This window comes from Microbispora sp. NPDC049633 (genome assembly GCF_040675265.1).
Lineage (GTDB): Bacteria > Actinomycetota > Actinomycetes > Streptosporangiales > Streptosporangiaceae > Microbispora > Microbispora maris.
Genome location: NZ_JBFAOO010000003.1, coordinates 56,714 through 98,712 on the forward strand (window position 1 = coordinate 56,714; position 41,999 = coordinate 98,712).

43 protein-coding genes, 1 tRNA gene and 2 pseudogenes (1 of these 46 cut by a window edge) are annotated in these 41,999 nt (G+C 69.6%); 17 read left to right on the forward strand and 29 right to left on the reverse strand.

What is annotated here, in order from left to right; genetic code table 11:
- From AB0J39_RS01895 to AB0J39_RS01910, 4 genes are all read right to left on the reverse strand, one after another.
- Nucleotides 1–592, reverse strand: partial view of a cytochrome P450 gene (locus AB0J39_RS01895; RefSeq protein WP_363460781.1) — the 5' portion only. The gene continues 584 nt to the left of window position 1, outside the view; the window shows 592 of its 1,176 coding nt (coding positions 1–592); its start codon is at nt 590–592; its stop codon lies off the left edge, out of view.
- Nucleotides 593–719: 127 nt separating this feature from the next.
- The gene (locus AB0J39_RS01900) at nt 720–1,328 is read right to left on the reverse strand and encodes a copper resistance protein CopC (protein WP_363460783.1); all 609 of its coding nucleotides are present in this window, start codon (nt 1,326–1,328) and stop codon (nt 720–722) included.
- Entirely contained in the window at nt 1,325–1,921 is a 597-nt protein-coding gene (locus AB0J39_RS01905; protein WP_363460785.1) for a copper resistance protein CopC, read from the reverse strand. The genes AB0J39_RS01900 and AB0J39_RS01905 overlap by 4 nt, the downstream gene beginning before the upstream one ends.
- A 220-nt stretch (nt 1,922–2,141) precedes the next feature.
- Complete coding sequence (locus AB0J39_RS01910; protein ID WP_363460787.1) at nt 2,142–2,711, reverse strand: MFS transporter; 570 nt, start codon at nt 2,709–2,711, stop codon at nt 2,142–2,144.
- A gap of 239 nt (nt 2,712–2,950) precedes the next feature.
- On the opposite strand from AB0J39_RS01910, the gene AB0J39_RS01915 reads away from it, so the two are divergent.
- The 4 genes from AB0J39_RS01915 (at nt 2,951) to AB0J39_RS01930 (ending at nt 5,727) form a co-directional block, all read left to right on the forward strand.
- Entirely contained in the window at nt 2,951–3,523 is a 573-nt protein-coding gene (locus AB0J39_RS01915; RefSeq protein ID WP_363460789.1) for an MFS transporter, read from the forward strand.
- 141 nt (nt 3,524–3,664) lie between these two features.
- Entirely contained in the window at nt 3,665–4,216 is a 552-nt protein-coding gene (locus tag AB0J39_RS01920) for a copper chaperone PCu(A)C (protein ID WP_363460791.1), read from the forward strand.
- Nucleotides 4,217–4,229: 13 nt separating this feature from the next.
- Entirely contained in the window at nt 4,230–5,471 is a 1,242-nt protein-coding gene (locus AB0J39_RS01925) for a Dyp-type peroxidase (protein WP_363460793.1), read from the forward strand.
- The gene (locus tag AB0J39_RS01930) at nt 5,440–5,727 is read left to right on the forward strand and encodes a recombinase family protein (RefSeq protein WP_363460795.1); all 288 of its coding nucleotides are present in this window, start codon (nt 5,440–5,442) and stop codon (nt 5,725–5,727) included. Before AB0J39_RS01925 ends, AB0J39_RS01930 begins: the two co-directional genes overlap by 32 nt.
- Nucleotides 5,728–5,918: 191 nt before the next feature.
- On the opposite strand, the gene AB0J39_RS01935 is transcribed toward AB0J39_RS01930, so the two are convergent.
- Nucleotides 5,919–6,248: a hypothetical protein gene (locus tag AB0J39_RS01935; protein WP_363460797.1), complete on the reverse strand. Its 330-nt coding sequence runs from the start codon at nt 6,246–6,248 to the stop codon at nt 5,919–5,921.
- Nucleotides 6,249–6,297: 49 nt separating this feature from the next.
- The gene (locus tag AB0J39_RS01940; protein ID WP_363460799.1) at nt 6,298–6,648 is read right to left on the reverse strand and encodes a hypothetical protein; all 351 of its coding nucleotides are present in this window, start codon (nt 6,646–6,648) and stop codon (nt 6,298–6,300) included.
- 246 nt (nt 6,649–6,894) lie between these two features.
- Here AB0J39_RS01940 and AB0J39_RS01945 point away from each other — a divergent pair, with 246 nt between their 5' ends.
- Nucleotides 6,895–7,437 (forward strand): DUF6461 domain-containing protein, encoded by a 543-nt coding sequence (locus AB0J39_RS01945; protein ID WP_363460801.1) that lies wholly within the window; start codon nt 6,895–6,897, stop codon nt 7,435–7,437.
- A 301-nt stretch (nt 7,438–7,738) separates the two neighbouring features.
- On the opposite strand, the gene AB0J39_RS01950 is transcribed toward AB0J39_RS01945, so the two are convergent.
- The 8 genes and pseudogenes from AB0J39_RS01950 to AB0J39_RS01985 form a co-directional block, all read right to left on the reverse strand.
- A complete protein-coding gene (locus AB0J39_RS01950) occupies nt 7,739–8,131 on the reverse strand; it encodes a hypothetical protein (protein WP_363460803.1) in 393 nt (130 codons plus the stop codon).
- A 28-nt stretch (nt 8,132–8,159) separates the two neighbouring features.
- Nucleotides 8,160–8,432, reverse strand: coding sequence for a type II toxin-antitoxin system ParD family antitoxin (locus tag AB0J39_RS01955; RefSeq protein ID WP_363460805.1), 273 nt, complete (start codon nt 8,430–8,432; stop codon nt 8,160–8,162).
- Nucleotides 8,433–8,792: 360 nt separating this feature from the next.
- Nucleotides 8,793–9,155: pseudogene (locus AB0J39_RS01960) on the reverse strand (single-stranded DNA-binding protein); the annotation flags it as partial.
- Between the two features lie 72 nt (nt 9,156–9,227).
- Nucleotides 9,228–9,410 carry a hypothetical protein gene (locus AB0J39_RS01965; protein WP_363460807.1) on the reverse strand — a complete coding sequence of 61 codons (183 nt, stop codon included), beginning with the start codon at nt 9,408–9,410 and terminating at the stop codon, nt 9,228–9,230.
- A gap of 468 nt (nt 9,411–9,878) precedes the next feature.
- Nucleotides 9,879–10,082: a hypothetical protein gene (locus tag AB0J39_RS01970; protein ID WP_363460809.1), complete on the reverse strand. Its 204-nt coding sequence runs from the start codon at nt 10,080–10,082 to the stop codon at nt 9,879–9,881.
- Nucleotides 10,083–10,144: 62 nt separating this feature from the next.
- On the reverse strand, nt 10,145–11,365 hold the full coding sequence (locus tag AB0J39_RS01975; RefSeq protein ID WP_363460811.1) for a GNAT family N-acetyltransferase: 1,221 nt from the start codon (nt 11,363–11,365) through the stop codon (nt 10,145–10,147).
- Between the two features lie 61 nt (nt 11,366–11,426).
- Nucleotides 11,427–12,527, reverse strand: a complete 1,101-nt coding sequence (locus AB0J39_RS01980) for a GTP-binding protein (RefSeq protein WP_363460813.1) — start codon at nt 12,525–12,527, stop codon at nt 11,427–11,429.
- A 323-nt stretch (nt 12,528–12,850) separates the two neighbouring features.
- A complete protein-coding gene (locus AB0J39_RS01985) occupies nt 12,851–13,147 on the reverse strand; it encodes a metalloregulator ArsR/SmtB family transcription factor (RefSeq protein ID WP_363460862.1) in 297 nt (98 codons plus the stop codon).
- 97 nt (nt 13,148–13,244) lie between these two features.
- Here AB0J39_RS01985 and pepN point away from each other — a divergent pair.
- Nucleotides 13,245–15,665 (forward strand): annotated as a pseudogene (gene pepN, locus AB0J39_RS01990) (aminopeptidase N); the annotation flags it as partial.
- Between the two features lie 15 nt (nt 15,666–15,680).
- Here pepN and AB0J39_RS01995 read toward each other — a convergent pair.
- The 9 genes from AB0J39_RS01995 to AB0J39_RS02035 all read right to left on the reverse strand — a co-directional run bounded on the left by AB0J39_RS01995 (nt 15,681) and on the right by AB0J39_RS02035 (nt 26,452).
- On the reverse strand, nt 15,681–17,186 hold the full coding sequence (locus AB0J39_RS01995; protein ID WP_363460815.1) for a hypothetical protein: 1,506 nt from the start codon (nt 17,184–17,186) through the stop codon (nt 15,681–15,683).
- Nucleotides 17,183–18,406 carry an FAD-dependent oxidoreductase gene (locus tag AB0J39_RS02000; protein ID WP_363460817.1) on the reverse strand — a complete coding sequence of 408 codons (1,224 nt, stop codon included), beginning with the start codon at nt 18,404–18,406 and terminating at the stop codon, nt 17,183–17,185. Before AB0J39_RS02000 ends, AB0J39_RS01995 begins: the two co-directional genes overlap by 4 nt.
- A gap of 15 nt (nt 18,407–18,421) precedes the next feature.
- Nucleotides 18,422–19,762 carry a metallopeptidase TldD-related protein gene (locus tag AB0J39_RS02005; protein ID WP_363460819.1) on the reverse strand — a complete coding sequence of 447 codons (1,341 nt, stop codon included), beginning with the start codon at nt 19,760–19,762 and terminating at the stop codon, nt 18,422–18,424.
- Nucleotides 19,746–21,125, reverse strand: a complete 1,380-nt coding sequence (locus AB0J39_RS02010) for a TldD/PmbA family protein (RefSeq protein ID WP_363460821.1) — start codon at nt 21,123–21,125, stop codon at nt 19,746–19,748. The genes AB0J39_RS02005 and AB0J39_RS02010 overlap by 17 nt, the downstream gene beginning before the upstream one ends.
- On the reverse strand, nt 21,116–21,961 hold the full coding sequence (locus AB0J39_RS02015) for a methyltransferase domain-containing protein (RefSeq protein WP_363460823.1): 846 nt from the start codon (nt 21,959–21,961) through the stop codon (nt 21,116–21,118). Before AB0J39_RS02015 ends, AB0J39_RS02010 begins: the two co-directional genes overlap by 10 nt.
- Nucleotides 21,962–21,975: 14 nt before the next feature.
- Nucleotides 21,976–23,496, reverse strand: a complete 1,521-nt coding sequence (locus AB0J39_RS02020) for a radical SAM protein (RefSeq protein WP_363460825.1) — start codon at nt 23,494–23,496, stop codon at nt 21,976–21,978.
- Between the two features lie 115 nt (nt 23,497–23,611).
- The gene (locus AB0J39_RS02025) at nt 23,612–23,746 is read right to left on the reverse strand and encodes a hypothetical protein (RefSeq protein WP_259402773.1); all 135 of its coding nucleotides are present in this window, start codon (nt 23,744–23,746) and stop codon (nt 23,612–23,614) included.
- A 105-nt stretch (nt 23,747–23,851) separates the two neighbouring features.
- Nucleotides 23,852–25,591: an OPT/YSL family transporter gene (locus AB0J39_RS02030; protein ID WP_363460827.1), complete on the reverse strand. Its 1,740-nt coding sequence runs from the start codon at nt 25,589–25,591 to the stop codon at nt 23,852–23,854.
- 132 nt (nt 25,592–25,723) lie between these two features.
- Nucleotides 25,724–26,452 carry an MIP/aquaporin family protein gene (locus AB0J39_RS02035; protein ID WP_363460829.1) on the reverse strand — a complete coding sequence of 243 codons (729 nt, stop codon included), beginning with the start codon at nt 26,450–26,452 and terminating at the stop codon, nt 25,724–25,726.
- A gap of 1,169 nt (nt 26,453–27,621) precedes the next feature.
- Here AB0J39_RS02035 and AB0J39_RS02040 point away from each other — a divergent pair.
- Both AB0J39_RS02040 and AB0J39_RS02045 read left to right on the forward strand, forming a co-directional pair.
- Nucleotides 27,622–28,653: an inorganic phosphate transporter gene (locus tag AB0J39_RS02040; protein WP_363460831.1), complete on the forward strand. Its 1,032-nt coding sequence runs from the start codon at nt 27,622–27,624 to the stop codon at nt 28,651–28,653.
- Between the two features lie 406 nt (nt 28,654–29,059).
- Nucleotides 29,060–29,464, forward strand: coding sequence for an arsenate reductase ArsC (locus tag AB0J39_RS02045; protein WP_363460864.1), 405 nt, complete (start codon nt 29,060–29,062; stop codon nt 29,462–29,464).
- A 469-nt stretch (nt 29,465–29,933) separates the two neighbouring features.
- On the opposite strand, the gene AB0J39_RS02050 is transcribed toward AB0J39_RS02045, so the two are convergent.
- Nucleotides 29,934–30,007 (reverse strand) — tRNA-Pro (locus AB0J39_RS02050).
- Nucleotides 30,008–30,099: 92 nt separating this feature from the next.
- On the opposite strand from AB0J39_RS02050, the gene AB0J39_RS02055 reads away from it, so the two are divergent.
- On the forward strand, nt 30,100–30,534 hold the full coding sequence (locus tag AB0J39_RS02055; RefSeq protein ID WP_363460833.1) for a hypothetical protein: 435 nt from the start codon (nt 30,100–30,102) through the stop codon (nt 30,532–30,534).
- Between the two features lie 9 nt (nt 30,535–30,543).
- Here the strand turns inward: AB0J39_RS02055 and AB0J39_RS02060 are convergent, their stop codons facing one another.
- The gene (locus tag AB0J39_RS02060; RefSeq protein WP_363460835.1) at nt 30,544–30,882 is read right to left on the reverse strand and encodes a DUF6458 family protein; all 339 of its coding nucleotides are present in this window, start codon (nt 30,880–30,882) and stop codon (nt 30,544–30,546) included.
- A 118-nt stretch (nt 30,883–31,000) separates the two neighbouring features.
- On the opposite strand from AB0J39_RS02060, the gene AB0J39_RS02065 reads away from it, so the two are divergent.
- The 6 genes from AB0J39_RS02065 (at nt 31,001) to AB0J39_RS02090 (ending at nt 37,292) form a co-directional block, all read left to right on the forward strand.
- Nucleotides 31,001–31,642 (forward strand): hypothetical protein, encoded by a 642-nt coding sequence (locus AB0J39_RS02065; protein ID WP_363460837.1) that lies wholly within the window; start codon nt 31,001–31,003, stop codon nt 31,640–31,642.
- A complete protein-coding gene (locus AB0J39_RS02070) occupies nt 31,639–32,583 on the forward strand; it encodes a hypothetical protein (protein WP_363460839.1) in 945 nt (314 codons plus the stop codon). Before AB0J39_RS02065 ends, AB0J39_RS02070 begins: the two co-directional genes overlap by 4 nt.
- Nucleotides 32,584–32,590: 7 nt before the next feature.
- Complete coding sequence (locus AB0J39_RS02075; protein ID WP_111700666.1) at nt 32,591–32,785, forward strand: hypothetical protein; 195 nt, start codon at nt 32,591–32,593, stop codon at nt 32,783–32,785.
- 132 nt (nt 32,786–32,917) lie between these two features.
- Nucleotides 32,918–33,424 (forward strand): CBS domain-containing protein, encoded by a 507-nt coding sequence (locus tag AB0J39_RS02080; protein WP_363460842.1) that lies wholly within the window; start codon nt 32,918–32,920, stop codon nt 33,422–33,424.
- A 149-nt stretch (nt 33,425–33,573) separates the two neighbouring features.
- Nucleotides 33,574–35,307 (forward strand): ABC transporter ATP-binding protein, encoded by a 1,734-nt coding sequence (locus AB0J39_RS02085; protein WP_363460844.1) that lies wholly within the window; start codon nt 33,574–33,576, stop codon nt 35,305–35,307.
- Nucleotides 35,304–37,292 (forward strand): ABC transporter ATP-binding protein, encoded by a 1,989-nt coding sequence (locus tag AB0J39_RS02090; protein ID WP_363460846.1) that lies wholly within the window; start codon nt 35,304–35,306, stop codon nt 37,290–37,292. The genes AB0J39_RS02085 and AB0J39_RS02090 overlap by 4 nt, the downstream gene beginning before the upstream one ends.
- A gap of 44 nt (nt 37,293–37,336) precedes the next feature.
- On the opposite strand, the gene AB0J39_RS02095 is transcribed toward AB0J39_RS02090, so the two are convergent.
- From AB0J39_RS02095 to AB0J39_RS02105, 3 genes are all read right to left on the reverse strand, one after another.
- Complete coding sequence (locus AB0J39_RS02095; protein ID WP_363460848.1) at nt 37,337–38,635, reverse strand: NAD(P)/FAD-dependent oxidoreductase; 1,299 nt, start codon at nt 38,633–38,635, stop codon at nt 37,337–37,339.
- 15 nt (nt 38,636–38,650) lie between these two features.
- Entirely contained in the window at nt 38,651–39,067 is a 417-nt protein-coding gene (locus tag AB0J39_RS02100; RefSeq protein WP_363460850.1) for an ATP-binding protein, read from the reverse strand.
- A gap of 120 nt (nt 39,068–39,187) precedes the next feature.
- Nucleotides 39,188–39,967 carry a SigB/SigF/SigG family RNA polymerase sigma factor gene (locus tag AB0J39_RS02105; protein ID WP_363460852.1) on the reverse strand — a complete coding sequence of 260 codons (780 nt, stop codon included), beginning with the start codon at nt 39,965–39,967 and terminating at the stop codon, nt 39,188–39,190.
- A 188-nt stretch (nt 39,968–40,155) separates the two neighbouring features.
- Between AB0J39_RS02105 and AB0J39_RS02110 the strand changes: the two genes are divergently transcribed.
- Entirely contained in the window at nt 40,156–40,512 is a 357-nt protein-coding gene (locus AB0J39_RS02110) for an STAS domain-containing protein (RefSeq protein ID WP_363460854.1), read from the forward strand.
- A gap of 79 nt (nt 40,513–40,591) precedes the next feature.
- On the opposite strand, the gene AB0J39_RS02115 is transcribed toward AB0J39_RS02110, so the two are convergent.
- Nucleotides 40,592–41,302, reverse strand: a complete 711-nt coding sequence (locus tag AB0J39_RS02115; RefSeq protein ID WP_169978127.1) for a GAF and ANTAR domain-containing protein — start codon at nt 41,300–41,302, stop codon at nt 40,592–40,594.
- A gap of 97 nt (nt 41,303–41,399) precedes the next feature.
- Here AB0J39_RS02115 and AB0J39_RS02120 point away from each other — a divergent pair.
- A partial coding sequence (locus AB0J39_RS02120) for a PAS domain-containing protein (protein ID WP_363460856.1) occupies nt 41,400–41,999 on the forward strand: 600 nt, incomplete at its 3' end.

Below are 41,999 nucleotides of genomic sequence, written 5' to 3' on the forward strand. Positions count from 1 at the left end.
GGTTCCCGCGTTCCTTGGCGACCAGATCGGTCAGGTAGGTGATCGAGTCGTTGACCGCCTGGATGGACGCTTCGGGACCGGCGGACAGGTCGAACCTGTCGGCACTCATCCGGAGGAAATCGGACCGGTCGCCGTACGGCACACCCAGCAGTTCGCAGACGACGAGCGACGGGATGGGAAGCGCAAACGACCGGACCAGGTCCGCTTCACGCCCGCTCCGCTCCATCACGTCCAGATGGTCGTTGACGATCTTCTGAATGCCGCCGTCCAGCCGCCGCAGCCGCCTCATGGTGAACTCGGGCGTCAGCAGGCGCCGCAGCCGCGTGTGCTCGGGCGGGTCGCGGAAACCGAGACCGCCCGGGTCTTCCTGCGCCGACCCTGCGGCGGTCACATGGCCGAAGTCGTTGCTGAACCGGGCCGCATCGCCCAGCACCGCCCGGACATCGTCATACCGGGTCACCAGCCAGACGGTGGACCCGTCGGGCATCCGCATCGGGAAGACGGGCTGCTCGGATCGAATGCGCCCGAGCTCCGCCACAGGATCGAAACCTTGACGGAGGAACTGCATGAGGGGAAATTCGTCATCTGCCATCGAAGATGATCCTTCGTACGAGAGGCGCGCCGACTGCCGCACCGGCCGGAAGCCGGCGCGGACGATGGGAGGCCGGAGGGAGACGTCGCATCAGCGGCTGTCCGGTCTGGAAACTGGTTCTGGGCGGTCAGGAAGGGGTGTCCCCGCCGGCGGGTTTCCTTCTCCGCCGCATCAGCAGTGCCACGGCTCCGGCGAGTGCCAACCCGGCCATGACCGCCCATGTCCAGCCGGGGAGGCCGCCCCGCTCGTCCGTCTCGCCCGTCGCGCTCACGGGTGTGCGGGCCGGAACCGGGCTGGACACGGGGGTGCTGGACACGGGGACGCTGGACACCGGGGTGCTGGACACGAGGGGGCTCGCCAGCGGAGCCGACGAGGAACCCACGGTGAAGGGGATCTCTCCTTCGATGGGGCGGCCATCGGCGGAGACGACCCGCCAGACGACGGTGTAGCTGCCGGAGGGAAGCGGCTCGTCGACGTCCATAAGCACCTTGGCGCCGCGGGTTCGGGGTGTGCCGGAGGGAAAGCGCCGCCCGGCCGCGTCGTGCAGAAGCACGACGGGATAGCGCACATTGTTGTTGAACTCCAGCTCGATGAGTTCGAGGCTGGAGACCACGGCGTTGCTGGCGGGTGTGCTCGATCTCAGGGTGTCGTGTGCCAGCGCCGGTGCGGCGAATGCTCCCAGGACGGCGCACAGAAGGCCGAGGAGGAGAAACGCTCTGGCTGTTTTCTTCGTCACTCGCGCTCACCGTTCTCGGGACCCGATGGGCGGTCCTTCACGTCGTCCGGGAGCGGTGGCGTCCACCGTTTCCTGCCCCGCGCCACCAGGATGGCGGCCGCTCCGAGAACCGCGACCGCGGCCACGACCGCCCAGCTCCAGCCGGGTATGCCGGTCTCCTGATGTGGGCGGCCCTCTCCGGCCACCGGGGAGGCGACGGGCGCCGTCCCTCCGGCCGATGCCGCCGACGAGGATCCGACGACGAACGGTATCTCCCCTTGGATGGGGTGGCCGTCGGAGGAGACGACCCGCCAGGCGATGGTGTAGCTGCCCGGTGGAAGCGGGCCTGCGACCGCTTCCACCACCGTGGAGTCGTCGACGCGCGGAGTTCCCGATTCGAAGCGGCGCCCGGTCGCGTCATGAAGAATGATCACGGGAAAGCTGACATGCGCGCTGAACTCCAGCTCGATCTCGCCGAGGCCGGAGACGACGGCATTCGCGGCGGGTGTGCTCTTCTTCAGGCTGTCGTGCGCGGACGCGGGTGCGGCGAACACCACCGCGAACAGGCACGAAATGCCGAACAGAAAAACCGCTCTGACCGAGGAATGCTTCACGACAGGCTCCAGGCATGCGGGAAGGTCGTGGCCCGGCGTGTGACGGCGGACGGCGGTGTCATCGGGGATCTCCAGTCGTCGTGTGTGAGTACCTGCGGGCGCGCGGGCCGTACGGACCGGCATGAGCGGTCCGCGGGTCGTCGGGATGAGCCGCTGCGGGCAGGCGTGACGTCCGACCGGATAAGCCGCGCGAAGGAACCTCAGAAGGGCTCGGAGAGAATCACAGGAACACGAGAACCGGCGGTCCGCGCCGGACGACGGCGTGTCGCAGGACAGCCTCACGCCGAGGTTCGCGGTCGAGGTTGTACGACGCGAGCCGGGGGCGGGGGCATATGCGGGCAAGGAACTGGAACAGCGTGAGCAGCGCCCGGAGCCAGCGGATCGCGCCCGTGCCGATCCTGCGCAGGATCGACCACAGCGCCGCTTCGCCCCGCGACAGCCACCACCCCGTGATCAGCGCCGCGGTGAGATGCGCGGTGAGCATCCCGGTGCCCACTCCCAGCCGGTGCGTGTGCGCCACGGCCGTTGTCTCCGTCGAGGGCGCGAGTGACCCGAGGAGTTCGTGCAGGAAGACCTGTGCTGCCAGGAGCAGGCCGATGACGACCAATGGTGACCGCTCCCGGCCCGCCGTCGCCGCGGCGACGGTCATGACGCCTGCTCCGCCGATGAGAACTGCCTGGGGAGTCGGGGCGGCCCCACCGGCGAACCAGTGCGCGCCCACGGCGAGGAGCACGCAGACGACCGAGAAGGCGGCCGACCGCGCGAGTCGCAGGGGTAAGGCGGCGCGCATGACGAAGACGACTATCGCACAGAGGCTGGTCGGCCCCAAGACCGCCGCCATCCGTTCGCTCGGTCGGGCTCGGTCCGGTACACGAAGGGGAGAACCGGTGCCGGACGCCAGGGTGAGCGCCTTGGTTCCTTCGTCCTCATCGACCACTCGCGCTCCTTCACGAGGTATTCGGCCCGATTATCACGATCTGCGACGCATGCACTGAGGGACGGGGAGCGGTGTGCGATGATTGCGGCGCCATGACAGCCACCATGCCCTTCCGTGCCGTACGGGCAGCCGCGTTCGCCGCGGTCTCGGTGGCGCTCGGCGTCGGGGCGCACGTCGTCGGCGGCGGGTCGGTTTCCGTCATCGCCGTGCTCGTGGCATTGCTCATCGCATTCCTGCCCGCGCACGCCCTCGCGCGGCGTGAGCGGACGCTGGCCGTGATCCTGCCGGCACTGGTGGCCTCGCAGGCGGCGCTCCACCTGCTGTTCTCGTTCGCGCACACCCTGGAACCGAGCGTCGCCGGCTTCGCGATGAGCGGCGGGCACGTCCATTCCGGGTTGGTGCCCGGCCTGGGCATGCTGGTCATGCACGGCTGGGCGGTCGCGCTGACGGCGGTATGGCTGGCGCACGGCGAGGCGCTGCTCTGGGCCCTGCTGCGCCGGCTGGCCGTCCGGCTGCGGATCGTGTTCGCCGTCTTCCTGAACCCGGCGTACGGCGCGATCGTCGTCCCGGTGATCGAGCAACGGGTGGTCGCGCGGTCGGTCCTGCTCGGCCATTCGGTGAGGCGGCGCGGCCCTCCTGGCACCGTTCGCACTGTTCCTGCCTGACCGGAATCTGGTCGGCGGGCTTTCTCTGATGTGACCGGCACCCCGGTAGTGGCGGGGTGCGTCCGGTGTGCGCTCGCGCGCGCCGAATTCGTTCAGTGCAGCGGTACCAGTACCGGCTCTCAGCCGGGTGAAGGGATCTTCATGTTCTCCCGCGTCATGCTCGTCGTTCTCAGCCTGGGCGCAGTGACGGCCACGGCGGCCTGTGGCTCTGAGGAGGCGTCCTCCGTCTCAGCGGCTGCTCCGCCCGTTGCGGTGGCGGCCTCCCCGTCGTCCACCTCTGCCGCGCTCAGCATCACCGACCCGTGGGTCAAGACCGCCAAGAAGGGGATGACCGCCGCTTTCGGCACCCTGGTCAACAACTCCGATTCGGACATCACCGTCATCGCCGGCAGCACTCCCGCGGCACCCATGGTGGAGTTGCATGAGGTCGTGGAGTCGAAGGGGAAGATGGTCATGCGGCCGAAGGAGGGCGGTTTCGTGGTCCCTGCCCACGGCTCCCACGTCCTGCAGCCCGGCGGCGACCACATCATGGTCATGGACGTGCCCGCCGAGATCAAGCCAGGGTCCGAAGTGCCGTTCACGCTGGAGCTTCAGGGAGGCGGCACCTACACTTTCACGGCTCTGGGCAAGGACTTCGCCGGAGCCAAGGAGAACTACCAGCCGGGCGCCGACATGGGCGGCATGAATGAGTGAGCGGCATGATGAAGTGGAGCGTCTCCCCCGCCCGCGTCTGAGCCGCAGGGCGCTGCTGTCCGGCGGCGCCGTGGTGGCCGCCGCCGCAACGAGCGGGGCCGTCGTGGTGCGGGCGAGCGCCGACACCGACAGCACGCGTACGGCCGGCCGTACCACCGGCTCGGACGTGAACTCGCCCCAGGCGACGGCGGTCGAGCCGTTCTACGGAGCCCGCCAGGCCGGTGTCGCGACGCCGCCGCAGGCGCACGCCGCGTTCGTGGCGTTCGACCTGCGGGCGGGCTCGGACCGTGAGAGCGTGGCGCGGCTGATGCGCGTGCTCACCGACGACGCCCGGCGCATCACTCAGGGACAGCCCGCGCTCGCCGACACCGAGCCCCATCTGGCCGTCCTGCCCGCCCGATTGACCGTCACCTTCGGCTTCGGACCGGGTCTGTTCGCGGCCACCAAGACCTCCGATCAGCGGCCGGAGTTCATCGCTCCCCTCCCCGCGTTCGGCATCGACCGGCTGAAGAAGCGGTGGACGGGCGGCGACCTGCTCATTCAGATCTGCGCGGACGACCCGCTCACCGTGACCCATGCGCTGCGGGTGCTAGTCAAGGACGCCCGGTCGTTCGCAAAGGTCCGCTGGACCCAGCGGGGCTTCCGGCGGTCCGCGCACTCCCAGCAGCCCCACACCACCCAGCGCAACGTGATGGGACAGCTCGACGGGACCGTCAACCCCGTCGCCGGCACACCCGACTTCGATCGGGCGGTCTGGTTCGCCGGGGAGCAGGAGTGGCTGCGCGGCGGGACCACCCTGGTCCTACGGCGCATCCGCGCGGAGATGGAGACCTGGGACGCCGCCGACACCGTGGCCAAGGAGTTCACGATCGGCCGCCGCCTCACCGACGGCGCTCCGCTCACCGGCGCCCGCGAGCACGACGAACCGGACTTCGCGCGGCTCACCCCCGCCGGGCTGCCGGTCATCTCCGAATACGCCCACATCCGGCGAGCACACGTGGCCGACCCCGGCACGCGTATCCTCCGTCGCGTCTACAACTACGACGAGGGCGTTTCCCCCGACGGCACCGCCGACACCGGGCTTCTGTTCGCCTCCTACCAGGCCGACATCGCCCGGCAGTTCATCCCGATACAGGAGCGACTGGCCGAGGCGGACCTGCTGAACGAGTGGACCACACCGATCGGTTCCGCCGTGTTCGCCATCCCTCCCGGCTGCGGCCCCAATGGGTGGATCGGAGAAACCTTGCTGTCATGAGGCGGTGCCGGCCAAGGCCGGGCGGATCGCCGCCACCCTCGACGCCCGCGGAGTGCCCTGCCCGTCCGCCCATGACCGCGCGCGGAACTCTCACCGCTCCGGCGAGATGCGGATGGACGGCACCGTGCCGTCCATCCTCCGCAACCCTCGCTACACCGGCAACCAGGTGTGGAACAAGCAACGCGCGACCGAGGTGCTGACACCTGATGGACCCCCGTGGCGTCGCCACGAGGGTCCATCACGTCAGGCAGCGTGATCCCGAGTCCGCACGGACTTCGACCGTGTCCAGTTCGCTCCTGTGATCCTCGGTACACCACGGACCTGTGCGTTCAGATGGCTGCTGCGCTGCGGCCTCTGTCAGCGGTCCATCAAAGGGTCGTGGACCAACAACCGGTCCAACTATTGGTGCCACCAGGGGGTGTCGCGATACTGGCGCTGATAGGTCGATCAACGACCGCCCGGCCACACCGCCGCCCTGCAGGCACCCCACTTCACGCGCTTGTCCGTACCGATCTGCCCTGACAGAGGCACGCCGACGACCACATTCATATCGTCGCTACGCTCGCTCGTCAGGACAGCACCAAGCCCCGAACCTGGAACGACCTCTACCAGGTCTTGCATGATGAGCGCCGAGGCGACGTGGGTTTCTGTCTGGTTAGCGATTTCGGCATCCTCCCTGCCGAATTGCGCTCGTAGAGGATCAAGGGCGGCGCTCCGCGCCGCCTCGCGGCCCTGCGCCCGCTCGGCGGCCGGGCGTGCGGCCTGGGAGCCGGTCACCGGCCGCCGGCAGCTCGGGCCGCCCGCCGAGCGACGGCTGTTCGATCGCTCAAGCAGGGAGCGGCCCGTATAGCAAAGACACAAGCACCTGGGCGGCGATGACGAAGACCGGCAGTGCAGGCATGGCCCATGCCGCGGCCTGTCGGATGCGGATGAGGCGCTTGGGCGCCAGCCACAGAGAGAATCCTGCCAGCAGCCAGACAAGTGGACTGACGACCCAGGCATAGGCCGTTACGCTTGCCCATTGGCTGACGGGAGCGCATTTCTCCGTCTCGTACTCCGTGAGTGGGTCAAGACCGCACTCGTCCAGCTCCAGGGAGAAGCTGACCAGGAGCCAAGCGAAGAACGCAGCCACCCACGACAGCACCGCGGCAATCAGAGCCCACCCGACGAATGTCACTCGTAACGGGAACCTTGTAGGCGACGTCGCCGATCTGACCAGATCATCTGTCACGGCTCCGAACCTAAGGTTCCGCTATAGAGGGATCAATTCAAACCCAGCCTCCGGCGGGGGCGCTCCGGCTCCGGGGTGATCGCTAAGGCGCGCTCATCGTGGCTGGCCCGTAGCGGGCTGAGGTGGGGGCGGGTATGCGTACCGCGCAAGATCGATTAGTGTGCGACGACTGGCCAGATTGAGGGAGAGCAGATGGGCGGCGCGACCGCGGCGGATTACGCCTGGCTGCGTGACGACTGGACCGATGACGTCGACACCACCACCTTGTGCATCAACTTTGTCGCCGACCTGTCCCCGGGTGAGGCACTGCGACGGTTCGGCGTGACCCCCGGCACGTCCGGCGAGTACACCATCGCGGCGTACGAGGCGACGGGAGGCACCGTCCTCGCCGAAACCGGGTGGGCAACCAGCCACAGCAGGCAGTACGACCCTCTGTCGGCGCGCACGAGAGTGGCAACCGTGCAGGTGGACATCAAGGGAGCGGAGTTCACTTACGAGGTGGACAACAGGCTGATTACGACCTTCAGTCTCTACAGCTACCGCTTCCGTGGGGGCGATGACCCCGACCAGCTCCTTGACGACGTGCGTGAACTCGGTCTCTTCGACGCAAGCGGCGACCTCGTCCCCAGCGCCCTCGCTCTGGCTTCACGAGCCACCGGAGTTGACCTTTCCAGGAATCAGTACAACCGTCCCAGTCTTACCGGCTCGACGGATCACCTATACGACTTCTTCTGAAGGTTCCTCGCAACGCCCGTCTACCAACCTGCATCACTCGTCGCCAGCAGACTTCAAAGGCCGCGAATGCGGCCAAGTGCGGGGAGCCACCTTGGGAGCCACCCGGACAGGCGATCACGAACTGCGTCGGACGGATCTGAACAGCCGCAGTCCCGAGGAACAGCATGGCGAACGGATCTGAACGACCGTGGATGTCGTTTGGGGACCTACAGATCAGGAGGTGTCGAGAGCCGACCTATCGAATGCATGCCATGGCCATAGCGAAGAGGGCCAGTCGGGTGCGACCGGCCCCCTGTAACGGCTATTCAGGGTCGGAGACCTCGGTCACCTGCACCCCGTCCAGTTCGAGCCCAGCCCACCGGCCGGCGTCTAGCGTGAGGATGTCGGCTCCCTCCAGTCGCGCGAGCATCACCGCGTGCGCGTCCTGCCACAGCGGCCGACCGTCGCCGGTCAGCCGCGCGGCGGCCTGCCCGAGCTCGAGCGTGTCATCGAAGTCGCTCAGCGGCCCGTACGCCCCGTGCTCCAGGCGGGCGATCCCGCGCACCGCCGGCAGGAACCCCGTCTCGTCGCTGCCGCCCATTTCCGCGGCCACCGCGGCGACGACCAGCGCGGGCACCATCAGGCGCAGGCCCTGCTGGTCCAGCTCGAGCAGCATCGTGATCAGCGGCAGGTCCCCGCGAGCGACCTCCGACACCACGGTCGTGTCCAGGACAAAGCCGCGCTCACTCACCGGCGGCCCGCGTCAGGTGCTGCTCCCGCTGCGCGAGCACGTGGGCGGTCATCCGGGCGACCTTGGCCGACGCGGCCGGGTCCGACCGCACTGCCTGCGCGGCGGCGCGTACCGCGGCGTCGGCCTCGCGGTCCGCCTCTGCCCGCCGCGCCAACGCGGCGTTGACCACAGCCGACACCGATCGAGCCCGCCCGGCGGCAACCTCGGCGTTGGCATACTCGAGCAGATGCTCCTCGATCGTCACACTGACAGCTCTCGTCGTCATGCGATAATCATACGATGACCCCCGGCCGGTTGTCCCTTCTTCCCTGCCTCACCCCGCTCCATCAAGATCGAGCCCACGCGGCTGCTGGTACTCGAAGGCACCTGGTTCCTCGGCCGGCGCATGCAGCGTCATGCACTTGTTCCGTGCTGGGTGCACGGCGGGCCCTGCCGGTCGCATGTTACGGATACGGAAACAGCCACAGCCGCGGCAGAGCTTCGCGGGCGGAGGGTGGGAGCACTCGCTTACGACGCAGTCGCTGCGCGAGACCTGCCAGGTATCTCGCCCAACAGCAGGGAGGGGATCTTAGGCGGCGACTGCCGGCCAGGGTTGGTGCGCTGGCACGTCCGCAGTCGGCCCGGTCTTCACCTTGGTGATGGTCGCGGTTGCGAAGCGGAGGGAGGGGCCGACCTCGTCGGCCTCGAGCTCGTGGACGGTGCGCTTGTCGCCGGTGTCGGTTTCGTAGGTGCGCTGGCGCAGGCGGCCTTGCACGATGACGCGCGTGCCGCGCTGGAGGGATTCGGCGATGTGCTCGCCGAGGTCGCGCCAGGCTGTGCAGGTCAGGAACAGGCTGCTGCCGTCCTTCCACTCCCCCGTCTGCCGGTCCTGGTACCGGTGGGTGGAAGCGACGCGGAAGCGTACGACGGCGTGGCCGCCGCCGGTGAAGCGGAATTCGGGGTCGTCGACGAGGTTGCCGACAACCGTGATGGTCGTCTCGTTGGCCATCGGATGTCCTCCACTCATGGGGAATCTGGATGCGTGAGGGCGCGGGGGCAGACCCCGCGCCCATGCAGACTGCTAGACCTTCCGGCCGGCGACGGTTGCCAGGCGGTGGGTCTCGATGGCCTCGGTGATGCAGTCCTGACAGATCCAGCTGTGGTCGGTGCAGCGAAACAGCTGCTCGATCTGGGTCGTCGTGCCGCATCGGCCGCAGGCGCTCAGGTCGGTCAGGCCGAGGGGGGTGTCGAGGGTGAGGGTCATGTCCTGCTCCTTGTTGCCGGGACCCTTGCCCGGGTCCGTGCCGTGTTCTGTGAGGGAGAACTCGCAGGCGGAAAGGGAGGGAGGGCAACCGGGCGGCTCTCGCGGTCAAGATGTTTTGCGCAGCAAAAGATCTTGACCGCGAAGAGTGAGCGAAGCGAAAGCCTGGTTGCGTGGACGACCGCGCCTGCGACACTGACCGGCCAGAACACCGGGCACGGCTGAGCCCGGCACGACAGGGAGCTCGGCAGGACATACTCCTCGACATACCGTCGTCGTCGACCTCACCTGGCCGTGAACGACCTCGTCGATGCGGCCCCGCCTCTGCTCCGCGAGCGGCGGGCAGTGGTCAGACGCCGCTGGCGGCCAGGTGCAGGGCGCGCAGTGCCTGGGCCTCCATCTCGTGGGCGATGTCGGCGTCGTCGATGGTCTGGGCGACGCTGGTGACGGCGTGCATCACCCCGCCAGCAGTCAGGTCGCCGCCGCAGATGAAGTGGCGCAGGATCTCGCGCTGCTGCTCGTCGGTGAAGCGCAGCTTGCTGGTGACGCCTGGATCGTCTTGTCCGGGTCGGCGATCTCGGCACCCGCGGCGGCGGTCAGCTGCCGGATTTTGGCGGTGAGGTAGTCGGTGTCGAGGAAGGTGGCGATGGCGTCGCGGGTCTGGGCCGTGATCAACTGCAGGTTCTTGTCCTGCGCTCTACTCCTGCCACGGAGGCCGAACCGCGCCACCGGTGACGTCAGACGGCGGGGCTGCGGCGTTCGATCATGTGGACGTCGCGCCAGACGCCGTGATGGCGGCCGATGCGTTCGCGGGTGCCGAGGACGCGGAAGCCGGCCGCCTGGTGCAGGGCCAGGCTGGCTTTGTTCTCCGGGAACACGCCGGATTGGATGGTCCAGATGCCGGCGTCCTCGCTTGCGGTGACGAAGGCGTTCAGAAGGGCCCGGCCCAGGCCCTGGGAACCGTAATCGGGGTGGACGTAGATGCTGTGTTCGACGACGCCCGCGTAGACGGGACGGGCGGAGACGCGGGAGGCGGCCACCCAGGCGACCACCTGGCCCGTACGGGTGTCGGCGACGACGTAGCGCAAATGGCCGAGGCGGGCGGAACTGAACGTCTCCCAGGTCGGGGCGGTGGTCTCGAAGCTCGCGTGGCCGGTGTCGAGGCCGAGCTGGTAGACGCTCAGAACCTGGTCGGCGTCCTCGGCCCGCATCGGGCGGATCTCGAAGCCGGGAGCGACGGGCGGCTTGGCGGCCTTGACGATGGCCGAGTGCACGCCGTCGCCGTGGTCGGCCGTCGGGGTGATGGTGATGCCGGTGAAGCCGGCGTCCAGGAGCAGGGTGCGATACTCGCCGACGGTCAGGGAACCGGCCGTGCAGCCGATGCGGGTCTCGGTGCGGCGGCGCAGGTCCTGGTCGGGGATGGCGTCCTCGGTGACGACGTCGCTGACGCCGAAGCGTCCGCCGGGGCGCAGGACGCGGAACGCCTCGGCCAGGGTGGCGGCCTTGTCATCGGACAGGTTGATGACGCAGTTGGAGATGACCACGTCGACCGTACGGCCGGGCAGGGGAACGTGCTCGATGGTGCCGTGCAGGAACTCGGTGTTGGTCGCGCCGGCCTGTGCGACGTTGTCACGGGCGAGGCTCAGCATGTCGGGGCTGGCGTCCAGCCCGTAGACCCTGCCGGTGGGGCCGACGCGGCGGGCGGACAGCAGGACGTCGATTCCGCCGCCGGAGCCGAGGTCGAGCACGACGTCGCCCTCGTGCAGGTCGGCGACGGCGACGGGGTTGCCGCAGCCCAGGCTGGCGCGCAGGGCGCCGTCGGGCAGGGCGGCGGTGTCGTCGTAACCGGCGGCGCCGACGCAGCCCTCGCCGAAGGAGGCGGAGTCGTGGCCGGACTGGCCGGTCATCGCGGTCCTGGCGAACCTGGAGTAGCGGTCGACGATCTCATCGTGAGCCACGGCGGCCTCCTTCACGCGCGGACGGGTGCGGCGGCGAGCCCAGGTCGCCCCCGACTTCACCTCATCCTGCCGCGGCGGGGATCCGGTAGGTGGGACGCGGGTAGCCGGGCTTGAACGAAGGGACGCCGGCACTCTGTACGGCCGATGTGCCGGTAGCGGCGGACACCACCTCCACCGCCTCGGCCACCGCGGCGTCGAGCTCGGCGGGCTCGCACGCGACGCGGGCGTTGAGCCGTGCCTCCGCACCGGTGAACGTCCTCCCCACCGCGGCGTCCACGGTCGGCTCGGCACCGCCGGCGGTCACGCTCACCTTGCTCAGGTCACCGGCGGACTCGAGGCTGACCTTCACGTGGCCGATCATCCAGCCGTTGCGGGCGGCGGTCGCGGACAGGTGCTCCAGCAGCGCACGGGCCCAGGTGTCCGGGTCGAAGCCCTCCGCCGCCGTCACGTCCAAACTGAGGTTCAGCCACGCCAGCGCGGCCTCGGCGTTGGCGTAGCGGTCGTAGTCGATGTCGAGACCGCGCCCGACGGGCTGCGAGCCCAGCCAGAGGGACACCAGTTGTTCCAGCCCTTCGCCGGTTTTCGCCGAGTAGCCGAGCACGGTGGCCGTGGGGTACCGCTCGCGCAGATCCGCGGTGATGGCGGCGGTCTCCGCCGCGTCGAGCAGGTCGATCTTGTTGAGCGCGATCACGTCGGCTTCCTGTAACTGCTTGCCGAACAGGTAGGACATGTCCGACTCCGTGTCGTCCAGCGGCAACGAGGTACGGAGCGCGTCAAGCCTTTCCGGTTCGACGACGACCAGGAGGGGAGCGGGCGTGAAACGTTCACCGTAGTGGGCGCTGAGCGGCCGGATGACGGTGGCCTGCAGATCGGTGCAACTGCCCACCGCCTCGGCGAGCAGTGTGTCCACCTGGTGACCGTCGACCAGGCGCTGCGCGACGGTCAGCAGGTCTTCGAACCGGCAGCAGAAACATCCGCCCGTGACCTCGCCGGCCTCCGCGATCGCCGACTTGGCGAGCTGGGTGTCCACCAGTTCGGTGCCCTGGTCGTTGGTGATGACCGCGACCCTGCGGCCCTGCGACTGGAGATATTTCGCGACCGCGACGAGAGTGGTGGTCTTGCCCGCCCCGAGAAAACCGCTCAAGGTCATAAAGGTGATCAACCGGCGTTCGCCTCACTTCTGGTAACGGTGCTCCGTACAGATATCGCCGCATGGCACGGCACGAGTGAGTATTCGCGTCACAGGGTGTCGAGGTGGTGTCAGTGATCCGCTATCCGCAGCCAGCTAACAGCCTCTGTTCCACAAGGTCAAGATCCTTGACGCCAGGAAACAAATGATTAACAATGCCGCGAAGCCGCACCAAAAGGGGTATTGATGACAATCAATACAGATGCTACAATCTCGAAAAAATTATTCGTGTGCAAAATTAATCGCGCATCGTTTCCGCAATGACGGCATCGGTACCTGACCGCCCGCCGAAGCGCCTATCTCGCGGCGACGGAAGGCAGGGCGATGATGCCCGTCAGTGCGGTGAGCGCCTCGGGCACGACCCGGTAGTAGACCCAGGTGCCCCGACGAGTCGACGTGACGAGCCCGGCGTCCCGGAGGACCCTGAGGTGATGGCTGATGGTCGGCTGAGTGAGATCGAACGCCCCGACGAGGTCGCACACGCACGCCTCGCCGTCGAGGTGAGAGGCGACGAGGGAGAGCAGCCTCAGCCGTACGGGGTCGCCGAGCGCCTTGAAGCCCGCGGCGAGCGCGATGCTCTGCTCCCTGGTCATGGGCTCCGTCACCCGCGCCGGGCGCGGCACACCGGGTTCGACCGTGGGAAGGTTCTCATGCGGCAGCAGCACAGGCTCGTCGTGCTCGGCCATGGCGATGGGTCCTCTCCCTAAGCGCCCCGGGCGTGGGTCACCCGGCCGCATCACCCACGAGTTTAGACAACCCTTCCGCGCAGGAGGTCTCGTCATACCGCGTCCCCCGCTGACCCACGCCGAGGCGACGGAGCGTGGCGCCCTGCTGCGCGTGCGGTCGTACAACCTTCACGTCGATCTGAGCCGGACCGGGGAGCCGGTGTTCCGGTCCAGGAGCACGATCCGCTTCACCTGCGCCCGGCCGGGTGCTTCCAGCTGGGCGGACGCACTGCCCCGACGGGTGCGTTCCGCCGTGCTCAACGGGCGGCCGGTCGAATACGACGGCGCGGGACGGATCCTCCTGCCCGATATGGCGGCCGTCAACGAACTGACCGTGGAAGCGGACTATGACTTCTCCACCAGTGGCGAGGGCCTGCACCAGTACACGGACCCGGCCGATCAGCAGGTGTACGTGTACAGCCACCTGCAGCCCGGCCACGCCCCCCGGGTGTTCGCCTGCTTCGACCAGCCCGATCTCAAGGCGCCCTTCGCGATCAGCGTGACCGCTCCGGACGGATGGACCGTGTTGTCCAACGCCCCGCTCGATGACCGGCCCGGCACAGGCGTCCACAGGTTCGCGCCCACCCCGCCGATCAGCACCTACGTGGCCGCGGTGGCGGCCGGCCCGTGGGCGTCGTGGACGGCGGACCAGGGAGGCGCCGTGCCCCTGGGGGTGCACTCCCGGCGTTCCCTGGCGGCGTACCTCGACTCGACCGTGCTGCTGGAGCGGCTCGGGGCAGGGGTGGCGTTCTTCGCCGAGGCGTTCGCGACGCCCTATCCGTTCCGGAAGCTCGACCTGTGCTTCGTCCCCGAGTTCAACTTCGGGGCCATGGAGAACGCCGCCTGCGTGTTCGCCGCGGAGACGTTCGTCTTCGACCGCGCGGTGACCCGGTACGCGCACCGCCGCCGGGACGAGATGATCTTCCATGAGATCTCCCACCAGTGGTTCGGCGACCTCGTCACACTGCGCTGGTGGGACGACCTGTGGCTGAGCGAGGCGTTCGCCACCTGGGCGGGCGTCCACGCGCTGACCCGGCTCACGGACGACGTCGACGCCTGGGCCGACTTCGCCGCCGGCAAGAAGGCGCACGCGTACCTCCTGGACCAGTCGGCCTCGACCCACCCGGTCCTGACCGGCGTCCCCGACGTGGACGCGGCCGGGTCGGCCTTCGACGCGCTGACGTACCACAAAGGCGCAAGCGTGCTGCGCCAGCTCGTGGCCCGCCTGGGGCTCGACGGGTTCCTGGAGGGCATGCGGCGCTACTTCGCGGACCATTCTTACGGCACCGCCGGCCGGGCCGAGATGCTCGGCGCCCTGGAGAAGGCGGGCGGCCGGAACCTGACCGCTTGGACTGACGCCTGGCTGCTGACAGCCGGGCTGACAGAGGTGCGGGCCGACTTCGACGTCGACGAGGCCGGGTGCTTCACGCGTTTCGACCTGCTCCAGGACGGATCGCCCCGGCCGCACCGTCTCGCGGTGGGCGTCTACGCGGAGGACCGCCACGGCGATCTGGTCCGTGTACGGAGGCACGAACTCGACGCCGACGGCCCGCGCACGAGCGTGGACGCGCTCGTCGGCAGCCGGTCCGGCGCGCTGGTGCTGCCCAACGACGACGACCTGACGTACTGCCGGATCGTGCTGGATGCGCGCTCAACGGAGGAGATCGTCCACCGGATCGGCCGGCTGGCCGATCCCATGGCTCGCTCGCTCTGCTGGACGGCGGCGTGGGGCATGGTCCGGCACGGGGAGTTGCCACCGCGGCGGTTCCTGACGATGGTCCTCGGCGGCCTGACGGCGGAGACGCAGATCGGCGTGTTCCAGCGGCTCCTCGTCCGGGTCGCCACCGTGCTGACGGCCTACACCGAGCAGGGCTGGGCCCGTGCCCACGGCTGGCCCTCGTACGTGGACCGTCTGCTGGACGTCGTCAACACCCCGGACGGCGACGCGGACCAGAGGCTGGCGGCGGCGCGGGCCATCGCGGATGCGGCGTTGACGGCCGGCCACGTCGACACGGTGCGGAAATGGCTCAACGGAGCGGCCCCGATCGACGTGGACGACGCGTTACGCCGCAGGCTCGCCCGATCCCTGGTCGCGCATGGTGAGCCCCTGGAGGCCGTCACCGGCGCCTTCACCGCCGTGGGAGAACGGCTCGCCGAACGGCTCAGGGCGTCAGTGCCCACCGCGGAGGCCAAGGAGTGGGCGTGGACGACCATGCTGGGCAGCGAGAGCGTCGCACAGGTCCGCTCGCTGGCCGACGGCTTCACCCACCCCGCGCATCATCACCTGCTCGCGCCGTTCGCGCAGCGTTACGCGCAGGACGTCCCCCCGCTGCTGACCGCCGCGGGAGACCGGGAACCGGCGCGCACGATCACCGTCCGGATGTTCCCCTCTTGGTCGGTCTCACGGCGCACGCTGAGAATGATCGACCGCCTGCCCTCCGATGACCGGTTCGACAGGCTGACCGGTGCGGCCAGGGCCGAACTCGCCCTCGCCGTGGACCTGTCCGAGCGGGACGCCGCCGGGTGACAGCCATTCCTCCGCGCTGTCGCCCGCGGCGAACCTCCCGAAGACCTCCAGCATGGCCGGCCCGGCGTCCGGGCCGGCGTACCACCGCTCCCCCGCCCGGTCGGCCAGGTGGTCCCACAGCGTCTCGCGCAGCATGAACGCCTGGTGATACACCAACGGGTAGCAGGGCTTGCCCTCCAGGTAGGTCTGCATCCGATCCCACGCGGCCCCTCGGTCCACCGCGACACCGAACTCCCGCTCGTACGAGCGCACGTACTCGGCGGCCGGGTCCGGGTAGCCGTCGTGCACGGCCATCTCGTAGCAGAGACTGGTCGCCACCAGGCGCCGGACGTGCTCACGCGCGAAGGACAGGCGCTCCACGGCCTCGGCGTCCACCGTGACGCCAAGGTGGCGCCGCTGCCAGTCCGGCCGCCGGACGACCCGTTCCAGGGTGAAGCCGAACGCCTCGGTCAGCGCCGGGTGCGTGCGCCACAGGTCGGCGGGGTGCCGGGTGCCCGCGGTGAAGTGCAGCGCGTGCCCGAACTCGTGCACAAGCGTGGCGTAGTGCCCCAGCGTCGTGCCCGGCGTGGTGGACACCCGCACGTCGACCGGCGGCGCGACCGGCGAGCAGAACGCCGTGCCCGATTTCCCGGGCCGTGCGACGTCATCGACGAGGATGCGTTCCAGACATCCGCCGAAACCCCACTCGCGTACGGTGGAGCGGACGCTCTCGAGAGCGCCGCCGGTGCCCTCGGGCACGACGGCGCGTGCGGCGACAAGGCGGGCGTCCCCCATGGACGGGGTGGAGATCGCGTCGCGTGCCCGCCAGTCGTCCCATCGCTTGAGGAACTCAGCCCGCGTGGCGTCCAGCCAGTTCCGGGCGTGGGCCACGAACCGGTCCACCTCCGGGTGCAGCGCCCGCACCAGCGCGGCGTGTGTCGGGAACCCCAGCTCGGCCCGCGCCTCGGCGTACGCGTCGAGCCAGCGCCGCCGCCCTTCGCGCAGCCGCTCCCCGACGTCCGCCAGCGCGGCCCGGACCTCGGCGCGCCGCCGGTCGTCGGTGACCGTCCGCGAGAGGGCGACCAGTTCCCCGTGGGTGAGCGTCCTGCCGCCGGCCTCGGCGGTGACGGTGCGCTGGAGCAACCGCAGCCGCGTGGTCGCCTCCGTCAGCCGGACGCGGAAGTACCAGAGGACCAGCTCCCCGGCGTAGTGCAGGTCGCCGTGCTCCAGTGCCAGGAGGACGAGCCCGCCGTCGGTCAGCCAGGTGAGGCCGCCCTCCGGCAGCGCCGGGTGGTCCTCGCCCTGTCCCGTCGCGGCCAGCCAGCGGGCATGGGCGACCCGGGCTTGGAGCGCCACGAGATCCTCGACATGACCGGCCAGGTAGCCGGGGACGGTGGTCACGACGGGCCCACGGAGGCCGCCGGGGGCAGGCCGAGCACCTCCGAGGCGCCGTCGGCGACCCGCTGCCAGAAGTCACGCCGGTCCTCCGGGAGCCCGGCGAACAGCTCCGAGCAGCGGCGCATCATCTCCAGTGCCAGCCCGGGATGGGCCAGCACGCCGCGGATCCAGGCGAGCTGGCCGGGCTCCGGCGGGTCGATGCGCAGCCCCGCCAGACCCGCGCGGACCTTGCGCCCGACGCGCTCGTCCAGGGTGGTCGCGTAGCTCTCCCGGGCCTGCGGCGTGTCGCCGTCCACCGCGAGGGGCACGGTGGCGGCGAGTGCCTCCGCCGCCGCGCAGGCGTCGGTGATGCCCGCCCCGAACAGCGGGTCCTTGTGGCAGTAGGCGTCGCCCGCCAGCCGCCAGCCCGGCCCCGCCGGCTCGCGGTGGAAGTTCCGCAGGCTCTTCGACGCGTACACGGGCGAGACCCGCCGTGCCGCACGCAACCGGTCCGCCATGGCGGGGATCGACCGGAGCAGGCGCTCGTACCCCTCGTCTCCCCGGAGGGCCGCGTACTCTCCCACGGGCGCCGACAACATGATCACCCACCGCCCGCCGTCGCACGGGCCGGCTTGGAGCACGTGGCCGTCGTCGTGCCACAGCTCCAGCGCGGGCGAGGGCAGGGGGACGACGTCCTCCCAGTAGGCGTGGAACGTGCAGCGCATGGCCCCGGCGTCGAAGGTCGTGGCCGCGCCGACGTGACGGGCGGTCGGAGATCCCCGCCCGTCCGCGCCCACGACGATCCTCGCCTTCTCCGACCACCCCGAGCCCTCGATCCCGATGACATGGTCACCGTCCCAGCAGAGGGACCGCACCGGGCTGCGTTCCCTGATCTCGGCCCCGTGCCGGCTCGCGGCGCGCAGCAGGACCCCGCTGAGGGTCTCCCGGCGTACGCACAGGTTGTAGTGGTACGGCGAGCGGGGCAGCATGGGCGCCCCGTAGTACCCGCCCTCGACCTCCAGGTGCCAGCGTCGCAGCGGTGGCGCGCCGGTGGCGAGCACCTCATCCAGCACGCCGAGCCTGTCCAGGAAGGACAGCGTCGTCGGGCCGAAGAAGTGGGTGGAGACGGCCGGGGCGGGCAGGCTGGTTCGGTCGCACACCAGGACCCGCAGACCCTCCCGCGCGAGCAGGGCGGCGCTCGCGGCCCCGGTGACGCCGCCGCCGACCACGATCACGTCATACATCGGCCGCTCCTCGCGTCATGTCCCGCCGGCCAGCACGAACGGCATGCGGCCCGACCAGATCCTGCTGACGGCCCACCGGCGGTCGCTGACCGCGCGGAAGCGGCGGCCGAGCACCTCACGCAGGTCCAGGGCGATCGGACGCTGCCGGAGGATCCCGGCCACCCGTCCGTCCCTGATCAGGAACCCGAGCCGCAGCCTGCCCTCGACGACCGGTGAGAGGCCGGCGCGCTGGTGTCCGCCCATCAGCGACTCGACGAGCACCCCCTCGCGGACACCGGCCAGCAGGTCGTCGAAGGAACCGACGTCGGCCGGTCCGGCGGACAGCGTCGCGCCGTTGAGCACCGGCGTGGCGGGCTTGAGAACCGTACGGCGCAGGGCGTTGCCCCGGAACCCGTGCCCGGTGGGCGCCGTCTCACACGCGGCCGCCGTACGAACGCTGTGGTACGCCCGGACCGGGACGCCCCGCTCGACCAGTGTGAGGGGCGCGCACGGCACGCCGTCGTCGTCGCTGCCCGGCCAGGCCAGCCCGCCGGTGCCTTCCTCGTCCGGCACGGCCGGCTCCGAGGGATGGTCGCGCAGGCCGATCGAGGGGTGCAGGAGCGGCTCGCCCAGATGCCCGGCGACGAACGAGCGGCCCGCAGTGACGGCGGTGCCGTTCAGCGCGGTGACCAGCGGGGTGAGCAGGGTGTGCACCGCGGACGGGGCGAGCAGCACGTCGTGGTCGCCGGAGGGCGCGTCGGCGGCGGGCAGCCCGTCCCAGCCGGCCGCGGCCTCCAGCCACGCGGAGAGCGCGGCGGGCACCGCCGGAGTCCGGGTCCAGCCGGTCCAGGGCAGCTGGACGGCCGACCCTTCCGCCAGCGCGGCGATGTGGAAGAACCGGTCCGAGGTCGTGGTCCGCCCGTCCGGGGCCGCGCGGTGCACCGCCTGTTCGGTCCGGGTCACCGTGCCGTGCACGGTCAGCCCGGCCGAGCGTTGCAGCGCGCCCAGCTGCTCGGCCAGGAGCCGTACGGATCGGGTGCCCTGATCCGCGGCGGACCTCTCGACAGCCTCAGGGGCGGCGTTCCTCCCGATGACCGGGTCGCGTGACGCCGGGGGCCCGTGAGCCGCGTTCCGTACGGCCTCACCGACCAGCCCGTGCACGTCGTCGAGGCGGGTCGTGGTGGCCGTGCCCACCCGGCCGTGGCGGTGCACCCGCAGGCACAGCGCCGTCTCGTGCGCGGACCTGACCAGGTCGGGCATGCCCGAGCCGACCTCCACCACGGTGTCGTCGCGCTCGACTGACATGATCTCCCAGTGGTCGGCGCGGGCCGCGGCCTCCGCGCCGACCTGTTCCAGCCGGTCAGCCAGAGGTGACACGTATGCCTCGCAATCGCAGCGTGGGGGCCCAGGAGCTGACCGGCAGCGCGTTCTGGCCCTGCTTGCCGCAGCTCGCCGATGTGTCGCCGCGCCACTGCTCACGGCCGATCGCGTCGATGGCCGCGAAGGCGCCGAGCACGTCACCGGACAGCACCACGCCTCTGACCCGTCCGCGGACCTCGCCGTCGCGGATCTCCCGGCACTCCGCCGGCAGGAAGGTGAATCCGGCGCGGTCGGTCTGCCCGCCGAGCACGCCGCGGGCCAGCAGCCCACGCGCCACACCGCCGATCATCTCCTCCTCGGACGCGGCGCCGGGGGCGATGGCGATCGTCCGCAGCCGGGGCAGCGGCGGGTGGCGGAAGTTCAGGGCTCTGGCGTTGCCGGTGGGGTCCTCATGGAAGGCCGCCGCGGTGGAGCGATCGTGCAGCCGGGGCCGGGTGACGACACCGTCGCGCAGCAGCTCCACCGGAGACCCCGCCGTGCCCTCGTCGTCCACCGGTACGAATCCCCGCGCACCGGGACGTCCGGGGTGATCGGTGATCGTCAGCATGGGCGGGCCGAGCCGGCGTCCGGGGGCCAGGGACCGTTGCAGAGGCGCGTCCCCGAGGTGGTGGTCGGCCTCGGCGAGATGCCCGATCGTCTCGTGGGCCCAAATGCCGGCCAGCGGGCCGTCGCAGACCACGTCGTACTCCCCCGGCGCCACTACGGGGGCGGCGCGCAGGTCCACCGCGGTCGCGACGGCGGCCTCCACGTCCGGGGCCAGGCCCCGCACCACGGAGAAGTCGCCGCCGCTGCCGGCCGACACGGAGCCGGCGGTCCTCGCGGCGCCGCCGTCGGCGTAGACGGTGATCTGCAGCGTCAGGTCCCTGCGCCGGTAGGAGACGCCGGTCCCCTCGCTGGTGAGCAGCTCCACGTCCGCGACCGACTCGCGGTAGTAGACCAGCGCCCCGGTCACGCCGGGATGCGCCGCCAGCGCCGCCGCGTGGTAGGCGCCGAGCAGTTCCATCTTCTCCGCCAGGCCGACCGTCTCCGCGAGCTCACCGCTCTCACCGGGACGGTCGTCCCGGTAGGGCCGGTGTGCGGCGAGGCGTCCCGCCGCACACCCCAGTTCGACGGCGTCGCGCGCGGCCCTACGCAGCACCGGCCCGGCGTCCATGGCGGTGCTCGACGCGAACGCCGACCCCGACCGGCCGATGACCCGGGCACAGCACCCCTCGTCACGGCTGGTCACGCTGCTTTCCAGGCCGTCGCCGCGCCACACCAGATCGACGGTCCTGGCGCGTTCGAGCCGTACCTCGGCGTAGTCGTCCGCCCGGAGGCCGACCTCCCGGAAGAGCGCGGGCGAGCCGCCGGTCAGCAGCACGGTCGCGCGGGGCTGTCGTCCCGGTAGGCGAAGATCATGGCACTGGTGACCTGCGCGCCGTCGCGGTACGGAACGAGCCCGTCGCTGCGCATGTCCACGCTGCCGAAGCCCGCGCCGAGCACCAGGTCGCGGTACTGGCTCTCGGTCATGCCCACCACGCACCGGGCGAAGTCCTCCGCGCCGGCGGACTCGCCGGCCGCCACGTCCGCCGGGGGCGGGCCGTCGTCGGAGTACACGACGTCGGAGATCACCGCCACCCCTCCGGGGCGCAGGACGGCCGCGACCGCGTGGAGCACTTCCTTCTTGTCGGGGAACATGCCGAGGACGCAGTTGCTCATGACCACGTCCACGCTGGCCTCACGCACCGGCGGGCGCCGGATGTCGCCGACCCGCACGTCGATGTTCTTGAGCCCCATCTCCTTGGCCGCGCGCCGAGCCGTCCTGACCATCTGCATCGACGCGTCGACGCCGATGACCCGGCCCGTCTCACCCACCCGGCGCGCGGCGATCAGCAGATCCAGCCCGGCACCGCAGCCGAAGTCCACGACCGTCTGCCCGGGGCGCAGGCCGATCGCGTTCATGGGCGAGCCGCAGCCACTGGACAGCTCCAGGACCCAGTCGGGGATCTCGGCGAGTTCCTCCGGGGTGTACACCGACGTGGGAGAGCAGCACAGCGTGCTGGTGCCCTGCACCGCCAGCGCGTCGTAGCGCTTCTTGACGTGCGTCTCGACGGGAACGGGACCCTGGTCGGCCGGGGCTGCGCAGCAGCCCGCCGCCTGGTCCGCGGTCGCCGGGGCGCATCCGCAGGCGTCCGGCTCGGCGAGCGTCTCAGCCACCGTCCCCGGCCGGATCAGCTCATCCAGGGAAACGAACCCACGCGTGTCATCTGCTCCCACGTTCCCTCTTCTCCTTCCGGTCGGTTCGCGTGCTCCTGCTGCCGGCGCAGCGCCATGGGCAGCAGATAGGCCAACTGGGTCTCGACACGCGTCGTGATGCTGGACACCTTGGGGCAGTAGCAGGTGTTGAAGTCGCCGCCGTTGGCCGCCCACGCCTTGATGGGGCAGCCGCCGCCTCCGCAGAACAACTTCACGTTGCAGTCGCGGCACATGGGCACGGTGTCCACGTGGCGGTGCCGCCACGGATCCCGATAGCCGGCCGCGTAGCTGAACTCGGGGTAGAACGTCCCGCAGGCGTGCTGGGGACGGCCCACGGTCTCCGGGCAGCCGTAGATCTTGCCGTTGGGGTCAAAGGCGACGACGCTCGTGCCGGCGCTGCACCCCTGGAGGTTGGGCCGTAGGCGGTCGCCCTCCAGGACGGCCGACCTGATGCGGGCCAGGTCGGGCTGCAGCATGCGGTCCACCAGGGGGTTCTGCTGAACCATGCGCCAAAAGGCCTCCTGGAGCCCGGCCTTGACATCCCCCCGGACCATGCGCTTGCGCTTCTCCTCGGGGTGGTCAGGGGTGACGTACAGGAACGTGGTGGCCTTGGTGAAGCCGTTGAACAGGCGGATCTTCGGGTGGTCGAGCCACCCCTTGGCCTGTGCGAACTCCGCGAAGCGCGGCATGTCGTCCACGCTGTCCTCGTCGACGAGCACCCGGATCAGCACGCGGATGCCGGCCTCCGCGGCCACGTCGATGCTGCGCTCGATGAGCTCGAACGTCGGCTTGCCGTTGCGGAACACCCGCCGGGTGTCATGGGTCCTCGGCGTGCCGTCCAGGCTGACCTGGACCTCCTCGCAGCCGTACTTGAGCAGCATCGGCACGTACGCGTCCAGTGCCACGCCGTTGGTGATCGCGGTGACCGGGTAGCCGCGGTCGTACGAGCCGCGCAGGATCTGCTCGACGGCGCCGCGCTGGTACGCGGTGTCCAGCAGCGGTTCCCCGCCGAACAGGGTGATGTACGGCGGGCCGGAGTTCTGGTGCCGGTCCTGGATCTCGGGGATGGTGTCGAACGCGGCCTCGATCATCTCCTCGTCCATGCGCGGGCTCTTGGTGGTCAGCTCGCCCTCGAAGCAGTACGGGCACGCCAGGTTGCACACGAACGACGGGATGAACATGAACTGGAACGGCGCTTCCTGGATCGCCTGGAAGTAGCCGTCGACGATGGCGCGGTAGCGCGCCTCCTCCTCGGCCGGGTCGGTGCAGACGTATCCGCGCTCCAGCAGGCCGGCTACGAGCTCACGGTCGACGGCGGCGTCTCCGGCGCGGACTCGTTCCAGCACGGCGACCTCGGCGGGGGTGACGATGTCCATCGATCCGGACACCGCGTTGGCGAGGACGCTCACCTTGCCGCTCTCGTCGAGATAGGCCGGGTCCAGGGTGCCCTCGGGGAGCTCCACCGAGAAGGTGACGGTGTTCGGGCTCACAAGCATGGTGTGTCTCCCAGAAACGGTGTCCGTGGTGCCGCCGGGGGGTGGGTGAGGGGGTGGGCCGGGAATTGGAGGGCGCGGCAGGGGATACCTGTGTCGTACGGTCCGCCGGCCACGGTCACTCGCAGCCGTCGGGGTCGTTGGCCATGATGCTGGTCACGACGTCGAGGTTCTTCCGGCCGCGCATGGCGGTGCAGCAGTCGGTCTGCTTCTCGGACACTTCGGCGTTCTCGATCATGGAAATGGCGATCATAGGTATCACCTCCTCCACTGTGATCTCTGCCGCGCTCTCCGGCCCGCTCCCCGCCGCGACATGGCGGAGAGAGTCGTTGGCGGGGCGCATGCCCCAGGTGGCGGGTCACCTCAGGACCTCCCGCACGATGAGCACCGCGACGGTGATCAGGCCCTCGCCGATGATCAGGCCGGAGGCGACGATCTCGGTGCCGCTGCGCCGGCCGGGGTTGCGGCGGGTGAGCAGCCACTGGGTCAGGCCTCCGGCGGCAAGGGTCAGCGAGTCGGCGGGGGGAAGCAGCACCCCGAGGCCGATCATCGTGGGCATGGCCGAGGTGAAGGCCAGGCCCAAACCCAGCGGGCCCGAAACGGCCAGCGCGAGGGCCACGGTGGCGGGGTATTCGGTCGATCCCCGGACGGTGGCGTCCACGAATTGGACCGCGGTGGCCACAGGGGCGGGGAAGGAACGTCCTCCGAGCACACCCGCGCGGCTGAGCACCGCGATCACCAGGACGCCGACCACTGCACCGGCCAGGCCGCCCGCCAGTTGCGTCCAGCCCGTCAGCCGCCTGGGCGGCTCGGACAGGCCCTCGGGACGGTCGTGGGCGACCTTCACCGAGTACGTGAAGTACACGGCGGCGAGGGCCGCGCAACAGATGGTCGAGGCCATGAGCAACGCCGCCGTCTGGTCCGCGCCGGATATGGCGAAGGCCACGACGCTGAAGTACAGCGCCGGAGACAACGGCACCAGCCCGATCTCGCCGCCGGCCCGGGTGAGGAACACGGTCATCACGGCGAGCAGCACGACGCCGAGCAGGCCGTAGCCGATGTAGCGCAGAAGGGACGGGTACACCAGCGCCAGGAGCGCCGTTCCCACGAGGACGGCGACGGCGAGCCACCGCGTACGGCCCGGGAGCAGACGGCCGCCCTGGAGGGAACGCGCCAGCGGGCCGCGGACCCGGGCGATCGAGGCGAGGGAGTAGCCGAGGATGAGGCCGACGCCGGCGGCGAGCACCCAGGGATAGGACAGATGGTCGGTGTACGCCACGGACCGGCCCTCTGTGCCGTCCTGGACCGCCCACACGACGACGGTGTACGCCGCGCCGGCCGCAAGCCAGGCGCACGCGCGCGGGCCGATGAGGAACCCGACCCCGTACAACAACGGCGAGAGGGCCAGGGCCAGATGGGTGCCCGTGACCTCCGGCGTGACCTCGTGGCCCCACAGGGCGACCCCCAGGGCCGACGCGGCGCCCACGCCGGCGGCGATGGGAAGCATACGGCCGAGCCGGTCGCTCTCCCCGTCCTTGGGGCTGCTGAGCGACGCCATCAGGGTAATGGCCGGCTTCAGGGTCGGGTAGGGCAGCCTCTCGGCGACCACCAGCGTCCGCGCGACGAGCCCGCCGAGGAGGATGCCCACGGCGTTCGCGGCCATCGCCAGCACCACCAGGAAACCCCAGGCCGGCAGCTCACCGGCCCGCAGGACGACGGCTCCGATGCCCGTGTCCAGCGCGGCCGTGGCCATGTATCCGCTGGACGCGATGGAGAAGACGACGAAGAGGCCCTGCCAGCTGAGCGCCCCCGCCACCCGGAGCAGCGCCGCGCCCAGCGCGGCCACCAGCGCCGACCCTCCGAAGGACGTGCCGGTGCGGAACAGGACCAGCACATTGAGGACGCAGAGCAGCACGCCGATGGCCAAGCCGATGAGCGTGGCCCAGACGTACGATCCCCGCCAGCCGGCAAGGGCGTCTACCGCCAGAGTCGAATGCGATGTAGTGGAGGATGCGGTGCGCTCCTTTCCTTCCACAGAACGCCCCCATCTCAACCGGGTAATTACATAGATAACTATCGATTCAGCCGACAGGTGCACATTAAAAGGGGCCGACGGCAATGGTCAAGGGTCTTGACAAGATTGCCTATGCGTGCACACGACCCGTGTTACGTGACCATTACGATACTTTTCGGAATTACGCCATGCAGCATGTCGGCCAATTCCACCAGATCACAGCGTGCGATCGGCGAGCAGAGGGTCGGCGTCCACACGTCCGGTCGTCGCAGCGCCCGCATCCCGGCCGTACAGCCCGGCGACCAGGGCAAGACCGATCACGCCGCCGATCAGTTGGACGACGACGAACCCCGGCACCGAGGACGGGGCGATCCCGGCGAAGGTGTCCGAGAAGGCCCGGCCGATGGTCACGGCCGGATTCGCGAAGCTAGTCGACGAGGTGAACCAGTACGCCGCGCCGATATAGGAGGCGACCGCGACCGGCGCCAGGCGGGCGTTCTCCGCGCGGACCAGCAGGAAGATGACGAGCACCAACCCCGCCGTGGCGACCGCCTCGCCGAGTAGGAGGTTCCCGGCCGAGCGGTCGTGCGTGGACCAGGTGACGGCGGCCTTGCCGAACATCGCGTTGGCCAGCACGGCCCCGCTGATGGCGCCGGCGATCTGGGCGGCGGCGTAGACCGCCACGTCGGAGAGCGAAAGCTTGCGGTGCACCCACCAGTCGGCCAGCGTGACCACCGGATTGAAGTGCGCCCCGGAGATCGGGCCGAGAATGAGGATCAACACCCCGAGCCCGAAGACCGTCGCCATCGAGTTCTCCAGCAACTGGAGCCCCACGTCATCGGGCGAAAGCTCCTGCCCCATGATCCCCGACCCGACCACCACCGTCACTAGCAGCAGCGTGCCCACGTACTCGGCCAGCGCCCGGCGGGGCAACGCCGGGCTCACCAAAAATCACCGATCCGGTCGAGATGTACTGACGAGTCACGCACGCTAGGCCTCCCCTTGACATGACATACCGCACGACGTCCTGCTGCACCGCACCAGCCGACCTGTCGTTACATGACCCGAAGCGCCACTTCCGGCACCATCCGCACCGATATTTACAGATATCAATGCGATTTGGTAGCGCCAATTTCCGAGAAGTTCACCTGACTGCCACGCCGAGAGCCCGGCCGCGATGGCATATTTCCGGACAGACCAAAATAGTAGAAACATTCAGCAGCAGGCAGGCTTGCCCGCGCCGACCAGTTGCTCAACAACAGCAACGTCCCGACCGAAGTTGGCGCGTCGGCCTAATCTCGAAACCATGATCAGCTGATTCGGGAAGGTGCACCCTTCCCGTCAGATCCACAGGTCTGGATCATTGCTCTCCCGCGGAGCGCTGGGTACATCTGCGCACGACCAACCCATCGAGTCGACCTTCGCCACGGGACCAGTCAATAGCCGTTCACAGGATCTTCATCCACAGGTCTTGACGATAGCTCCGATAGTCCTGACGCTATTGCCGTCGGACAGGGGATCTACGATCCAAAGGCCGGTGATGTTAGCGTGAACGTCGAAAAGGCCGTACAACAGCGCTACAGCGTTACAGCGCCGCGTCGCGGGTCCCCGAGGCGGCCCGCGCTGCCCTGATCCGCAATACCTTGCGGCAATTCCCTCAGATGTATTGGCGAAGGATTACGGCTGCGGAGATCCCGTCGGCTACGTACGACCGGGCGAGCGGGTGCTCGACCTGGGCAGCGGCGCCGGGAAGGTCCGTCTCATCGCCTCACAGATCATCGGCTCAGTCGGCTCCGTTCTGAGAGTCGACATCAACGACGACATTGTGTCAGTCCGCCACGGCGCCGGCTGCGCTGTACCGCGGACCGTTCGCCGCGGTTGCTCACGGCACAGGGCTGCAACTGGTCCGTGGCCGGGCGGTGCCACTCCGGCCGCAGGACGTGCGACGGCCCAGAAGGCAACTGCGGCTGCTGACCCTATGGAAGACGGCGCCTGATGCGCCGGTTTCGAGATTGCTCTTCAGTTTGATGCCCGCGGACGTGTAGTCCAGCCCAGCCATACCTCTCGCTGCGCGCGCTCCCACACGAGCACCGCTACCTCCCGGAGGCATACCCATGGAAGTGCTCGTACTTGTGCTCGTGCTCTTACTGGCCGCCGCCAACGGAGCGAACGACGTACCGAAGGGTGTCGCCACGCTCGCCGGCGCGGGCGTGACGAAAATCCGCACGGCCATCGCATGGGGCACCGTAGCCACCACCCTCGGCTGCCTCGTCTCGTTGACGTTGGCCTCGAAGATGACCGATCTGTTCTCCAAAGGGATCGTCTCCGCCAAGCCCACCCCGGCTTTCACGGTCGCGGTGCTGATCGGAACCATCTTCTGGGTCGTCTTGGCTACCGTCCTGAAGTTGCCCGTCTCCACCACCCATGCCCTGGTCGGCTCGCTTCTCGGCGCAGGAAGCTTGTTCGCCAGCTCCGCGGTCGAGTGGAACGGACTGCTCGGGAAGGTCGTGCAGCCGCTGCTGCTGAGCATCCTGGTGGCCTACGCCATCTCAGCCGTATTAGGAATCATCACCCGGAAAGTCGTGACGATCCGTACTGCGAGGAAGGAAAGAATCCAGGCTCCGGTCTTTGACGGCGATGCTGCACCGGTCGCGACCTTGACGAGACAGGTCGAGCCGACCAAAGCGCAGCAAGCCATCGGAATCGCTCACTGGGCGACAAGCGGCCTGGCGAGCTTCGCCCGGGGCCTCAACGACGCGCCCAAGATCGTTGCTATCGGCACCTTCGCGCTGGTGGGCGGGATGACCCCGACCGGCCTGCTGTTCGCCGTCACTGCGGCCATGGCCATCGGGGGTGTCGTGGCGGGCTCTCGCATCGCCGACCGGCTCGCGTACTCCGTTATCAAGATTCCTCATGTCGAAGGTTTCACCGCCAACCTCACGACCGCGAGCCTCGTCGGACTGGGCGCCATATTGGGTTTGCCTATGTCGACCACGCAGGTGTCGGCAGGGGCCATCTCCGGCATCGCGGCCAATGATCTCTCCAGGCTCAATAAGAAGACGGTCCGTGACCTTCTGATCGCTTGGTTGTGCACACCGCCTGTCGCCGCCGCCGTAGCCGCAGGAGCGTATCTACTGCTCTCGTAGCGGGCACAGCAGACGGGATTACCACTGTTCCCGGCGGCCGGCGGCAATCGCGGAGCGGCAGGAGGTCTGGTGGACCGAGGCGGCGTACGTCAGGAGGATGGAAACCGACGACGCCCCTTGTCGCCTCGCGTCATCTTGGCTACGGCGGACAGCGACGAAGGAGCCTTCGGTTGCACTCAGCAGGAGCACCGCTTCGAGAAGTGGTGGAACCTCCTGGTCGCGTCAGGCAACCTGAGGCGTTCCGCCTCCTCCGGGCTGGCGGCGTTTCAGGGTGAGCGACGTCGTGATCGGCAACGCCTCCGCACCGAAGCGACGCACTACGGCAGGAGAGCAGGGCAAGGCGTGCCGTGAACGCCATCAGCCAGAGCGAATATCAGGAGCTCAAAACAGATCGAAGGGACCATCCATGCCCCCGATGCCCAGCGTCCTGTTCGTGTGCGTACACAACGCCGGCCGTTCCCAGATGGCGGCCGGCTGGCTCGCTCATCTGGCTGGCGACCGCGTCCAGGTCCGGTCAGCCGGGTCGGCGCCCGCGGAGCAGGTCAATCCCGTCGCCGTCGATGCCATGCGCGAGGTCGGCATCGACATCAGTGCCGAAAGCCCGAAGCTCCTCACTGCCGATGCCGTTCAGACATCCGACGTGATCATCACCATGGGCTGCGGTGACGCATGCCCTATCCTCCCCGGCAAACGGTACGAGGATTGGAAACTCGACGACCCGGCCGGGCAAGGCATAGATGCTGTGCGCGTGATAAGGAACGAGATCTACGACCGGGTAAAGGTTCTGATGGTCGAACTTCTAAAGCCCTGATGCGCTTCCCAGGAGTACGGGGGTGGCTCTCGTGGTTGGCGTCCTTAGCACCAACCTCGCCCACAACCTTCGGGTCTCTCACGCCTCGTGAACACGATCGGGTCCGAGTGCGGCGAGCAGCTGGGTGATTAGGAAGGCCCGGAGTCCATCTCGAATGGCTGTCCGCCACGACCCGCACGAGAGCGGTTCCTCTTGGGACGCTTCTAAAGACACCCACTCTTTACATAGTAGATCCGCCACCGCTGGATTCCGCCAAAACGGACAGTTCCCTGGATGACGAGGGAAGCTCATTTGAACACGGCGGCCACGCGCACCTTCGTTGACCGTGGATCCCCTGGTCAGCTCCGGTATTGAGAGGTACCGGTCGGGAGCGGTCGGCACGTTCAGCTTCACGGTCAAACGACGGTCAGACATCAAAAAAGCCTGATCACTTGGAGAGTGATCAGGCCTCTGACCTGCTACAACAGTGTCGGGACGGCGGGATTTGAACCCACGACCCCTTGACCCCCAGTCAAGTGCGCTGCCAAACTGCGCTACGTCCCGTTGCCCTGGTCTCCCCGGGCACATCCAAACCTTAGCGCAGTTTCCGCTCTCGTGCGTACACGAACCGCGCCGGTGGGCCTAGGCTGGCGATCATGGGCAGGAAGGCGCGGATCGACCAGGAAGAACTCGTCCGGCTGGCCGGCGAGGGATGGACCAACGCCCGCCTCGCCGAGCACTTCGGCGTCACGGAGTCGGGCGTCCTGCAGGCGAAGCGCGCGGCCGGCTTGTCCAAGCCGATGACCGACCACAGCCGTGCCCTGCCCTGGAAGCTCCGGCGCGAGCACAGCCAGAGCGGCCCCGCCACCAACCTTCGGAACCTCTCCGCCGCGTCCCAGGGCCGTCGGGTCCCCAAGGACAAGCTCAACACCGCCCTACGGTGGGCGAGCCGGCTGGTCGACAACGGGCTCGACATCGCCTACGACCCCGAGCAGGGCTTTCATGAGGTGTCCGCTGGGGACGACTCTCACGTCGCCCGGGTCCTCGCCGAGGCCCGTGACGCCACGGACGCGGCGGGCACCAGTCCCTGACCGTACGGCTCACACACCGTCGCGGGGCAGGGGCCTGGTCTCCTCGCGTACGTGCACGTGGCGTTCGCCCGGGTGGACGGCGGTGTGCGACTCGGTCTCCTGGACGCGGACGTGCGGCTCGGCCGCCGGATCCACGGTGTACATCGTGTCCGGCTCGATGGTCTCCACCGTCTCCTCGGTCGTCCGCGGACGGCGCGTGTAGCGAGTAGTCAGCACCATGCCGACGACTCCCACAAGCATGAGAATCCAGCCGATCATTTGTAGGTCGATTCCAGGAACGTCCCATTTAACGGCGAACGCGAGGACCGCGCCGACCGCGATGAAGGCGAGACTGGCCCCGAAGCCCATGGCTACCTCCTCTGCTGGTCAACCGCCCTTTACCCGCAGAATCCACGATTACGCAAGGCGTGAAGGCCGCATTCCCGGGCAGTGCGGATGAACAACGCACTCACCCCTGGAGGCAGATATGAACGCCGTAGCATGGGTGGCCGTCGTGATCGTCGCCGTGCTGGTGATCCTGGCAGTCGGCTACCTGGTGTCGGCCAGCAACCGCCGGCGCCACCTGCGCGACCGGTTCGGGCCCGAGTACGAACGGACGGTGCGGGAGAGCGACAGCCGTAAGGAGGCCGAGCAGGAGCTGCTCGCCCGCGAGGAGCGCCACGCCAAGCTGGACATCCGCCCGCTCGACCCGCAGACCCGGGAGCAGTACGCGAGGAAGTGGACCGAGGTGCAGGAGCGGTTCGTCGACGCTCCCGGCTTCGCCGTGACCGAGGCGGACGCGCTGGTCACCGCCGTGATGGCGGAGCGCGGCTATCCCACGGACGAGTTCGAGCAGCGTCTGAGCGACCTGTCGGTCGCGCACGCCGCCACGATCGACCACTACCGCAAGGCCCACGACATCAGCAGCCGCGCCGCCCGGCAGGACGCCACGACGGAGGAGCTCCGTCAGGCGATGGTCCACTACCGTGCGCTGTTCCAGGAGCTTCTCGGCGACGGCGCCGAGGTTTCTCCCGAGGACCACGTCAACGGCGCCGCGTACACCGCCGACGGCTACGACGGCGCCACGATGAACGGTCACCACGCGGACGTGCGGAAGGCGAGGCGATGACGATGCGGACGAACAGGCACGACGAGCGCGGCGAGGTCGCCGAGCAGCCGACTCCCGAGACCCCCGAGCCCCTCGAGGAGGAGGCGCGCAGAGAGAGGGCCCTCGCGGACGCCGGACGGGACGAGCACGAGGGCCCCGGCCCCGTCTACTCCCCCAGCGAGGCCAGCGATGCGTACACCGCCGGCTACACCGACGCCACGGCGCGGGACACCCGCGACCGCGCGGACGGGACAACCGAAGCGGACGCGGACGCGGACGGCGACGGCCGCCGCTTCCGTGAGCCGTACGGCCAGGCGGGCGACGACGTCCTCACGTCGCCCCGGACCGGCGGCGGGCACACCGCCGACGGCGACCGCCTCGTCGCGGGCGGCCGCGTCGACGACGACATCGAGGGCGACCGGACCTACGACAACACCGCCAACGGCGCGTACGAGATCCGGGACGCCGACGCCGGGACGGACGGCACCGGGTACGCCCGGGACGGCCTGACGGCCGGGGACGCCACGGCCTACGGCGACACCGGAACCGGCACCACGGCGGACACCACCGCGCACACCGGGACCGGCACCACGGCGGACACCGCCACGGACACCACCACGGAGACCACGGCGTACACCACCGCCGGCACCCCTGCCGTTCCCTCCGTGGACGGCCCCGTGGCCTACCCCGCCACCACCACGACCGCGGCCTCCGGCGCGGCGTCCGTCCTGGACGAGACGCTGGAAGGCCGGTGGCGCGAGATCAAGTCGGGGTTCGTCGACGATCCCCGTCACTCGATCGAACAGGCGGACGCGCTCGTGGAGGAGGCCCTGTCGGCCTTCACCACCCGCCGTCAGGCGCTGCTCGACCAGTGGAAGGACAACGAGCGGGGCGACACCGAGGCGCTGCGCCTGGCCCTGCACGAGTACCACGCGTTACTAGCCCAGTTGACCCGGAAGTGAGGTAACAATGCTCGCCATCGCCGCGGCGGTCGTCTTCGGGATCGCCTTCCTCCTCGATCTCCTCAACGCGAGCATCGGCATCGGCATGACCGCGCTGATCGCCCTCGGTCTCTGCCTGCTCGCCCTGCACCAGGCCGGCGTCGGCACCGCCGGGGTGAACTCCTGGCGCGGCGGCTGGCGCGGCGGACGCGTCCGTCGCTGACCCCGGCCCCCTCGTCATCAGTCTTTCTCCCCTACCGAGTCGCGGCCGCGACGGGTACGAAGGTCTCGCGGGAGCCCCACCCGCGAGACCGCCGCGAACCCGGTCCGTCCCCCGGACCCCGAGGAGGCCGTGATGCCGCACAAGGTGGAAGAGGTCATGACGCGCGATCCGGTGACGCTGCCGGAGGAGGCCCCGGTGGCGAAGGCCGCCAAGCTGATGCGCGACCGCGGGATCGGCGACGTGCCGGTGGTCGGGGACGGCCGGCTCCGCGGTCTGGTGACCGACCGGGACATCGTCGTACGCGCGGTCGCCGAGGGCAGGGACCTCTCCACCACTCCGCTGGCGACGCTGTGCACCAGTGACGTGGTGACCGTCGGCCCGGACCAGGATGTGGCCGAGGCCGCGCGGTTGATGCGCGAGAAGGACGTGCAGCAGCTTCCCGTGGTGGTCGACGGGCACCCGGTCGGCGTCGTCGCCCTGGCCGATCTCGCCCCACGCCCCACGAGCGACCTCGCCCCACGCCTCACGGCCGGCCACGCGCCCGGCCCGCAAACCGGCCGCGCTACCGTCCCGGACCCGGCCACTCAACCCGCTCCGGACCCGGCCACTCAACCCGGGCCGGCTCCGGCACCACGCTGAACGACACGCGGCGGACACCCTCCCGGACGGCGGCACCGCCACCGCGGCTCACCCCGAAAAACCATGCGTGCGCAAGCTAGCTGCTCATATACCGTGTTCCGCATGATTTTGCCCCTCCTGCGACGCGCCGCCCGCCCTGGACCAGAGCCGTGCTGACCCGGCTTCTCCGCACGTACCTGCGGCCCTACTCGTCCGCGCTCACGGCGGTGGTGCTGTTCCAGCTGGTCGGCACCATCGCCTCCCTCTACCTGCCGAGCCTGAACGCCGACATCATCGACCAGGGGGTGGCCACCGGCGACACCGGCTACATCCTGGCCACCGGCGGCTGGATGCTGACCGTGTCCTTCGTGCAGATCGCCTGCTCGATCGCGGCGGTCTACTACGGCGCGCGGGTGGCGGCGGGGTTCGGCCGGGACGTCCGGTCGGCGGTCTTCCACCGGGTGAGCGGCTTCTCCGCGCGGGAGGTCGCCCAGTTCGGGGCGCCCTCGCTGATCACGCGTAACACCAACGACGTCCAGCAGGTCCAGATGCTCGTGGTGATGACCTGCACGATGCTGGTCGCCGCGCCCATCATGGGAGTCGGCGGCATCATCATGGCCCTGCGTCAGGACGTCGGGCTGTCGTGGCTCATGCTGGTCTGCGTCCCGGTGCTGCTGGTCTCGATCGGGCTGATCGTCTTCCGCATGGTCCCCCAGTTCCGCGCCATGCAGACCCGCATCGACGAGGTGAACCAGGTGCTGCGCGAGCAGCTGACCGGCATCCGCGTGGTGCGGGCCTTCGTCCGCGAACGCGAGGAGACCCGCCGCTTCGCCGAGGCGAACGACGCGCTGACCGGGACGGCGCTGCGCGTCGGGCGGTTGACCGCGCTCATCTTCCCCACCGTGATGCTGATCCTCAACGCCTCCAGCGTCGCCGTGCTGTGGTTCGGCGCCGCCCGGGTGGACAGCGGCGAGATGCAGGTGGGCGCCCTGACCGCGTTCCTCATGTACCTGCTGCAGATCCTCATGTCGATGATGATGGCCACCTTCATCTCGATCATGATTCCGCGCGCCGCGGTCTGCGCGGAGCGCATCGCCGAGGTGCTCGACACCGAGTCGTCGGTGCGCCCGCCCGAGCGCCCCGTACGCCAGGTGGACCGCCGGGCCGACCTGGAGCTGCGTGACGTCGGGTTCCGCTATCCGGGCGCGGCGGCGCCGGTGTTGTCCGGCGTCTCCTTCCGCGTGACCGCCGGACAGACGACCGCCGTGATCGGCAGCACCGGGTCGGGGAAGACGACCCTGGTCTCCCTGGTCCCCCGGCTGGTCGACGCCACGTCCGGCGCCGTGCTGATCGACGGGGTCGACGTACGCGACCTCGATCCCCGGATGCTCTGGACACGCATCGGCCTGGTGCCGCAGAAGCCGTACCTGTTCACCGGCACGGTCGCGAGCAACCTGCGGTACGGCAACCCGGACGCCACCGACGAGGAGCTGTGGGAGGCGCTGGAGATCGCCCAGGCCCGCGACTTCGTCGAGGCGATGCCCGAGGGCCTGCAGGCGCCGATCTCCCAGGGCGGCACGAACGTGTCCGGCGGGCAGCGGCAGCGCCTGTCCATCGCCCGCGCGCTCGTGGCCAAACCCGAGATCTACCTGTTCGACGACTCGTTCTCGGCCCTCGACCTGACCACCGACGCCCGGCTGCGGGCCGCGCTGCGCCCGCACACGGCCGGCGCGGCGGTGGTGATCGTCGCCCAGCGGGTCTCCACCATCGCGGACGCCGACCAGATCGTCGTCCTGGACGACGGCGTCGTCGCCGGCATCGGCAGTCACGAGGAGCTGCTCGGCTCCTGCCCGACGTACGTCGAGATCGTCGAGTCCCAACTGACCGCGGGGAGTGCGGCATGAGCGACCGGCCCACGGCACCCGTACGACCCCGGCCCGGCGGAGGCGGCGGTTTCGGACCCTTCGGCGGCGGCCAGATGCCGACGGAGAAGTCGATGAACTTCGGCCCCTCGGCCCGCCGGCTGCTGCGGCGGCTGAGGCCGGAACGGCCGAGGATCATGGCCGTGATCGCCCTCGCCGTGATCAGCGTGGTGTTCTCCGTCATCGGGCCGAAGCTGCTCGGCCGCGCTACTGACGTGATCTTCAGCGGGGTGATCGGCGGACGGCTGACCGCGGGGGCGACCAAGGAGCAGGCCGTGCAGGCGCTGCGCGCCTCGGGCCACGGCGACTTCGCCGACATGCTCGCGGGGATGGACGTCGTACCCGGCCGCGGCATCGACTTCGGCGAGCTGGGCACCGTCCTGGCGTGGGTCCTCGGGCTCTACCTCGCCGCGTCGCTGTTCATGTGGCTGCAGGGCTACCTGCTCAACGACGTGACGCAGCGCACGGTGTTCCGCCTCCGTGCCGACGTCGAGGACAAGCTGAACCGGCTGCCGCTGAAGTTCTTCGACGGCCAGCCGCGCGGCGAGCTGCTCAGCCGGGTCACCAACGACATCGACAACGTGTCCCAGACCCTGCAGCAGACGCTGAGCCAGCTGCTGAGCTCGCTGCTCACCGTGGTCGGCGTGCTCGTCATGATGTTCGTGATCTCGCCGCTGCTCGCGGCGATCGCGCTGGTGACGATCCCCGTCACGATGATCGTGACCGGGCAGATCGCCAAGCGTTCGCAGAAGCAGTTCGTCGCGCAGTGGGCTCACACCGGCACGCTCAACGCCCACATCGAGGAGGCGTTCACCGGGCACGAGCTGGTGAAGGTCTTCGGGCGGGGCCCGGAGGTCGAGGAGGTCTTCCGGGAGCGGAACGACGCCCTGTACACCGCGAGCTTCGGCGCCCAGTTCATCTCCGGGATCATCATGCCGATGATGATGTTCATCGGGAACCTGAACTACGTCGCCATCGCGGTCGTCGGCGCTGTACGGGTCGCCGGCGGGTCGATGAGCCTGGGCGACGTCCAGGCGTTCATCCAGTACTCCCGGCAGTTCACCCAGCCGCTGACCCAGGTCGCCTCGATGGCCAACCTGCTGCAGTCGGGCGTGGCCTCCGCCGAGCGGGTCTTCGAGCTGCTGGACGCCGAGGAGCAGGAGCCCGACCCGGCCTCCCCGGCGCTGCCCGCCACCCGGCGGGGGCGCGTCGAGTTCGAGCACGTGTCCTTCCGGTACGACCCCGGCCAGCCCCTCATCGAGGACCTGTCGCTGGTGGCCGAGCCCGGGCACACGATCGCGATCGTCGGCCCGACCGGCGCGGGCAAGACCACGCTGGTCAACCTGATCATGCGCTTCTACGAGCTGGACGCGGGCCGCATCACCCTCGACGGCGTCGACGTCACCGCGATGCGCCGCGAGGACCTGCGCTCCCAGATCGGCATGGTGCTCCAGGACACCTGGCTGTTCGGCGGGACGATCCGCGACAACATCGCCTACGGCAACCCGCGGGCGACCGACGAGGAGATCCGGGCCGCGGCGCGGGCGACGTACGTCGACCGGTTCGTGCGCACCCTGCCCGACGGGTACGACACGGTGATCGACGAGGAGGGCGGCAACGTCAGCGCCGGCGAGAAGCAGCTGATCACCATCGCCCGCGCCTTCCTCGCCGACCCGTCCCTGCTCATCCTGGACGAGGCGACCAGCTCGGTCGACACCCGCACCGAGGTCCTCGTGCAGCACGCTATGGCCGCGCTGCGCAGCGACAGGACGAGCTTCGTCATCGCCCACCGGCTGTCCACGATCCGCGACGCGGATCTCATCCTGGTGATGGAGTCGGGCAGCATCGTCGAGCACGGCACCCACGACGAGTTGCTCGCCGCCGGGGGCGCCTACCACCGGCTCTACTCCGCTCAGTTCGCCGGCGCCCTGGCCGGTGACGACGCCCCTGCCGCCGAAGTCGGGTGAACGGTGCCGCGTGGCCCAGGGTCACGCGGCACCGTCCGCGACCGTCACGAACGGGCGGACAGGGTGAACTCCTTGCGCGGCTCCTCGATGGCCCCCATCGCGATGATCTCCCGGGGGAAGAACAGCCCGAGCGTCCAGTCCACGAGGATGCGGGTCTTCTTGTTGAAGGTGGGCATCCGCGTCAGGTGATAGGTGCGGTGCATGCACCAGGCGGGGAACCCGCGCAGCTCCCGGCCGTAGATCTGCGCGACGCCCTTGTAGAGTCCCAGGGTCGCCACCGACCCGGCGTACTTGTGCCGGTACGGCCGCTGGGCCTGCCCGCGCAGCGCCGCCAGCAGGTTGTCGGCCAGCCTCTTGGCCTGCCGTACGGCGTGCTGGGCGTTGGGCGGGCAGAACTGGCCCGGCCGGGTGAGGTCGGGGACGGCGGCGCAGTCGCCCGCGGCGAACGCGAAGTCGGTCCCGTGTACTCGCATGTAGGGGTCGACCCTGATCCTGCCCTTCTTGTCCAGGGGCAGGTCGCCCGCGGCGACCAGCGGGTTCGGCTTGACGCCCGCCGTCCAGACGAGGGTGTCGGTGTCGAACTCCTCGCCGTCGCTCAGCACGATGTGGCAGCCCTCGGCGGACTTCAGCAGCGTGCCCATGCGGATCTCGATGCCCCGCTCGCGCAGCTGCTGGGCCGTCCACTTGCCCATGTCGGCGCCCACCTCGGGCAGGATGCGGTCGGTGGCCTCCACGAGCACCCAGCGCATGTCCTCGCGGCTGAGCCCGGCGAAATACTTGAGCGCGTCGGCCGCCATGTCCTCGAGCTCGGCCAGGGCCTCCACGCCGGCGTAGCCGCCGCCGACGAACACGAAGGTGAGGGCCCTGCGGCGGACTTCGGGATCCGGGGTGGACGCGGCGATGTCGAGACGGCCGAGCACGTGGTTGCGCAGGGCGATGGCCTCTTCGATGGTCTTGAAGCCGATGCCGTTCTCGGCCAGGCCGGGCACCGGCAGCAGTCGTGAGATCGAACCCGGCGCCATCACGAGATAGTCGTAGTCGATGGTGAGGTCGGGCCCCTCGTGCGGAGACAGTTCCGCCTTGCGGTCGGCCAGCCGCACCTGGGTGACCCGCCCGCTGAGGATCTGGCACCTGTTCAGCACCCGCCTGAGCGGGACCACGACGTGCCGCGCCTCGATGTTCCCGGCGGCAGCCTCCGGCAGGAAGGGCTGGTAGGTCATGTAGGAGTCGAGGTCCGCGACCGTCACGAGTGCCTCGCCGCGGCGGAGCCTGCGTTGCAGGCGGAGTGCTGTGTACATGCCGACGTATCCGCCGCCGACGATCAGAATCCGTGGGACAGCCATGGCTGTCCCCTACCCCTACTCGAGGAGGAAACGCATCGTGACCCTGGTCCCCCTGGGACCGGTGGTGACGTGGAGATCGTTGCTCAGCAGGCGCGCGACCCACAGCCCCATGCCGCTGGTCGCGTTCTCGGGCGGCGGGTCGTGGCCCGGCTCCCCCTCGAAACGCCACTCCCGGCCGTCGTCGTGGACGGCGACCACCAGGGCCGGCCCCTCCCGCCAGATGCCCAGCCGCGCCTTGGTCGACCCGTGGGTGACCGCGTTGGTGGCGACCTCGTTGAGCGCGACGAGGAAGTCGCCGATCGCGTCTTCCCGCATGCCGCGGCGCAGCGCCTCGGCGGCGGCGAACTCCCGCAGATCGGGCAGATCGGCTAAGGAGAAGGCACGCTCCCTTGCCGCTCCGGTGACGTGCGCGGGAACGCCGTCATCTTTCACCCGGTACACGCCTCCCGCCGGAAATCTGGCTGTCTCAGGATCTATGGGCTGTGGGCAGGACGAAGATACCCCGGGACACCGCCTTGGCACAGACGGTGTCCTGGGCATCGTCGCATCCTCTCATCCCGCGACGAGCTCCGCCCGGAGCTGGTCGAGGGTCTTGCGGAGGATCCGGGAGACGTGCATCTGCGATATGCCGAACTCCGCCGCGATCTCGGCCTGGGTCATGTTGCCGTAGAAACGCAGCAGGAGGATGTTCTTCTCCCGCTCGGGGAGAAGGTCGATGAGCGGCTTCAGCGCCTCGGCGTCCACCAGGTTGTCGAGCGCGTCGTCCTCTTCGGGGATCACGTCGCCGAGGGCGGCGGCGTCGTCGTCGGCACCGATCGGCGCGTCGAGGGAGAGGGTGCTGTACGCCGCGGAGGCGTCCATGGTGAGGAGCATGTCCTCCTCGGACAGGCCCATCTTCTTGGCGAGCTCGGCGACGGTGGGGAACCGGCCCAGTTCCTGGGTCATGTCGGCGACGTGCCGGTTGAGCTCGGCCCGGCGCTCCTGGTACAGCCGGGGCACCCGGACGGCCCAGGTGCGGTCGCGGAAGTGCCGCTTGACCTCACCGGTCATGGTGACCATGGCGTAGCCGCGGAAGCTGTGGCCCAGGGTGGGGTCGAAGCCGTTGATGGCCTTCATGAGGCCGACGTACGCGGCCTGGAGGAGGTCTTCCATCGGCTCGCCGCGGTTCAGATACCGCCGGGCGATGTCCCTCGCCATCGGGCGGTGCATTTCGACGATCTTCTCACGGAGGCGTTCCCGCCGCTCCTCGGACAGTCCGTCCTCGGCCAGCTCGGCCAGGAGCTCTTCGGCGGTCGGATTGCTGGCGGTCTCTACACGGACCTCGGCAGCCATCTGCGCAGTCCCCTCGTATTTTTTCTCGCGAGGGCGCCTACGCGCTGGGGTGACCACGCAGAAGGCACGCCTCGCTACAGTATCGAGACGAGGCCCTCTGCTGGACCTCTGCTTCAGTATATTGCCCCAAAATCAGGAGTATCACCACCCCTTCGGCACCAGTAATGTTGCCGCAGAGGAGGCGCGAGGTGTCTAACAACGGACTGCTGTCCCTGACGTCGAGCATGGCGGGGGACATCGTGGTGATCCATGTGAACGGCGTCCTCGACGCCACGACACGTGAGCAGTTCTCGGAGTATCTGGACGCCGCGGCGGACGACCACGGCCCCGACATGATCCTCGACCTGGGCGCCGTCACGTTCATGGACTCCCGGGCCCTGGGACTGATCGTGCATCATTGGCAGCGTTCGACCACGGCCGGCGGCAATTTCGCGCTGATCGCGGTGCAGTACCCGAACTCCAAGGTGATGTGGGTGACCGGCCTGTCGGAGCGGCTGCCGCTGTTCGACACCCTCGACGAGGCCCTGGCCGCGTTCGCCGCCTGAAGCCGGCCTGACCCACCTGAGCCCACCTGCACTCACCTGCGCCCGGCTGAGCCCGCGAAGGGGCCGCCCGCGCACCGGTTCAGGCGGGAGCCGCTCCCCCGTGCTTCTGCTGGTGCTCGGTGACCAGAAGCTTGGCCAGGTCGGCCACCTTGACCTGGTGGTGCTGCGACACCCGCCTGAGCTCCTCGAACGCCTCCTCGGCGGAGCAGCCGCTCTTCGACATGATGATGCCCTTGGCCTGGTCGATCACCGACCGCCCCGCCAGGGCCTCCTGCATCTGCGCGGCCCCGGTCAGGACGTCGTCGAACTCCCAGATGTTGGCCAGCGCCACGGTGACCTGCTCGCGCAGCAGCGCCATGAGCGACCCGCCGGGGGCGAACACCCCGGGGCGCACGCCGTACAGGCCGAGGATCATGACGGCGCCTTCCACGGCGATCGGCACGACGAGAACCGAACGCACCCCCTGCCGCACGGCGGTGGCGGCGTAGCGGGACCAGCGGGACTCGCGCATCACGTCGGGGATCGCCACCGGGCGCCCGGTGGCCAGCGCCTCCCTCGACGGGCCCTCCCGCAGGTCGCGCTCCCGGTCGATGAGCGCGGTGAGCTCGCTGTGGGAGGCGGCCAGCAGCACGCGCTCCTCCATCCACAGCTCCGCGGTGCCGCCGGCGCAGCCGGGGACGCCCCGCGCCACCGCCTCGGTGATGCCGCGCAAAACGCTCTCGGCCGACGTGCCCTCCGTAACACGGCCGAGAGCCGCGAGGTCACGCGCGAGGATGGATGTCGTCTCCATGGTAGAAAGACCATTCCCATTGTTTCCGGGTTAATCCAGGCTGGATCGATTAGACCCGGGGTTTGGCGTAGCGTCTACGTCGAGAGAGGGGGGCAGCTTGCCCGACACCGCCGAGCTTGAGCGCGCGTTGAGCGGGCTCGCCGACCGCATCGCCACCCTACGGGACGAACCCGATCCGGGTGCGATGCTACGGGAGCTGGACGCCGCCGAGGAACTGCTCCGCAAGGCCCTGAGCGAGCTGGTGCGCAGCCGCAGGCGCAGGGACGGCGGCAGCCAGCGCGAACAGAAGCTGCTGCGGCAGGTGTTCCGCGCGCTGCCGATCCCCGTGATCATCATGGACACGGGCGGCACGGTGCGCCGCATCAACAACGAGACCACCCGCCTGCTCGGCAGCCCCGCCGGCTACCTCATCGGCCGCGCCTTCCCGCTGCTCGTCGACGTGACCGCCCGCGCCGCCTTCCGGCAGCGCTTCGCCGCCGTCCTCCACGGCGAGGACAACGCCTCGCTCCAGACCCGGCTGACCCACCAGGGGCGCGCCCACACCGTACGGCTGGTGCTGAGCCGCCTGCGCATGCCGGGCGAGCCGCAGGAGATGATCGCCGGGGTCGTGCTGCCCACCGAGGTCCAGCTGCCGGAGCCGCCCGTGCGGACGGGCGCGCCCGACGACACCGCTCTCCTGGCGGCGGCCCGGCGGCAC

Excerpts from the sequence above, each read along its gene's own strand:
- AB0J39_RS01915 (WP_363460789.1), top strand. The coding sequence starts at position 2,951 with ATGACAGCCACCATGCCCTTCCGTGCCGTACGGGCAGCCGCGTTCGCC.
- AB0J39_RS01910 (WP_363460787.1), bottom strand. The coding sequence starts at position 2,711 with ATGCGCGCCGCCTTACCCCTGCGACTCGCGCGGTCGGCCGCCTTCTCG.
- AB0J39_RS02095 (WP_363460848.1), bottom strand. The coding sequence starts at position 38,635 with ATGGCTGTCCCACGGATTCTGATCGTCGGCGGCGGATACGTCGGCATG.
- AB0J39_RS01920 (WP_363460791.1), top strand. The coding sequence starts at position 3,665 with ATGTTCTCCCGCGTCATGCTCGTCGTTCTCAGCCTGGGCGCAGTGACG.
- AB0J39_RS02075 (WP_111700666.1), top strand. The coding sequence starts at position 32,591 with ATGCTCGCCATCGCCGCGGCGGTCGTCTTCGGGATCGCCTTCCTCCTC.
- AB0J39_RS02025 (WP_259402773.1), bottom strand. The coding sequence starts at position 23,746 with ATGATCGCCATTTCCATGATCGAGAACGCCGAAGTGTCCGAGAAGCAG.
- AB0J39_RS02055 (WP_363460833.1), top strand. The coding sequence starts at position 30,100 with ATGGGCAGGAAGGCGCGGATCGACCAGGAAGAACTCGTCCGGCTGGCC.
- AB0J39_RS02090 (WP_363460846.1), top strand. The coding sequence starts at position 35,304 with ATGAGCGACCGGCCCACGGCACCCGTACGACCCCGGCCCGGCGGAGGC.
- AB0J39_RS02105 (WP_363460852.1), bottom strand. The coding sequence starts at position 39,967 with ATGGCTGCCGAGGTCCGTGTAGAGACCGCCAGCAATCCGACCGCCGAA.
- AB0J39_RS02045 (WP_363460864.1), top strand. The coding sequence starts at position 29,060 with ATGCCCCCGATGCCCAGCGTCCTGTTCGTGTGCGTACACAACGCCGGC.
- AB0J39_RS01930 (WP_363460795.1), top strand. The coding sequence starts at position 5,440 with ATGGGTGGATCGGAGAAACCTTGCTGTCATGAGGCGGTGCCGGCCAAG.
- AB0J39_RS01955 (WP_363460805.1), bottom strand. The coding sequence starts at position 8,432 with ATGACGACGAGAGCTGTCAGTGTGACGATCGAGGAGCATCTGCTCGAG.
- AB0J39_RS01985 (WP_363460862.1), bottom strand. The coding sequence starts at position 13,147 with ATGACCAGGGAGCAGAGCATCGCGCTCGCCGCGGGCTTCAAGGCGCTC.
- AB0J39_RS02060 (WP_363460835.1), bottom strand. The coding sequence starts at position 30,882 with ATGGGCTTCGGGGCCAGTCTCGCCTTCATCGCGGTCGGCGCGGTCCTC.
- AB0J39_RS01965 (WP_363460807.1), bottom strand. The coding sequence starts at position 9,410 with ATGACCCTCACCCTCGACACCCCCCTCGGCCTGACCGACCTGAGCGCC.
- AB0J39_RS02000 (WP_363460817.1), bottom strand. The coding sequence starts at position 18,406 with ATGTATGACGTGATCGTGGTCGGCGGCGGCGTCACCGGGGCCGCGAGC.
- AB0J39_RS02115 (WP_169978127.1), bottom strand. The coding sequence starts at position 41,302 with ATGGAGACGACATCCATCCTCGCGCGTGACCTCGCGGCTCTCGGCCGT.
- AB0J39_RS02065 (WP_363460837.1), top strand. The coding sequence starts at position 31,001 with ATGAACGCCGTAGCATGGGTGGCCGTCGTGATCGTCGCCGTGCTGGTG.
- AB0J39_RS02080 (WP_363460842.1), top strand. The coding sequence starts at position 32,918 with ATGCCGCACAAGGTGGAAGAGGTCATGACGCGCGATCCGGTGACGCTG.
- AB0J39_RS02020 (WP_363460825.1), bottom strand. The coding sequence starts at position 23,496 with ATGCTTGTGAGCCCGAACACCGTCACCTTCTCGGTGGAGCTCCCCGAG.
- AB0J39_RS02040 (WP_363460831.1), top strand. The coding sequence starts at position 27,622 with ATGGAAGTGCTCGTACTTGTGCTCGTGCTCTTACTGGCCGCCGCCAAC.
- AB0J39_RS02070 (WP_363460839.1), top strand. The coding sequence starts at position 31,639 with ATGACGATGCGGACGAACAGGCACGACGAGCGCGGCGAGGTCGCCGAG.
- AB0J39_RS01945 (WP_363460801.1), top strand. The coding sequence starts at position 6,895 with ATGGGCGGCGCGACCGCGGCGGATTACGCCTGGCTGCGTGACGACTGG.